Raw genomic sequence first — 55,676 nt, 5'->3', positions numbered from 1 at the left:
GCCAGCAACGCCCCCACCGCGCCCAGCACCAGGGCCATGTTGCCCAGCACGAGGTTGTCGGCCAGCATCGAGACAAAGCCGGTCATGTGCGAGGTGTACAGGTGCACCACCAGGAACCCCCCGGCATTGACCGCGCCCGCATTGAAGGCCAGCAGCAGGCCCAGCACGCGGTTGCTCGCCACCGTGCGGTGGTGTCCGGTGAGATGGCGCAGGCGTCGCATGGGTGCCGCAGGCTGGCGCGTGGCTTACCAGGCGCGGGCCATGCGCCCGGGGTTGAAGATGCCCGCGGGGTCGAAGCTGTGCTTGAGGCGCGCGTGGATCTGCTCCAGCGCACTGGATTTCAAGCCAAACTGGCCGCTACCGCTTGATGCACCTGCGCTGGAAGCTATGAAAACAGAAGCACTTCCACCCACCGCGCGTGCGGCTTCGCGCAGGGCATCGCCCGCCGCTTCCGGCGCCTGCACCCAGCGCAGGGCGCCGTGCCATTCAATGAGCGGCTGGGCCGCCGCAGGCAGTTGGAGCACGGGGGCCGTGGGCGGCAGGGACAGGCGCCACAGCGCGTGGCCGGGGCGCTGGGCGCGGTCGCTGAACCAGGGCAGGGTCTGTTCGCGGCAGGCGGCCCAATCGGCAGCCACGGCGGCGCTGTCGTCCATGCGCACGCCACCCATGGTCTTGCACGCGGCCTCGACGGCGGCCACGGCCCCGCGCAGGCGCACGTAGAGGGTGCCCGTGCCCGTGTCCTGCACCCAGCAGCTCGCGTTGAGCGGCAGGGGCTGGCCGCCCCAGGCGTGCAGCTTGCGCAAGGCATCGGCCTGGTTGCATTCGAAGCGCAGCGTGGCCTCGGCCGGGGCCACCGGCAGCACCTTGAGGCTGACCTCGGTGAGCAGGCCCAGCGTGCCCCAGGCGCCGGCCATGAGGCGCGACACGTCATAGCCCGCCACGTTCTTCATCACCTGCCCACCAAAGCTCAGCAGCTCGGCCCGGCCGTTGAGCAGCGTGACCCCCAGCACATAGTCGCGCACCGCGCCCACGCTGGCGCGGGCCGGCCCCGACAGGCCGGCCGCCACCATGCCGCCCACGGTGGCGGCATCCGGCGGGGTCTTGGCGAAGTGCGGGGGCTCGAAGGGCAGGCACTGGCCCTGTTCGGCCAGCGTGGCCTCCAGCTCGGCCAGCGGGGTGCCCGCGCGCACGGTGACGACCAGTTCGCTGGGCTCGTAGCTCACGATGCCGCGCAGCACGCGGGTGTCGAGCACCTCGCCATGCAGCGCCAGGCCATGGAAGTCCTTGGTGCCCCCGCCCCGGATGCGCAAGGGGGTCTGGTCGGCGGCGGCGGTGCGCACACGGTCGGCGATCTGGGCAAGGGCGAGGTCCATGCCTTGCATCGTAGCTCCAGCGATGTCCGGCGCCACGCGGAGAGCGCGTGAATTTTTTGAACAGCGCGCGTGCAAATGGCTCGGGACCGCCGGGAGGGATGTCTGCGGACGTGTGCTCTGGGCGTGCATGCCAGAACAGAATGCAGACAAGCGAGTCCCCCGCCCGGTACGAAAAAAACCCGCCGTTGCCGGCGGGTTCAACAACCAAAGGAGCGACTCGCTTGTTCTTGTTGCGACGCCACGGTGCCACCAGACACCGCGGCGCGTCGGGCGCACCGGCCTGCTTCAGCGGTTGTACGCTGTTTCGCCGTGCGAGGTGATGTCCAGGCCTTCGCGTTCGTCTTCTTCCGAGACACGCAGGCCCACCGTCAGGTCGACGATCTTGTAGGCCACGAAGGAGACCACGCCCGACCACACGATGGTCAGCAGCACGGCCTTGGTCTGGGTCCACACCTGGGCGGCGATGGAGTAGTCGGCGGAGGTCACCATGGTGGCGGTCACCCAGTCGGCCACGTAGCCGGGGCCACCCAGGCCAGGCGCATTGAACACGCCGGTCAGCAGGGCACCCACGATGCCGCCGATGCCGTGCACGCCGAACACGTCGAGCGAGTCGTCCGCGCCCAGCAGCTTCTTGAGGCCGTTCACACCCCACAGGCAGGCGAAGCCGCCCACGAGGCCGATCACCAGCGCACCGCCGATGCCGACGTTGCCGGCAGCGGGCGTGATGGCCACGAGGCCGGCCACGGCACCCGACGCGGCACCCAGCATCGACGCCTTGCCGCGCATCAGCGCTTCACCGATGGACCATGCCAGCACGGCGGCGGCGGTGGCCACCAGCGTGTTGATGAAGGCCAGGGCGGCAAAGCCGTTGGCTTCCAGGGCGGAGCCGGCGTTGAAGCCGAACCAGCCCACCCACAGCAGCGAGGCACCGACCATGGTCAGCGTCAGGCTGTGAGGCGCCATGGCTTCCTTGCCGTAGCCGATGCGCTTGCCCACCATGAACGCGCCCACCAGGCCCGCCACGGCGGCGTTGATGTGCACCACGGTACCGCCGGCGAAGTCCAGCGCGCCCCACTGCCAGATCTGGCCGGCCTTGCCGGTCATGGCGTCGGCCACTTCCTTGGAGGCGTATGCGTCAGGGCCCATCCAGAACCACACCATGTGGGCGATCGGCAGGTAGCTGAAGGTGAACCACAGCACCATGAACATCATGACGGCGCTGAACTTGATGCGCTCTGCGAACGCACCGACGATCAGGGCGCAGGTGATGCCGGCGAACGTGGCCTGGAAGGCGGCGAACACCACTTCCGGAATCACGACACCCTTGCTGAAGGTGGCGGCGTTGGCGAACGTGCCGGCGGCGTTGTCCCAGATGCCCTTCATGAACAGCCGGTCGAAGCCGCCGATGAAGGCGCCGCCCTCGGTGAAGGCCAGGCTGTAGCCGTAGATGAACCACAGCACCACGATCAGCGAGAACGTGACCATCACCTGCATCAGCACGGACAGCATGTTCTTGCTGCGCACCAGGCCGCCGTAGAACAGCGCCAGGCCGGGCAGGACCATCAGGATCACGAGGATGGTGGAGGTCATCATCCAGGCGGTGTCGCCCTTGTTGGGGACCGGAGCGGGGGCTTCGGCGGCGGCGGCCGGTGCAGCGGCGGCCGCGGGAGCAGGGGCAGCCGCAGGGGCTTCAGCGGCGGGAGCGGCCGCCGCAGCGGGCGCGGCGGCGGCCGGCTCGGAGGCGGCGGGCGCCTGGGCCAGGGACAGGTTGCCCATGGTCAGCAGGCCCAGCCCCAGAATGAAGGAAGCAAGCAGTTTTTTCATGGCGTTTCTCTTCTTGGGTGTGATGCGGCCGGGCCCTTACAGGGCTTCCTTGCCGGTTTCGCCAGTGCGGATGCGCACCACCTGCTCCAGGTGGGTCACGAAGATCTTGCCGTCGCCGATCTTGCCGGTGCGCGCGGCGCTTTCGATGGACTCGATCACGCGGTCCACCAGGTCATCCGCCACGGCGGCTTCGATCTTGACCTTGGGCAGGAAGTCGACCACGTACTCCGCGCCGCGGTACAGCTCGGTGTGGCCCTTCTGGCGGCCGAAGCCCTTGACCTCGGTCACCGTGATGCCTTGCACGCCGATGTCCGAGAGTGCTTCACGCACCTCGTCGAGCTTGAAGGGCTTGATGATGGCTGTCACCATTTTCATTTTGGTTCCTCCGACGATGGGCGCACCCGGCGCCCATCGAGACTTGCTTACAGGGTTTTGGTGAGCGTGACGATCACGCGCGACTTGTTGACGTGGCCGAAGAAGGCCTTCTTGTTGGCGCCCACCACGGCGGCGCCCAGCGACAGGCCGCTGCCGAAGTCATACGCGCCGCCCACGCTGTAGTCCATGTAGTTGGGCACGCCCAGGTCCTTGATGTCGCTGGCGAAGCGGGTGAAGCCCACCGAGGCCTTCAGGGTGACGCTGGGAGCCACTTCCTGGGCGAACGCCAGGTTCATGTAGCCGGTGTTGCGGCCCTTCAGGCCGGAGCCGGACTTGGCGCCGGCCCAGCCGAAGTAGTCCTTGGAGATGGTGTGCGAATACTTGGCGGTGAAGGGGCCCATGGTGGCCGCGCCATACAGCTCGGTGGTGTTGCCGTTGGCATTGCCGGGGTAGATGTAGGTCAGCGCGCCCAGGTCCAGGTCGGCGCCGCCGGCCTTGAACTTGTAGCCGCCGTACAGGTCGGCTTCGAGCGAGTTGTTGGCCAGCCAGTCCACGCTGGAATTCCAGTTACCCACGTACCAGCCGGATTCGCCGAAGGCATAGTCAAAACCGCCTTGCAGCGCGGGCTTGAGGGCCTTGGCCTTGGAGGCGTCCTGGTCCTGGCCACGGAACTTGTAGTTGGTGGTCAGGCTGACGTTGCCGGTGAGCTGGGCGCTGGCCAGCAGGGGAAGGGATGCTGCAAGGGCAACGCCCAGGGTCTTGATGATGGCGCGGGTCATGTTTCCTCCGGTTGGACAAAGTAGGGACGAGCGCTTTAAGCACGGACCGTGCCACGCGGCGGAATACATCCGCGCGCGCCGTTGCTTCGCGTTACAACGATCCCCGGTACAGTGAGCATCAGCACCGTGCCACGGCCATACGCACGCTATTGGTGCATGGCGCCAAGGGCCCGCGCGGGAACGCCATAAAACGCACCCATCTGGGGAGGAATCGCTTCATGAGTCTTGCTTTGGTGCAAAGCCGCGCCCTTCTGGGGCTGCAGGCGCCGTCCGTCACTGTCGAAGTGCACCTGGCCAACGGCCTGCCCAGCTTCACCCTGGTGGGCCTTGCCGAAGTGGAAGTGAAGGAAGCGCGCGAGCGCGTGCGGTCGGCACTGCAGAACGCGGGGCTGGAGTTCCCCCACAACAAGCGGATCACCGTCAACCTCGCCCCCGCCGACCTGCCCAAGGATTCCGGCCGGTTCGACCTGCCGATCGCGCTGGGCATCCTGGCGGCCAGCGGGCAGCTGGACGGCGCCCGCCTGCCGGGGCACGAATTCGCGGGCGAGCTGTCGCTGTCGGGCGAACTGCGGCCGGTGCGCGGCGCGCTGGCCACGAGCCTCGCGCTGCAGACGCAGCAGATCAGCGCCGTGCTGGTGCTGCCGCCCGGCAGCGCCGAAGAGGCCGCCCTCGTGCCCGCCGCGCAGGTGGTGCGCGCCCGGCACCTGCTGGACGTGGTGCGCGCCTTCCTGCCACCGGGCAACGCCGCGGCGGGCGATGCCTCCGTGGACAACGATGGCTGGACCCGCCTGCAAGCCACGCCGATGGCGGCCGCAGCCGCCTCCCTGGACATGGCCGACGTGAAAGGCCAGGCCACGGCCAAGCGCGCGCTGGAGATCGCGGCCGCCGGAGCCCACAGTGTCCTGATGGCCGGCCCGCCGGGCTCGGGCAAGTCCATGCTGGCCCTGCGCTTTGCCGGGCTGCTGCCGGCCATGACGGTGGACGAGGCGCTGGAGAGCGCAGCGATCGCCAGCCTGGCCGGGCGGTTCCGCCCCGAACTGTGGGGGCAGCGGCCCACGGGCACGCCCCACCATACGGCCAGCGCGGTGGCCCTTGTCGGAGGTGGATCGCCGCCCCGGCCGGGCGAAATCTCGCTGGCCCACCACGGCGTCCTCTTCCTCGACGAGCTGCCGGAATTTCCCCGTGCCGCCCTCGAGGCGCTGCGCGAGCCGCTGGAGACGGGCCACATCACCATCTCGCGGGCCGCGCAGCGCGCGGACTTCCCCGCGCGCTTTCAGATGATCGCGGCGATGAACCCCTGCCCGTGCGGCTTTCTCGGGTCCACGCAACGCGCGTGCCGCTGCACGCCCGACCAGATCAACCGCTACCAGGGCAAGCTCAGCGGCCCGCTGCTGGACCGCATCGACCTGCATGTGGAGGTGCCCGCCCTCCCCGCCGAGCAACTGGTGCAGGCCCCCGCGGGCGAGCCCACCGCCGCCATCCGCGGGCGGGTGGAACATGCCCGCGCCCTGGCGCTGGCGCGGCAGGGCAAGGCCAACCAGGCGTTGCAGGGCCAGGAGATCGACACGCACCTGCGGCTGGACGATGCGGCCGCCAGATTCCTGAACACCGCCGCCGCGCGGCTGGGATGGTCGGCCCGCAGCACGCACCGTGCGCTGAAGGTGGCGCGCACCATCGCCGACCTGGCGGGCTCGCCCACCACCGAGGTCATCCATGTGGCCGAGGCCGTGCAATACCGCCGCGTGCTGCGCAGCCCCGCTTGAGGCGGGTGGAGCCGCGTTTTTCGATTTCGCGATATAGCTATATTTTTAATAGCAAAAGATGTATATAAAATAAGCGGCAGCGGCGAAAGGGAGTCAGAAAGTGGTCTTGCCCGATGCGTCGCCAAACCCGACCTTGCTCCGGCACCCATCGCCCCATGTCCAGCGCCCGCCCCTTCAAAAACCCACCGCCCCCCGCCACCGCGCTCTCCACGCCGGAGGCCGTGGACACCAGCTTCCTGCGCACGCTGGTGGGCTACAACGCGCGCCGTGCGTCGCTGGCGGTCATCGAGGTGTTCATGGAGCGCATGGCGGTGTACCGCCTGAAGGTGGTGGAGTTTTCCGTGCTGTCGCTGGTGGCCCACAACCCGGGCATCACCTCGCGCCAGCTGTGCGCCACGCTCAATGTGCTGCCGCCCAACCTGGTGGGGCTGATCGCCGCGCTGGAGCGGCGCGGGCTGATCGAGCGCCGCCCGCACCCCAGCGACGGGCGCGCCATGGGCGTGCACCTCACGCCCGCGGGGGTGGAGCTGACCGCGCAGGCCGAGGAGACCGCCGCCCAGCTGGAAGTGGACGCCACGGCGGGCCTGACCGCCGCCGAGCGCAAGACGCTGATCCGGTTGCTGCAGAAGGTCTATTCGCCGGACCCCGCCTCCTGAGAGCCCGCGCAGGGTTGCTGCGTATCAGTCGGCAGACCCGGCCTTGGCGGCCATTGCCTGCGCCAGCCCGCCCCACTGGGCACGGAACAGGCCCGGGTCCATCATCTTCACATCGCGCATCAGGGGCTTGAACCCCATGTGCGCCAGCACGTCGCGTTCCAGGTCGATGCCGGGCGCGATCTCGGTCAGCTCCAACCCCTCTGTGGTCAGGAGGAACACGGCGCGCTCGGTGACGAACAGCACGTTTTGCTCGCGCTGCGCAGCGTCCAGGCCGTTGAAGGTGATCTGCTCGACCTTCTCGATGAACTTGCGCGAGCGGCCTTCCTTGACGATGGTGAGCGTCCCATCAGCCACCTGCACCTCCAGCCCGCCCGCGGTGAAGGTGCCGCAGAACACCAGGTGCTTGGTGGACCGCGTGATGTTCACAAAACCGCCGCAGCCCACGGGCCGGCCGTTGAACTTGCTCACGTTCACGTTGCCGTGGTTGTCGGCCTGCGCCAGGCCCAGGAAGCTCGCGTCCAGACCGCCGCCGTCATAGAAGTCGAACTGCAGCGACTGCTCGATGATCGCGTCGGCGTTGTAGGCAGTGCCGAAGTCCCCCAGCTGCGCCGGGATGCCGCCCGTGATGCCGCTTTCCACGCTCAGCGTGAACTGGTCGGACACGCCCTCTTCCGCCGCCACCGACGGCACGCCCGCCGGGATGCCGATGCCCAGGTTGGTGATGGCGCCCGGCGTGAGCTCCAGCGCCGTGCGGCGCGCGATCACCTTGCGCTCGTCCAGCGGCATCGGCGCCAGCGAGTTGAGCGGCACGCGCACATCGCCACACAGCGCGGGGTTGAACTGCGTGGTGATGGTCTGCATGTGGTTCTCGGGCTGGCTGACCACCACGTAGTCCACCGACACGCCGGGCACCTTGACCGACTTGGGGTGCAGGCTGCCGGCCTTCACGATGCGCTCCACCTGCGCGATCACGATGCCGCCGCTGGCCTTGGCCGCGTGGGCGATGTTGATCTGCTCGAGCAGCACGCCTTCCTTGTCCAGGGTGATGTTGCCGTTCTCATCGGCCAAGGTGCCGCGGATGATGGCCACATCGACCTTGGGCGCGGGGTAGAACAGCCATTCCTCGCCGTTGAATTCGACGAGCTTGACCAGGTCTTCGGTGGACTTGCTGTTGAGCTTGCCGCCTTCGATGCGGGGGTCCACGAACGTGCCCAGGCCCACCTTGGTCAGCAGCCCGGGGCTGCGGCTGGCAATGTGGCGCGTGAGGTGCGACAGGCTGCCCTGCGGGAAGTTGTAGGCCTCCACTTCGCCGTCAAACACCATCTTCATCATCTCGGCACCCGTCTGGCCGAAGTGGCCCGCCACGGTGCGCTTGATCATGCCGGGGTGGGCAAAGTGGACCATGCCCGCATCCTTGCTGTTGCCGATGGCGCCGCAGGCCCAGGTGGTCACGTTCTTCGGGTGGCCGGTGTCGAGGAAATTCTTTTCCACGCCCTTGAGCACTTCCTCGGGCAGGCTGGAGACGGCCAGGCCGCCCAGAAAGATGGTGGCGTTGTCTGGGATCAGGGCCCCGGCCTGGGCTGCGGTGATGATTTTCATGGTGACCTTCAATTGAACACTATTACTTCGATAGCTGCTCGCGCTTATCCCATAAGCGCTTGAGCCCTATTTCTCTTAAATTTCAAGCATCCGGGTTCTCGATGAGCAAGGCAATGCCCTGCCCGCCGCCCACGCAGGCACTCGAGATGCCGTAGCGCAGCCCGCGCCGGCGCAGCTCGCGCGCCAGGGTCACCGTCAGGCGCACGCCGGTGGCGGCCAAGGGGTGGCCCAGCGCAATCGCGCCGCCGTTCACGTTGAGCTTGTCGCGGTCCAGGCCCAGTTCGCGCTCCACGGCGATGGTCTGCGCGCCCTGCGCTTCGTTGATTTCAAACAGGCCGATGTCGTCGAGCGTGAGCCCGGTGCGCGCCAGCAGCGCGCGGATGGCGGGTGCGGGGCCGATGCCCATGAATTCGGGCGCCACACCGACGGCAGCCGCGCCACGCAGGCGCGCCAGGGGTTTGAGGCCGCGCCGCTGCACATAGGCATCGCTGGCCACCACGGCTCCCACGGCCGCGTCCACCAGGGCCGAGCTGTTGCCCGCCGTCTGCACGCCGCCGGGGTACACCGTGCGCAGCCCCGCCAGGGCCTCGACGGGCGAGGGGCGCGGGTGCGTGTCGCGGTCGAGCTGCGCCACCTTGCGCGGCAGCGTGATGCCGCGCGTGGCGTAGCCTGCCAACTCGAACTTCTCGCTCGTCACCGGCACGATCTCGCCGGCCAGAAAGCCGTCGGCCTGGGCTTGCAGCGCCCGCTCGAACGAGCGCGCCGCGTACGCGTCCACGTCTTCGCGGGTGATGCCGTATTTTTTGGCCAGGTTCTCGGCGGTCTCGATCATCGTGACGGGGCCGGCGGTGTCAATCAGCGCCTCCATCAGGAAGTCCTTGAACTCCACCGGCGCACCGAGCTTGAAGCCCGTGCGGTGCGTGTACGCGGCGATCGGGTTGCGCGTCATGGATTCGGTGCCCACCACCAGCGCCACGTCGGCATAGCCCAGCGCGATCTGGTCCGCGGCCTGGCGGAACAGCTCGAAGCCCGTGCCGCAGATGCGCTGCACCAGGATGGCCGGCACGCTCTGCGGCACGCCCGCATACAAGCCGATGTGGCGCGGCAGCACGAAGGCGTCGAAGTCGGCCTGCGCCATCGAGCCGGTGATGACCGAGTTCACGTCGGCAGCGGGCACGCCGCTTTTGTCCAGCACGGCGCGGGCGACCTTGATGCCCATGTCGGTGGGCGACACATGGCCGAGCGGGCCGCAGTAGTCGACCATGGGCGTGCGCACGCCGTCGACCAGCCAGGCGTTCAGCGGGGCGGAAAAGGAATGTTCAGTGCTGGTTGTCGTCGCAGTGGTCGTCATGGTCAGGCCTTGGGGGTGGTGCTGGTTCTGCTGTCGGTCACGCGCAGCACGGTGGCGTAGCCGGTGTCGCCCGCGGCGCAGCCGGTGAACAGGCCCACGCCGCCGCCGCGCAGCACCAGCTCTTCGATGAGTTCGATGATGGCGCGCAGGCCGGTAGGCGCCTGCGGGTGGCCCCAGATGATGGAGCTGCCGTAGTTGTTCATGCGCTCCCACGCAAAGCCGGTGTCGCGCGCCAGCGCGATGTCGTTCACCGCAAACGGGTTGTGCGTCTTGATCGCGTGCACGTCGGCGATGGACAGGCCTGCGTGCTTCAAGGCGTTGAACGCCGCCGGCGACGGCGCCATGGGCATGAAGCCGGCCTCCACGCGCGCCATGCCGAAGCCCAGGATCTCGACCTCGATGCCGGGGTCGGTGGCCACGGCGCGGGCGCGGTCACGCGTGGTGACGATGGCGCCCGCATTGCCGTCGGCCGGGTGCGTCTGGCCGCCGAAGGTCACGGTGCCGCCTTCTTTGACCGGCTTGAGCCTGGCCAGGCCTTCGGCGGTGGTGGGGAAGATGCCTTCGTCGGCGCTGAGCGTGCCGGTCTGCTTGCGGAATTTCGAGTCGGTGACCGGCACATCGGCCATGTAGCGCTTCTGGAAGGCGCGGTCGTCGGCCAGCGCCGCCTGGTACTGCGTGTAGCGGTGCAGCTTGAGCGCGTGCTGCTCTTCGGTGGTGATGCCGTAGCGCGCCGCCACGTTTTCGCCCGTCTGCAGCATGGGGTTCTTGGCGTAGGGGTCGTGGCCCATGTTGTCGGGCACCCAGTGCTCGGTGATGCCATAGCCGCCGGTGCCGCTCGAATCGGGGTAGTACACCACCGGCCCGTTGGACTGGCGGTCAGCCATCACCAAGAGCGCGCTGGTGGCCGTGCCGCAGGCCACCTCTTGCGCGGCCATCTGCAGCGCGCGCACACTGGTGGCGCAGGCCTGCTGCACCGTGGGGCCCGCCACGCGGTCGATGCCCATGAGGCCGGTGACCCAGGGCAGGCCGTAGAAGCTGCCCTTCTGCGGGTTGGTGATGCCGAGGATCGCCAGGTCCACCGCCGCCAGGTCGTACCCGCGCGCGGCCAGCGCCTGCTTGCCCACCGTGGCCGCCAGCGGCAGCGCGTTGAGGTTGGCCAGCGAGCCCTGCCACTTGGCGAACGGGGACGACCAGTAAATGCCGTAGGGGATGAAGGCGTTCATGACGGTTCCTTGCTGTGAATCGGTGCCATTTTAGTTATTTATCATAATCATATGAGCACCCAGAAAAGCTAGGGAAAGCACCTAGCAAAGACCGCCTCCACGGCCTTGTTTTAGTTATTTTTGATAACCATAATTTCTACAACTCACCTCGATGACCATGACCAAGCACTCCGACATCTCCCTCGAAATCCGCGGCGAACGCGAGGACATCGCGGTCATCCGCCTCGCCCGCCCCGCCAAGCGCAATGCCCTGAACGACGGCCTGATCCTGGCGCTGCGGGACGTGATGGACAACCTGCCCGCCACCGTGGGCGCGGCCGTGATCGATGGCGAAGGCGAGCACTTCTGCTCGGGCCTGGACCTGTCCGAACTCAAGGAGCGCGATGCGGGCCAGGGCCTGCACCACTCGCGCATGTGGCATGCGGCGCTGGACCGCGTGCAGTTCGGCCCCGTGCCCGTGGTGGCCGCGCTGCACGGCGCGGTGGTGGGCGGGGGCCTGGAGCTGGCCAGCGCCTGCCACATCCGCGTGGCCGACGAGTCCACCTTCTACGCGCTGCCCGAGGGCTCGCGCGGCATCTTCGTGGGCGGCGGCGGCGCGGTGCGCATTCCGCGCCTGATCGGCACGGCGCGCATGACCGACATGATGATGACCGGCCGCGTCTACAACGCGGTGGACGGCGAGCGCGTGGGCTTTGCGCAGTACCTCGTGCCCACCGGCACGGCGTTCGACAAGGCCTTCGAGCTGGCCCAGCGCATCGGGCAGAACGCGCCGCTGACCAACTACGCGCTGATGCACGCGCTGCCGCGCATCGCCGAGCAGCCGTCGGACCAGGGCCTGATGACCGAAGCCATGATGGCCGCCATCGCGCAGAGCGCCCCCGAGGCCAAGGCGCGTGTGCGCGCCTTCCTCGACGGCAAGGCCGCCAAGGTCCAGAAGGGCTGACCGCAGCGCCCCGGACAGGACAGATAGCACAGACAGCACGCGCCCGCGCAAGCCCACCGACACGCACCCATGACGAGCAACCCATCCCCCCGCTACCGTCCGCTGCGCTTTGGCGTGACCGAGGTCAGCACGCGCCAGGCAGACAACGGCGTGGTCTACGTGCGGGCCACGCAAGACCTGCAGGCCTACCCGCTGCGCCTGACCGACCGGCTCGCGCACTGGGCCCAGACCGTGCCCGACCGCACCTGGATGGCCCAGCGCGTGAAGAACGCCGACGGCAGCCTGGGCGAGTGGCGCCACGTCACCTACGGCCAGGCCTGGCAGGCCGCGCGCAGCATTGCCCAGGCCTTGCTCGACATGCACCTGGGCGCCGAGCGCCCCGTGGCCATCCTGAGCGAAAACGACCTGGACCACGCGCTGCTGTCGCTGGGCTGCCTGGTGGCCGGCGTGCCGCAGTGCACCGTCTCCACCGCGTACTCCACCATCAGCCAGGACTTCGACAAGCTGCGCCATGTGCTGGACACGCTCACCCCCGGCCTGGTGTTCGCCAGCGACGCCACGCGCTTTGCGCGCGCCATCGAGGCCACCGTGGCCGCCGACGTCAAGGTGGTGCTGGGCACTGGCAGCATCCCGGGCCGCAGCACCGTGGCCTTCAGCGACCTGCTGGCCACCCCCGCCACGCCGGCCGTGGATGCAGCGCACGGCGCCATCACGGCCGACAGCATCGCCAAGTTCATGTTCACCTCGGGCTCCACCAAGCTGCCCAAGGCCGTGATCGTGACGCACGGCATGTGGGCCGCCAACCTGCAGCAGATGAACCAATCGATGCCGGTGCTGGCCGAAGAGCCCCTGGTGCTGGTGGACTGGCTGCCGTGGAACCACACCTTCGGCGGCAACCACAACTTCGGCATCGTCATCTACAACGGCGGCACGCTCTACCTGGACGAAGGCAAGCCCACGCCCAAGGGCATGGCCGAGACCATCCGCAACCTGCGCGAGATCGCGCCCACGGTGTACTTCAACGTGCCCACGGGTTTCGAGGTGATCGCACAGACCATGAAGACAGACGCGCAGCTGCGCAAGAACCTGCTCAGCCGCGTGAAGATGTTTTTCTTTGCCGCAGCCGCGCTCTCGCAGCCCATCTGGGACTCTCTGTTCGAGAGCGCCGAGCGCGAGGTCGGCGAGCGCATCGTGATGAACACGGGCCTGGGCATGACCGAAGGCTGCCCCTTCTGCGTGGCGGTGAACAGCCCCGACGTGCAGGCCGGCGACATCGGCGTGCCCACGCCGGGGCTCGAACTCAAGCTCGTGCCGGTGGACGGCAAGGTCGAGGTGCGCTACCGCGGCCCCAACATCACGCCCGGCTACTGGCGCAATGCCGAAGCCACGCGCGACGCCTTCGATGAAGAGGGCTTCTACTGCTCGGGCGACGCGGTGAAGTGGATCGACGAGAACGACCTGAACAAGGGCCTGAAGTTCGACGGCCGCATTGCCGAGGACTTCAAGCTCAGCACCGGCACCTTCGTGAGCGTGGGGCCGATGCGCGCCAAGATCATCGCCGCCTGCGCGCCCTACGTGCAGGACGCGGTCATCACCGGCATCAACCTCAAAGAGATCGGCGCGCTGCTGGTGCCCACACCCACCATTCGCACGCTCAGCGACCTGCCCGAGAGCGCCAGCCTGCACGAGGTGCTGGCGAGCGAGCCGGTGCAGCAGCACTTCCAGCAGGTGCTGGACAAGCTCGCGGCCGAGTCCACCGGCAGCGCCACCCGCGTGGCCCGTGCGCACCTGATGGCCGAGCCGCCCTCGCTGGACAAGGGCGAGATCACCGACAAGGGCTCCATCAACCAGCGCGCCGTGCTGCAACACCGCGCGGACGTGGTGGACGCACTGCACGGCGGCACGCTGCCCGGCACGCTGGTGCCGCGCCACTGAACGCCAAAGACACACCCAACATTTTTCTCAAGGACACACAGCATGGACATCCAAGGACAAGCCGCCATCGTGACCGGCGGCGCATCGGGCCTCGGTGAAGCCACGGCCCGCGAACTCGCCCGCCTGGGCGCCAAGGTCGCCGTGCTCGACCGCAACGCCGAGCTGGCAGAGAAGGTTGCGGCCGACATTGGCAAGGAATTTGGCAACGGCTGCGCCGTGGCGTGCGCCTGCGACATCACCGACCCCGCCAGCGTCACCGCCGCGCTGGAGAAGGCCGCTGCGGCCCACGGCCCGGCGCGCATCCTGATGAACGTGGCTGGCATCGGCAGCGCCAAGCGCATCGTGCAGCGCGACGGAAGCGCCGCGCCGCTGGAGGACTTCACGCGCGTGGTCACCATCAACCTGATCGGCAGCTACAACGTGAGCCGCCTGTTCGCCGCCGCCTGCGCCAAGCTGGAGCCCCTGCCCAACGGCGAGCGCGGCGTGATGATGTTCACCGCCTCGGCCGCCGCGTTCGACGGCCAGGTGGGCCAGCAGGCCTACAGCGCCTCCAAGGGCGGCCTGGTGGGCATGACGCTGCCCATGGCGCGCGACCTGGCGCAGCACGGCATCCGGGTGTGCACCGTGGCGCCCGGCCTGTTCGCCACGCCGCTGATGAAGGAGTTGCCCGAGGCCGTGCAGCAATCGCTGGCCGCGAGCATCCCCTTCCCCCCACGCCTGGGCAAGCCCGAGGAATTTGCCGAGCTGGCGTGCCACATCGTGACCAACGGGCACCTGAACGGCGAGGTGATCCGCCTCGATGGTGCCCTGCGCATGGCGCCACGGTAATGCCCCCCTCGAGTCGCTTCGCGCCTTCCCCCTCTCCTGCGGGAGGGGGACGCCACCGGTGGCCTGGCAAAGCCAGTTCCACGGTGGCGCTGGCTTGGGCAGCGCCAGTTCTTGCGCCCCGGGAGGCGCCGCACAGCTGATAACGAGAGGGTGTGCGAACACCCCAGTTGATTTTTGAGATGTCCGTCAGATACACACCAGGAGACAAACCATGACCACCACACGCCGTCAATTCGTTCAGGCCCTTGGCGCCAGCGCCGCATTGGGCGCCCTGCACCCCTTCGCCGCCCATGCGCAGGTGGACCAGGTCAAGGTGTATTTCGGCTTTCCGGCCGGCAGCTCGGGCGACACCGTGGCGCGGCGCGTGGCCGAAAAATGGGGTGGCTCGGCCTTCAGCAAGAACGCCGGCGTGGTGGAAAACAAGCCCGGCGCGGGCGGGCGCATTGCGCTGGAGACCCTGAAGTCGGCCCCGGCCGACGGCTCGGTACTGGCGGTGGCGCAGGTGTCGGCCCTGGCCAACTACCCCCACATCTACAGCAAGATGAACTACACCGACAAGGACTTCGCGCCCGTGTCGATCGCGGCCATCATGCACCACGGCCTGGCCGTGGGCCCCATGGTGCCCGCCAGCGTCAAGACGGTGAAGGACTTCCTGGCCTGGGCCAAGGCCAACCCCAAGGACGCGAGCTACGGCTCGCCTGGCGCGGGCTCCACGCCCCACTTCCTGGGCGCGCTGCTGGGCATCAACAGCGGCGTGGACCTGCGCCACGTGCCCTACCGTGGCTCCATCCCCGGCGTGACGGACGTGGTGGGCGGCCAGGTGGCGGCCATGGTCACGCCGCACGGCGACTTCATCGCCAACTACAAGGCGGGCAAGCTGCGCATCCTGGCCACCTCGGGCCCCAAGCGCTCGCAGTACGTTCCTGATGTGCCCACGTTTGCCGAGCAGGGCTTCCCCGAGCTGACGACCGAGGAATGGTTTGGCTTCTACGCCCCCGCCGCCACGCCCAAGCCCGTGATTGCCGCCGCCAACGCTGCGATCAACGCAGCCCTGAAGGAAAAGTCGGTCATCGACAGCCTGGCCATCGTGGGCCTGATGCCCCACGGCTCCACGCCCGAGGAGCAGGCGCGCTGGCAGAAGGCCGAGTACGACACCTGGGGCCCGCTGATCAAGAAGATCGGCTTCACCGCGGATTCCTGAGCTCCCCCTGAGCGGCTTCGCCGCTTCCCCCTGAGGGGGACGCCACCCGTGGCCTGGCAAAACCAGCTCCACGGTGGCGCTGGCCGGGGCCGCGCCGGTATCACGGGCAGTGCGCAACGCGGCGCGAGGGGGCGCAGCCATTCCCCACCCGTTCAGGCTGAGCCTGTCGAAGCCTGGGCATGCCACTCGCGCAGCCCGTTCGACCGGATCAGGGTGAGCGGGCTGCCGCTGGCCGACCAGGATTTCAAGCAAAAACAGCCGCTACCGCGCGTCCATCAAGCGCCAATAGCTATCAGAACAAGAGCAAACCATGCAAGCACGCCAAGCCCTTGCCGACATCCAGCATCTGCTGACCCATGTGCTGCAGGCGCCCAGCCGCTGGCAGGCGCTGCCCCCGTTTGCGGACACCGATGGCGAGCTGGCCGCGCAGGTGCTCGACGAAGCCGCCAAGTTTGTGGACAGCGCCATCGCCCCGCTGCAGCGCGGCGGCGACGAAGAAGGCTGCCGCTTCGACGCAGGCCAGGTGCGCACGCCCGCAGGCTTCCGCGACGCCTACCAGGCCTTCTGGCAGGCGGGCTGGCCGTCGCTGTCATGCGCGCCCGAGGACGGCGGCCAGGGCCTGCCTGCGGTGCTCGAATGTGTGCTGTTCGAATGGCTGGCCGGCGCCAACCACGGCTGGACCATGGCCCCCGGCCTGCTGCACGGCGCGTACGAATGCATCAAGCACCACGCCAGCGACGAACTCAAGGCGCAGTATCTGGAGAAGGTCGCCACCGGCGAGTGGCTGGCCACCATGTGCCTGACCGAAGCCCACGCGGGCAGCGACCTGGGCCTGGTGCGCACACGTGGGGTGCCGCAGCCCGATGGCAGCGCGCGGGTGAACGGCAGCAAGATCTTTATCTCCGGCGGCGAGCACGACCTGACCGACAACATCGTGCACCTGGTGCTGGCGCGCCTGCCCGATGCGCCTGCGGGGCCCAAGGGCCTGTCGCTGTTCCTGGTGCCCAAGATTCTTCAAGATGGAAGCTGCAATGCCGTGGTGTGCGAGCGCATCGAAGAAAAGATGGGCCTGCACGGCAGCCCCACCTGCGTGATGCGCTTTGACGACGCCACCGGCTGGCTGGTGGGCGAGCCGAACAAGGGCCTCAACGCCATGTTCGTGATGATGAACGCGGCGCGCCTGCACGTGGGCCTGCAGGGCATCGGCCTCCTGGAAGCCGCATGGCAAAAGGCCAGCGCCTACGCGGCCGAGCGCCGCCAGATGCGCGCGCCCGGCGCCAGGGACACCAGCCTCATCCAGGACCACCCCGCCATCCGCCGCATCCTGCACACGCAGCGCGCCTGGATCGACGGCGGCCGCGTGCTGGCCTACCACACGGCCCTGCAGCTCGACGTGGCCAAGCACGGCACCGACGCTGCCGCGCGCGCCGCCGCCCAGCGCTGGTGCGCGCTGGTCACGCCCGTGCTCAAGGCCGCGCTCACCGACCAGGGCTTTCACGGGGCCAGCGCCTGCCTGCAGGTGTTTGGCGGCCACGGCTATGTGCGTGAATGGGGCATCGAGCAGATCGTGCGCGACGCGCGCGTGGCCATGATCTACGAGGGCACCAACGAGATCCAGGCCATCGACCTGCTGGTGCGCAAGGTGCTGGCCGATGGCGGCCAGGGCCTGGGCGCCCTGCTGGGCAGCCTGCCCGGCGCGGCCCCCAGCGCCGCCGCCAGCGCGCGCCGCCATGCGCTGGTCGAGATCACGCAGACCCTGGCGATTGCCGCCCAGTCCGACCCCGAACTGCCCTACTGGGTGGCCGACGACTACCTGCGCGCCGTGGCGCTGGTGCTGCTGGAATGGGCCTGGGCCCAGATCGGCGCCGCCCGCCCCCGCGAACGCGGGAGCGAACCCACCAGCGCCACGGACCGCTGGACCGCCCCCGCCCAGGCCTTTGCCCTGTGGGTGCTGCCCGAATTCGACCTGCGCACCGGCATCCTGCGCCAGCGCATCGCGCACGCCTTGGAATCCAGGCCCCAGGAGGTCGCAGGCGCTCAACCCATATGCGCCAGCAGCTCCTGATTCAGTAGCAATCCGCCTTCCGCCGATCTCCCGCCCACAGCGTGTTGAGGCCACGCTGCGGGTTTCCTTGCGCCTCAGAAAAACAGGAGACAACACCATGAGCTTGAAAAAAAGAAGGATCAGAATGCGCGCCCATCCCATCGCTTTGTCGGCCGTGACCACGGCCCTGCTCATGGGCTGCGGCGGCTCGTCCGATGCCGCCCTGCCCCAGCTCTCCGCCGCCACACCGGCCCCCCTGCAGTCGTGCGCCACGCTCGCCACCAGCCTGGCCCTGCCCGACACGCGCATCACCTCCGCCGAGCAGGTGCCCGAGGGCCCCCTGGCCCTGCAGGGCGTGACCACCCAGGCGCCCGCGCACTGCCTCGTCAAGGGCAAGATGAAGGAGCGCACCGGCCCCGTGGATGGCGCCAGCTACGCCATCGGTTTCGAGATGCGCCTGCCCGTGGCGTGGAACGGCCGCTTTCTGCACCAGGCCAACGGCGGACTGGACGGCAGCGTGGTCACCGCGCTGGGCTCGGTGAGCGGCGCCGCGCCGGTGGCCCCCGGCCTGGTGCAGGGCTTTGCGGTGCTCAGCTCCGACGCGGGCCATGGCGCGCCCACCCCCTTCTTCGGCGTGGACCCACAGGCCCGGCTGGACTACGGCTACCAGGCCGTGGGCACCCTCACCCCCATGGCCAAGAACCTCATCAAGAGCGCCTACGGCAAGGCGCCCGACCGCTCGTACCTGGCCGGCTGCTCCAACGGCGGCCGCCACGCCATGGTGGGCGCATCGCGCTATGCCGACCAGTACGACGGCATCCTGGCGGGCAACCCCGGCTTTCACCTGCCCAAGGCCGCCACCACCCAGCTGTGGAAGGCCCAGCAATACGCCAAGGTATCCACCAAGGACGCCACCACCGGCCTGCCCGACCTGAACACGGCCGTGAGCCCCGCCGAGTTCAAGCTCATCGGCAGCAAGATCGTCGCCAAGTGCGACGCGCTGGACGGCGTGGCCGACGGCCAGGTCAACGACGTGGCCGCCTGCCAGGCCGCCTTCAACCTGCAGACCGACGTGCCCACCTGCACCGGTGCGCGCGACGGTTCGTGCATCACCAGCGAACAAAAGAGCGTGCTGGCCAGCATCTTTGCGGGCCCCAAGAACAGCAAGGGCGAAGCGCTGTACACGGGCACCTGGTTCGACCCCGGCATCGCGGGCGCCAACTTCGCGTCCTGGCACTTCGGCTCGCCCGCCACGCGCGACGCAGGGGCCGTGGCCTTCATCTTCACCTCGCCCCCGTCCACGGTGGCCGCGTTCACCGCCATCCCCGGCATGCAGTACGCGCTGAACTTCAGCATGGAGACGGACTACCCCAAGATGTTCGCCACCAACACCACGTACACCGAGTCCCCCTGGTCCTACATGACCCCGCCCAACGAAGCCGACCTGAGCACCCTGAAGAACCGGGGCGCCAAGATGATCGTTTTCCACGGCGTGGCCGACGGCGTGTTCTCGCCCATGGACACCGCCAACTGGATGGACCGCCTGCAGGCCAACCACAGCGGCAAGGCCGATGCGTTTGCCCGCCTGTTCCTGGTGCCCGGCATGAACCACTGCTCCGGCGGCCCCGCCACCGACCAGTTCGACATGCTGGCCCCGCTGGTGGCTTGGGTAGAACAAGGCAAGGCACCCGACAGCGTGACGGCCAAGGCGCGCGGCGCAGGCGCCAATGTGGTGAATGCCGAGCTGCCTGCCAGCTGGTCCGCCAACCGCACCCGGCCGCTGTGCGTGTACCCCAAGGTGGCGCGCTACAACGGCACGGGGGATGTGGAGAGTGCGGGCAGTTTCAGCTGCAGGTGATGGGGGATTGAAAGTGCGATGCCCGGCTTGTGCCGGGCTTTTTCATCGGGCGAAGGGGTGACTAGAAGCGCTGCTGCGTGCAGCCCCGGAAGTTCCAGACTTTTGGGCCCGGGCTACACACTAGTGAGAAGCGATTTGCGCAGATTCATTGGCAGCTTTGCAGCGGTTGCTGCCGTTCGCATCTCGGTCACGAATGGGTACTATCGGCCACAAGCGGACATTGGAGTCACAAATGCCACTCGAATGGAAACACTCCACCGATGGAGTCGATTGGGAAGAACTTTCTGCCCTCTACCACGCCGCCCCACTGGGCGAGAAGTCGCCGCTTCATCTGCAGAAAGTCTTCTCCAACAGCATGTTCAAGTGTTTCGTCTACGAGGATGCGAAGCTCGTGGGGGTGGGGCGCGCACTCGCTGATGGTGGAGATTGCTCGTACATATGCGACGTTGCGGTATTGCCCAGCCATCAAGGCACGGGCCTCGGCAAACAGGTTGTCAGTGACCTGGTGGAAATGTCATCCGGCCACAAGAAAATCATCTTGTATGCGGTCCCTGGCAAAGAGCCTTTCTACAGGAAATTCGGCTTCATGCGAATGAAGACGGCTATGGCCATCTTTAAGAATCAGCAGCAGCAGGTGGAGGGGGGCTACCTTAGTGAAACCTAATCCTGCAATCAAGATGGATGTACACCGGCAAGCCTGTTCACGGACGTCTGCTTCCGGGGAGGAGAAAGGTCTGCAATGGGCCCTAAGCAGACATCCTAAATAACGATCGGGATGCTATCTAGCGCCTTGCTCGTAGAGCCAGATGCTAAGCGAGATGTGTAGCGCCCCAAGCTCCGCCAGCATTTTTGGATCGATGCACAAAGACAACGATCGGCTTTCGGCTTTGCAGTCGAGATAAGGCCCGTAGCCGCCTTCCCGCAAGGCCAAAAAAGCATCGGCCTTGGTTCTCAGCAGCTCCAGCCATTGTCCAATCTGAATCTCAACAGAGTTAGTGGGATCGGCCTTGGGGAGAGTCATTGCCCAAAACCCTACTTCTGAGATTCGGCCATCAAAACTATCACCGACGCCGTAACTGCTAGATGGCTTCAAATCTAAGAGACTGGTTACGACCCCGGGCTGTACTTTCGGGTTGCAAAAGATTAGTCGAGTGCTGTTTTCGTCGCGTTGGTTGTGCATGTCGATGTCCGCTTCTGGCCGCAATCAGTCTCAGCAGTTGCATGTCGAGAGACCAAAATAAGCAATCTACGCGAGGATTCCACAAGCCGTCAGACCTCTCTGTGACAGCTGGAAAAGTAAGTGCTTTGCGCAGCCCTCTGGATCGTTCGTGCATTCGCAAGGTCCCAGGGGCAATGGGATTGATATCGGGTCTTTAAAAATCTGTGCAGACCGCTCGTGACCTAGCGGCGCTCTGATCTCCAAATGCCCCTCCTGGAACTGCAATGGGATGTGGATGCAGTCATGAAAAAGCAAACTCTGCACCCCAGCTGCCGCTAATGCGGCGTGGAGTTCATCAAGACCATCGGGGCTTTGCATGTGTCGATTCTCTGTGAAGACAGTACACCGACCGTCCGCTTCTGGCCGAATTCTGCCAGGGCGTCCAAGCACCTTAAGTGTTGGGCAACCCATCAGGGCATACTTTTTTTGTGGAGCGATAGAAGGGCAGCCACGGGCCAAGCTGTTGCCGCACAAACCCAACCAAGCGGTGACCACATCATGTGAAGCCCCAGAAATTCGACGTCGTGCAACCCGAGGTAACGACCAAGCCAATTCGGGCCGAGCAGCAAAAGAGCAACCGTCAAGACCACCGAGAGCAGCACAAAGGCAATCTGAGGACGAATTCCACGCTTGAGCCTCCACATCAAAGTACCGCCAACCAGTAAAGGCGGCAGCATGACCCAAAGGAAAAGGACTGCGAACTCCGATTTGGTCATGATCTTAAATGTCTGCTTCTGGCCGATAGTACTCATTCACGAAAGTGGAGCGTACGTCCGCAACCGGCCTGAAGCGGTCGCCCGTCTGTTACCGTACTTTCGCACTGGCTCAATTCGCAACCTCGATTGCCAGCCGGTTGACCGTGCCGAAGTCACGCCAAGCAACGACATTGGCAGGGCTGGATCCAGGGTGGAGTAGGCGCACGGAGTTGGGTTGACGCAGCTATGACCATCGACAGCAATTAGCTATTGCTCCGACGCGCCCGGCCTGCGTTCAGTCGGAATTGGCGATTTGCTGGCTTCGTTCCTCGCCTTCTTCCCTTGGTCGTAATGCCACTTGATGGCGAAGAACATGCCGGTGCCGAACACGGCCACCTTGAACACAATGAAGACTATCGGGACCCAATCCATCTTTGAGATTTTCCTGGCTATTGATTGGCAGTCACTACCGTGAAGTGCACTGACTTAAAACGCTGCGTCAGCAGCTTCATCGTGTTCAAGCCATCGTCGAATCTCACATCGACAGCACTGGGCAAATGATCTGAAAACTTGGTGCGATGCTATCGAGCCTGCTGTGCGGGCGTAAGCATCAGTTCTGCCTAAATTTTGCGTAGCAGATGAAGATCGCCGTGCAGGGCAACTGCCTGGAAAGCGGCTTTGTCATTGGGGCTGTGTGTGGCCGCGATGCGCGGGCCGTGGTGCGCGCGGAGAGTGAGCCGACGGATCGCCGGTTGCAATCAACGCCGATGCGGGCACACACAAAAAGGCCTGCATGAGGGAACCCCATGCAAGCCTTTGATTGGGTGACAGTGCGAATGCCGGATGCTCAGAACGGCAACCCCACATAGTTCTCCGCCAGCGACCCCAGCGCCTTCTCGGACGAGAACAGATACGCCAGGTCCGTGTCCTGCAGCTTCTGGTCGTAGGCCAGCGACTCGGGGAAGGTGTGCAGCATGGTCGTCATCCACCACGAGAAGCGCTGGGCCTTCCACACGCGGGCCAGGGCCTTTTCGGAGTATTTGTCGAGGCCGGTGCTGTCGCCGTTTTGGTAGTGGGCGACCATGGCGTGGTACAGGTAGTAGATGTCGGATGCCGCGCTGTTCAGGCCCCGTGCGCCGGTGGGGGGCACGATGTGGGCGGCGTCGCCCGCCAGGAACAGGTTGCCGTAGCGCATGGGCTCGGCCACAAAGGAGCGCAGGGGGGCGATGGACTTTTCGATGGAGGGGCCGGTGATGAGCTTGGCGGCCACCTCGGCGGGCAGGCGGCGCTTCAGCTCGGCCCAGAAGGCTTCGTCGGACCAGTCTTCCACGTTGTCGGTTAGCGGCACCTGGATGTAGTAGCGGCTCAGCACTTGCGAGCGCAGCGAGCACAGCGCAAAGCCGCGTTCGTGCTTGGCGTAGATCAGCTCGGGCGAGACGGGCTTGGTGCGCGAGAGCACGCCCAGCCAGCCGAAGGGGTAGACCTTTTCATACTCCTTGAGCACGTCGCGCGGGATGGACTTGCGGCTCACGCCGTGGAAGCCGTCGGCGCCGATGACGAAGTCGCAGTCGATGCGCACCACCTCGTCGCCTTGGCGGTAAGTCACATACGGGTTGGCGCTTTTGAGGTCGTGGGGCTGCACGTCTTCAGCGTTGTGGATGACGACGCCCTTCATGCGGTCGCGCGCTTCATACAGGTCGCGCGTCAGCTCGGTCTGGCCGTACACCACCACCGAGCTACCACCGCTGTACTTGTGCAAATCGACCCGTTCCATCTTGCCGTCGTGGGCGATGATGAAGCCGTCGTGGATCTCGCCCTCCTTGTCCATGCGCTCGCCGCACTGGGCCTCGCGCATGAGTGCGGCGAAGCCGTGCTCCAGCACGCCGGCGCGGATGCGGCCCAGCACGTATTCGCGGCTTTGGCGCTCCAGCACGATGGTGGCTATGCCCTTGAGGTGCAAGAGCTGGGAGAGCATGAGGCCCGAGGGGCCTCCGCCGATGATGCAGACCTGGGTTTTCATGGTGTCTCCTGTAGTGGTTGGTGCGTTCATGACATGGGTCAAACGGACCACCCAAAGATACGTGGCACAGTCGCCGCGTTGAATGGACGGATGGAGCCAGAACATGCACTTTTCGAACATCGGAACCATCCACTCGTACAGCCTGTTCGGCGAGTCGCAACACCTGCCCGATGTATTGCACTGCGAGACAATTGCCGAGCGCTCGGTGCTGCACGACTGGGAGCTGGCGCCGCACCGGCACACGCGGCTGCACCAGGTGCTGCTGATCACCTCGGGCGGGGGCGTGGCGCACCTGGATGGCGAGCGGATTGCGCTGTTTGCGGGTGCGCTCATCAACGTGCCGCAGGGGCACGTGCATGCGTTTCGCTTCACGCAGCACACGCAGGGCTGGGTGGCCACGCTGGCCGATGAACTGATGGACGAGATTTTTGTGCGCGTGGGCGATGTGCGGCGCGACCTGGCGCGGCCCGCCGTGGCGCCTGCGCCGCCTGAACTGCACCAGGCCATGGGCCAGATCTGGCAGGAGTTCTCGGGCCGCGCCAAGGCGCGTGCGCTGGTGCTGCGGGGCCTGAGCGCCACGCTGCTGGGCTGGGTGGCCCGCGCCATGGAAGAGCACAGCCCGGGCGACACCGCGGCGCCAGAGTCCAGCCTGGTGCAGCGGCTGGAGGCGCTGATCGAGGCGCATTTTCTGGAGCACTGGCAGGTGACGGACTATGCGCGCGCGCTGGCCGTATCGCCCACGCACCTGAGCCGGGTGGCCCGCGCCACCACCGGGGTGTCGGCCCAGCGCCTCATTGAGGCGCGCCTGATGCGCGAGGCGCGGCGCAACCTGGCCTACACCCATCTGGGCGTGGCCACCATCGCCTACACGTTGGGCTATGCGGACCCGGCGTACTTCACGCGTGCCTTCACGCGCGATGCGGGCCTGTCACCCCGCGCGTTTCGTGCGCAGGTGGCTGCGTCGGCGCCCACCCCGGCGATGTGATGCCGCGTGACAGGCTGCTGACACGCCGCTGTCAGCAGCCCCCGATCACCATCAGGGCTTCTTTCTTTCACACACAAGGAGCCCCCATGAAAAACGCCGTCGCCTGGTTCGAGATCCCCACCACCCAGCTGGACCGCGCCCAGGCCTTTTATGAAGCCGTGCTGGGCCAGCCCATGCGCCGCGAGAACATGGGCCCGAGCGAAGGCGCCGTGTTTGCCTACGACCCCGCGGCCGATGGCGCGGGGGGCGCGCTGATGATGGGCCCCACGGCACCGCAGGTTTCTGGCGGTGGCACACTGGTGTACCTCGATGCATCACCCTCGCTCGACGCCGCGCTGGAGCGCGCGGTGGCCCAGGGCGGCCGCGTGGCCCTGCCGCGCCAGGCACTGCCGCCGGGCATGGGGTTCTTCGCGCACATCCATGACCTGGATGGCAACCGCGTGGGTCTTCACGCACTGTCTTGAAGAAAGGACAACCGCATGGAAACACAGGAACTGCACAGGGGCCGCCTCATCGACCACATCCAGCTGGTCGTGCGCGACCTGCCGGCCAGCCAGGCCTTCTACACCGCCGTGTTCAAGGCGCTCCAGGTGCCGATGGGCGGCACGGGCGAAGGGTACTTCTGGGCGGATGAGCTGTTTGTCTCCACCGCCGACAGCGCCGCCGCCCAGGGCCATCTCACGGGCCGGCACCACCTGGCCTTCCAGGCCCGGGACCGCGCCATGGTGGAGGCATTCCACCAGGCCGCCCTTGCCCATGGCGGCACGGACAATGGCGCCCCGGGCGAGCGGCCGTACCACCCCGGCTACTACGCCGCCTTTGTGCTGGACCCGGACGGCAACAACATCGAGGCGGTGTTCCACGGCGAGGCGCAGCGCAGCGCGCCGTCGGTCAAGGTGACGTTCTGATGGCCTGACGCCCCGGGCCCCGCCACTGGATCAACAACCCACCTCGGGGCGGGCCAGGCCGCGCAGCGGTATCGGCGTGGAGAACACGATGGAAGTGCGTGTTTCTCCATAGCCATTGATGTCGCCCAGGAAACGCTCCAGATCCGGCAGGTCGCGCGCCACCACCTGCAGCACATACGAATCGTTGCCGCTGACATGGTGGCATTCCAGCACCCGCGCGGATTGGCGCAGCTTGTCGATCAGCGCCTTCTTGCCGGGCTGCGGCACGTTGATGCCCACCACCGCCCGCACGCCGTAGCCGACCTGGGCGGGGTCGATGTCGGCATGCACGCCACGCACCACCCCGGCCTCCTGCAGGCGCCGCAGGCGCTCCAGCGTGGCGGGCACCGACAGCCCGACCGTGTGCGCCAGGTCCTTGAGGGATGCACGCCCGTCGGCCTGCAGCGCGGTGATGAGCCGCCAGGCCTTGTCATCGACTTCCATGGAGCGCCTTTTTGAGTAAATGCAGAAAAATAGGAAACCAGAATTGAAAAATACCAAATTTTCAGCATTCTCCTTCGCAAGGCACCCCCCTAGCATCGGTGCATGGACTTCGCACCACTCACCCTCTTTCTTCAAGCCGCCCTCATTGGCGTCCTCATCGCGGCCCCCGTCGGGCCCATCGGCCTGCTGACGATGCAGCGCACCCTGGAGCGGGGCCTGGCGGCCGGGCTGGCCACCGGCCTGGGCGCCGCTGCCGCGGACGCGGTGTACGGCGCCATCGGCGCCTTCAGCGTGCGCTGGCTGATCGACCTGCTGGCTAGCGCCAAGACACCGCTCGCGCTGGGCGGCGGCGCGCTGCTGCTGGTGCTGGCCTGGCGCACTTGGCATGCGCCGGTGGCTCACACCGCCGCCCCGGCGCGCGATGCGCGCGGCCTGCTGGGCCTGGCGGCGGGCACCTTTGCGCTCACGCTGGCCAACCCGGCCACCATCGTGTCGTTCATCGCGGTGTTTGGGTCGCTGGGCGGCGGCCGGCAGGCCATGCCGTCACCGCTGTGGATGGTGGCGGGCGTGCTGGCGGGCTCCGCGGCGTGGTGGCTACTGCTGACCGGTGCCATCGCGTACCAGCGGAGGCGCTTCACGCCGGCCTGGCGCCAGCGCATCAACCAGGCATCGGCGCTGCTGCTGGGCGGGTTCGCGCTGTGGCAGTGGGTGCAGCTGGTCTGACGGCTCGTGTAGCCAAGCAGGAGATGCTGCAAGGGTACTGACACTGCGGTGTCAGCAGCACGCCCGCACCATCGGTGGCTTCTTTGACCAGGAGCTTTTCTCATGACCGACGCCGTGCTGCAACACACCCTTTGGCCGGATGCCGAGCCTGTGCGAATGCCCGTATCGGCGGGAACCTCTGACGCCCCCGCGCGCCGCAACTGGATCGCCGTGGCCAGTGCCCAGCACGCCCGTCGGGGCTGCGCCGAGCCGGGCGCCGGCTACATGCAGGTGTGCCATGGCAAGGCCGCGCCGCTCAGGCGCATCCAGCCGGGAGACCGCGTGGCCTACTACGCGCCCACGGTCACCATGGGGGGCAAGGACCGGCTGCAGGCGTTTGTCTCCATCGGCCTCGTGCTGCCGGGCGCGCCCTATGCGTTTGACATGGGCGGCGGGTTCGTGCCGTTCCGCAAGGATGTGGCCTATGTGCCCGCGCGGGAGGCGCCGATCGCGCCGCTGCTCGATGACTTCGAGTTTGTGGACGACCGCACGCATTGGGGCGGCAAGTTCCGCTTCGGGCTGTTCGCCGTCAGCGACCACGACATGCGCCTGATCGCGCGGGCGATGGGGGCGGATGCCACGTTGCTGCACCTGGCATAGGGCGCACGCACGCCACCCGCCGCCCGGAGTCATGAAGCCCGCAAGGCGGCTCCCACGGGGCTGCGCCTGCCGGCGCGCCCCACCGGTCAGCACACGGCCATCAACGCGTCCACGGTTCTTCGCTGGGCAGCGGTCAGGGCGGCATAGCCTTCGCGCATCATGCGCAGCACGATCCCATGGATTTCCAGTTCGACAGCGGTCATGGTGTTCTCCTTGGAGAAAAGTCCTCCGGCCGCCGCGCGGGCTGGCCGGCCCCTCTGGGTGCACGCGGCTGGCCGGCAGGCACCCGGGCCTGCCCACCCAGGGGCCGGGCCCCATGCCACTGTGCCCCCGCGGCGCGCGGGCAAGGCAGGGATGTGAGGGGGAATGGCCGCGCTGTTCACCCTCCGGTGGCGGCGCCACCTACTGCACCCACGGCCCGCAGCGGGTGGCCAGCGCAGCCCGCCCGGCCTCATTCACTCATATTTTCATAGCTGCCAGCGCTTATCAATAAAGCGCCAGAGGCCAAAAACACCCTGAATCAGGGATGGGCGGGCGCCGCACGCACACGCGCCAGCGCCTCGGGCATGCCGGTCCACGCGGGCCGGCCCGGGGCATAGCGCTGGCGCATGTAGAGCGCCAGCTCGGCGATCTGCGCATCGCTGAGCGCGTGGCCGAACGCGGGCATGAAGCCGATGTCGCGCGCGGCAGGCTCGCGGATGCCGTGCACGATGACCTGCAGCAGGTTGTCGGGCCGGTCGCTGTGCAGGTTGCTGTTGAGGGCCAGCGGAATGTTCACGCCCAGCAGCTTCGGCCCGTCGCCGTCGTGGTGGCAGGCGGCGCAGGCGCCGTTGAACAGGCGCTGCGCGGAGCCGGGCTGGGGCGCGAGCGCGGCGGCCTGGGCCACGGCCGCCGTGGCGCGGGCCCGCGCTGCGTCGGCGGCAGGCTCCGTGGCGGCCGTGAACGAGGCGAGGTAGGTGGCCATGGCGCGGATGTCGCCGTCGGGCAGGTGCGCCAGCTCGCGCACCACGGGCGCCATGGGGCCGGAGGCGCTGCCGTGCTGCGCGCTGTGGCCGTGGCGCAGGTAGCCGTAGAGCGACTCGGCGCTCCAGGGCACGGGTGCCTTGGACAAGCCGGTGAGCGCGGGGGCCTCCCACCCGTCGATGAGCGCGCCCGACAGGAAGGCCGCCCCGCCCTGCTCCGCGCCCAGCGCATTGCGCGGCGTGTGGCAGGCGCCGCAGTGGCCCACGCCCTGTACCAGGTAGGCGCCCCGGTTCCACTCGGGCGGGCGCGCGGGGTCGGGCTTCCAGGGCGTGGCGTCGTGGAACAGCGCGTTCCATCCAGCCATGAGCGGGCGCACGCTGAAAGGGAATGCAAGTCGGGTGGCGGGCACCTCGGCGCGCACGGCGGGCTGCGCCATGAGGTAGGCGTAGACCGCCGTGAGGTCGTCGTCGCTCATCTTCGCGAACGAGGTGTACGGGAACGCCGGGTACAGGTGGCGGCCGTCGCGCGAGATGCCCTCGCGCATGGCGCGCTGGAAGGCGCTGAACGACCACCGGCCGATGCCGGTCTCGGCGTCGGGCGTGAGGTTGGTGGTGTAGACGGTGCCGAACGGCGTTTCCATGCCGCGCCCGCCCGTGTTGGGCGTGCCGCCGGGCGCGGTGTGGCAGACCACGCAGTCGCCCGCGGCGGCCAGCAGGCGGCCGCGCTCGATGGTGGCGGCGTTGTACACCGCCGCACCGCCCGCCGTCTGCACCACGGGCGCGATGGACGGGCGCCAGCCCAGCAGCGCGGCGCCCATGGCCAGCCCACCCGCGGCCAGGGCCAGTGCACGCGCCCAGGGGCTGCGCTGGCGCGGCCACGTGGCGGTGGCGGGCACGGTAGGCGCTGGCAGCTCCAGGGTGGGCAGCACGTCGGCAGGCTGCGTGGTGGCGGTGCCTGCCGTGCCCGCATCTCCCGCGCCGGCGTTGCCCGGCAGCGGATTGAGCCCGGCGCGCACCACCTCGGGCGTGAAGGGCGGCGCGCGAAAGCGCACACCCGTGGCGTCGAAGATCGCGTTGGCGATGGCCGCCGTGCCGGGCACGGAGGACGACTCGCCCGCACCCAGCGGCGCCTCGTCCTGCCGGGGCATGTGCATGACCTCGATGACCGGCACCTCGCGGAAGCTCAGGATCGGGTAGCTGCCCCATTCGCGCGTGTCCACCGCCTGCGTGACGGGGTCGAAGCGCACCTGCTCCTTGAGCGCGCGGCTGGTGGTCTGCACCACGTTGCCGTGCACCTGGTGCTCCACGCCGGCCGGGTTGACCATGAGGCCCGCATCGTGCCCCACGACCACGCGGCGCACGTGGACCTCGCCGGTCTTCCGGTTCACGTCCACGTCGGCCACCCAGGCCGCCCAGGCGGCGCCAAAGCCCGGCCATTTGCTGTGGATGTAGCGCGCGTAGGCAAAACCCTGGCCCTGCACCCAGTCGCCGTCCAGCCCGCGCTGCAAGGGGCCGGTGCGGCGCACCCAGCCCGCCTTTTCCGCCGTGGCCTGCACGAGCTCGGCCGCGCGCGGATCGTTCAGCAGCTGCAGGCGGAATTCGACCGGGTCCACGCCCGCCGCCGTGGCCAGCTCGTCCACATAGGACTCGTGCGCGAACGAGTTGGGCAGCGCCGAGACGCCGCGCAGCCACGAGGCCCGCACGATGGGTGCCATGTCGTTCACGGCCACGCGCAGGTTCTCGTAGCCGTAGGGCGGGCGCGCGGTGCGGTCGCCCATCTCGTAGGCCTGGGCCACGGGCTCGATGGTGCGCGTGAGCAGCAGGGCCAGCGTGGGCGCCCCGTTGGAGGGGTAGGAGGTCTCGAAGTCGTAGGCCGCCACCGAGCCATCGGCGTTGAGCCCGCCACGCACCTGCATGAGCTGGGCCGTGCCCTTGGGCTCCCACAGTTGCTCCTGCTCGCGCGTGAGCTGCACGCGCACGGGCGCCCCCACGGCGCGCGAGAGCAGCGCAGCATCGGCCGCCACGTCGTCGGCCCCGTTGCGGCCATAGCAGCCGGCGGCTTCCATGCGCACCAGGTCGATGTCCACGTCGGCCAGGCCCATCAAGCGGGCCAGGTCGGCGCGCAGCACATGGGGGTTCTGCGTGCCGGCCCAGACGGCCATGCGCGGGCGGCCGGTGGTTTCGTCCTGGCGCCACTCGGCCACCGCGCACGACGGGCCGATGGAGCCGTGCAGCTGGTAGGGCCACACATAGGTGCGCGGCATGGGCTGGTCGGCAGCGGCCAGCGCGGCATCGACATCGCCCTCGTCCACCAGGCGGCGCTGGGTGGCGGGGTTGGCGCGAATGGCCTGCTCCACCGCTTCAGCGCTGTCCTGGCGCGGGAAACCGGGCCAGTGCTTCCACTGCACCTTCAGCTCGCGCAGGGCTTGCTCGGCCTGCTCCTCGCGCTCGGCGACGATGCCCACGAAGTCGCGGATCACCACCACCGCGCGGATGCCCGGGATGTGGGCGATGGACGACTGGTCCACCAATTCCAGCGTGTTGCCGATGAAGTCGCCATGGTCGGCGCCCGCATACGGCGGGCGCACCACGCGCCCATGCAGCATGCCGGGCACGCGCATGTCGTGCACGAAGACCAGCTCGCCGCTGACCTTGGCGGGGATGTCCACGCGCGGCACCGGCTGCCCGACCACGGTGTAGTCGGCCGCGGGCTTGGTGGGCGTGGCCTCGGCGAGCTCCAGGGTGGTGTGCGCGCCAGCGAGCAGTTCGCCATAGGCCACCTGGCGCGCCGGTTCGGCGGCCGCCTGCACCACCCCGGCCTGCACCCGCAGGGTGTCGGCCGCCACGCCCAGGCGCGCGGCGGCGCGCGCCACCAGCCAGTGGCGCGCCTGCGCCGCAGCGATGCGCAGCGGCCTGGCGTGGATCTGGATCGACGCGCTGGCGATGGTCGCACCCTGGTTGGGCGCGCGCGCAGTGTCGCCCAGCACCATGTGCACCCGGGCCAGCGGCACATCGAGTTCCTCGGCCACGATCTGCGCCAGCGCTGTGCGGATGCCCGTGCCCAGGTCGACGTGACCGTTGAGCGCGGTCACGCTGCCGTCGTCCCACACGGCAATCAGGATTTCGACCCCCTCGGCCGGATTGCCCGCCACCAGCGCGGGCTGGCCTTTGACGGGCGGCGGCGCGGGCGGCGGGTTGCGCACCACCAGCAGCACACCCTGCGCGGCATGGAAGTCAGCGCGGGTCAGGGGTGCGTGGGCGCGCAATGGCCAGGCGCCGGCGGGCGTGGTGCTCATGCCCTGGCCTCCCGCATCAGCACGGCCGCGCGCAACACGGCGCGGATGATCTCCACATGGGTGCCGCAGCGGCACAGGTTGCTGGCCAGTTCGCGGCGGATGGCGGCCTCGTCGGGGTCGGCGTTGCGCTCCAGCAGGGCCACGGCCATCATCACCATGCCGCTCAGGCAATAGCCGCATTGCGCGGCCTGCTCGTCGATGAAGGCCTGCTGCACCGGGTGCAACCCCGTGGCCTGGCCGCAGCGCGCCGGCAGCCCCTCCAGCGTGGTCACGTCGCGCCCCGCCGCGCCCCGCGCGGGGATCACACAGGCCCGCGCGGCCACGCCGTCCACCAGCACCGTGCACGCGCCGCACTGCCCCAGGCCACAGCCGTACTTGGGGCCGTTGAGCTGCAGGTCGTTGCGCAGCACGTGCAGCAGCGTGGCGCCGTCCGCACCGGTGGCGGGCAGTGCGCAAGGCTGGCCGTTGACGGTGGCCGTGGCGCTGGGGGTGGCGTGCATGGTGCGAACGGACTCCTGGCCTTCAGCGCTTCAAGGTGCCCGAGCGGGTGTACATCTCCAGGTCCACGAAGTTGGAGCCATTGTGGTTGCCCGGGCCGTATTGCAGCGGGAAGTCGCCGAGCTTGGTCGTCCCCATGTCCTCCATGGCCTTGATGAAGCCATCGCGCGTGAGGTTGCGGCCCGCGCGCTTGAGGCCTTCGACGAACACGCGCGCGGCGATGTAGCCTTCCAGCATGGTGTAGCTGTCGATCTTCTCGCCGGCGTCGGCGCGGTCCTTGCGGTAGTCCGCCACGATGGGCATGCGGCTGGACTGGGGCGACGGCACGATGCTGGCGGTCACCAGCCCTTCGATGCCGCCGTTCAGGCGCTGCGCAGATCCCGGCGCGTCGGTGATGCCGACGGAGATGGTGTACAGCGGCGCCGCGCTGCCGCTGGCACGGTAGTCGCGCAGGAACACTTCCACCATCTTGCCGGCCATGATCATCACCACGGCACCGGGCTGGGCCTTGGTGAGCGTGGCAACCTGGGGCTTGGCGTCGGTGGCGGCGATCTCCATGGGCACGGATTCCACCACCTTCACCTTCAGGCCCTGCGCGATCTGCAGGCAGGTCTCGAGGTTGGACTTGCCGAACGCGCTGTTCTGGTAGATGACGGCAATGTTGTTGATGCCCAGGGTGGCCAGGTGGCCCACGATCTTGCGCAGCTCGGTCTCGTAGCTGGCGCGCACGTGGAACAGGTGGCGGTTGTGGTTGGTGCGGAACGAGGTCGTGCCCACCAGCGGCGCGAACATGGGCACGCCCGCCTTCTCGGCGATGGGCATGGCCGCGATCAGGTTGCCCGTGGCCACGTAGCCGATCAGCGCGAACACCTTGTCCTCCTCGATGAGGCGCGTGGTGTTCTCGGCGGTCTTCTTGGGCTCGTAGGCGTCGTCGTGCGAGACGAGTTCCAGCGCACGCCCGTGCACCCCGCCGGTCTTGTTGGCCTTGTCGAACGCCAGCACGATGCCGGCCTTGTAGTCCACCCCGAAATCCTTGGCCGGCCCCGTGAAAACGGCCGACTGCCCCACCTTGATGCGGGTGTCCGTCACCCCGGTCTCGGCCGCTGCCGGGCCAGCGGCTCCCAGAGCGGCGGCGGCCAGGGCCGTCAGCACCACCCGGCGGTCGATGCTCCCATCCTCCATCCCACGAAACTTCATGAAACGCTCCTTACATCAAAGGCGCAAGTTTCCCTGCAAGCGAAGCGGCTGTGCAACCATTTCCGCGAGGTGTTGTGAATCCGTCATAGCCGCCACCCCGGGCCCTGGCCGCGCCATGGGCGGGCGGGCAGCGGCCATGGCGCTATACGCTGAGGTAGGCGCGGCGAACCTCTTCGTTCGCCGCCAGCTCCGCCATCGTGGCCTGGTAGCGGATCTGCCCCTTCTCCAGCACATAGGCGCGGTCGGACACCAGTTCGGCAAAGTGCATGTTCTGCTCGGACAGCAGGATGCTCACGCCCTGTTCCTTGAGCTCCAGGATCATGTGCGCCATCTGCTCCACGATCACAGGCGCCACGCCTTCGGAGGGTTCGTCCAGCAGCACCAGGTAGGGGTTGCCCATGAGCGTGCGGGCCACGGTCAGCATCTGCTGTTCGCCGCCGCTCATGCGCCCACCCGGGCGCTGGGGCATTTCGCCCAGGTTGGGGAACAGCTTGAAGAGACGCTCGGGTGTCCACACCGGGGCTGTCGTGCCATCGGGCCAGCTGCGGGCGGGCTGGCGCCCCACCTCCAGGTTTTCCATCACCGTGAGGTCGGTGAACACGCGGCGGTCCTCGGGCACGAAGCCCAGGCCCAGGCGCGCCGCATCGTGCGGGTCGCTTTTGGAGATGTCCTGGCCCATGAACCGGATCTGGCCCTTGCGCTTGGCGAGCATGCCCATCAGCGTCTTGAGCGTGGTGGACTTGCCCGCGCCGTTGCGGCCCATCAGGGCCACGACCTCGCCCCGGCGGACGTCCAGATCCACGTCGTACAGGATCTGCGCGGCGCCGTACCAGGCCTGCAGCCCCTGGGCCTGCAGCAGCACTTCTTTGGGTTCGTTGGTCGTCATGCTCATGCGGCCTCCGCAGCAGCGGCTGCCGTTTTCTTCTCGAAGGTCTTGCCGGTGCCGAAGTACACCTCCTGCACCTTGGGGTGGTCGCGCAGCTCCAGGGGCTTGCCCTCGGCGATGAGCCGCCCGCGCGCCAGCACGATCATGCGGTCGGCGTACGCGAACACCACGTCCATGCTGTGCTCGGTGAACAGCACGGCCATGCCGCGGTCGATCACGAGCTGCTTGGTGAGCGCCATGAGTTCGTTGCGCTCCTTGGGCGCCATGCCGGCCGTGGGCTCGTCCATGAGCAGCAGCTTGGGCGCGTTGGCCATGGCGATGGCCAGCTCCACGCGCTTCACATCGCCATAGGCCAGCACGCTGCAGGGGCGGTCGGCCTGGGACTTCATGCCCACCTGGTCCAGCAGCGCCAGGGCTTCTTCTCGCTTGTGGTCGGCCGCCTTGCGCCACATCGCGAAAAGGCGGCTGTCGTGGGAGATCAGCGCCATCTGCACGTTCTCCACCACGGTGAGGGAGGCGAAGGTTTCTGCGATCTGGAAGGTGCGGCCCACGCCCATGCGCCAGATGTCGCGCGGCTTGCGGCCCACGAGCTCCTGGCCGTGGAGCTGGATCGAGCCCGCGTCCGCCGCCAGCTGGCCGTTGACCATATTGAAGGTGGTGGACTTGCCGGCGCCGTTGGGGCCGATGAGTGCCAGCAGTTCGCCGGCGGCCAGCTCGAAATGGATGCCATCGACGGCCTTGACGCCGCCAAAGGACTTGCCCAGGCCCGTGACTTTGAGCAAGCTCATGCCTTGCCCTCCTGCTTGTTGATATCGGCTTCGCGCCGGTTGTCGAAGAGCTGCTTGATGGCCCCCGCAATGCCCTGGGGGAACAGCAGCACCAGGATCAGGATGATGGCGCCCAGCATGGCGCGCCAGTAATCGGTGTTGCGCGCCACGGTGTCGTGCAGCCAGGTGAACGTGACGGCGCCCACCACGGGGCCCGCGAGTGTCTGGATGCCGCCCAGCAGCACCATCACCAGGCCATCGACCGATCGGCCCACGTGCAGCGTCTCGGGCGAGATGCTGCCCTTGGAAAACGCGAACAGCGCGCCGCCCAGGCCCGCGAACAGCCCGGCGATCACGAAGGCCGTCCACTGCATGCGCTTGACGTCGATGCCGATGGCATCGGCGCGCAGCACCGAATCACGGCCTGCGCGCAGCGCATAGCCGAACGGCGAGAACAGGATGCGGCGCAGCAGCAGCACGCCCCCCACGACCAGTGCCAGCGTGAGGTAGTAGTAGTTGCGCTTGTCCGACAGCCAGGCCGCCGGCCACACGCCGGTGAGGCCGTTGCTGCCGCCGGTGAAGCCATCCCACTGGTAGCAGATGGCCCAGGTGATCTGCGCGAAGGCCAGCGTGAGCATGGCCAGGTACACGCCCGACAGCCGCACGCAGAACCAGCCGTAGATGAGCGCGCCCGCCGCGGCCGCGAGCGGTGCCAGCACCAGGGCCAGCTCCATGGGAATGCCCGCAGAGCGCACCAGCAGCGCCGCCGCGTAGGCACCCAGGCCAAAGTAGGCCGCATGGCCGAACGAGTGCATGCCTGCCGGGCCCATGATGAAGTGCAGGCTGGCCGCGAACAGCGCGGCGATCAAGAGGTCGATGAACAGCACGGTGAGGTACGGCGAGCCGGCCGTGAGCAGCGGCAGCAGCACCAGCACGGCCACCAGGGCCACGCCGCCGAGCTTGAACCAGCGGTCGGGCGCGCGCAGCGGTGTCTCCGGCAGGCCCGTGTTGCGGCTCACGCCCTGCGGACGGCCCATCAGTCCCCAGGGGCGCACCACCAGCACCACCGCCATCACGAGGAACTCCACCACCAGGGTGAGCTTGGAAAAGGAGACGCTGTAGCCGAGGATCTCCACCACGCCCAGCCAGATGCACACGGCCTTGATCTCCGCGATCAGCAGGGCCGCCACATAGGCGCCCGGGATGGACCCCATGCCGCCCACCACCACCACCACGAACGCGGCGCCGATGGTGTTCAGGTCCATCTCCAGCGTGGCGGGTTCGCGCGGCAGCTGCAGCGCGCCACCCAGGCCCGCCAGCAGAGCGCCGAGCGCGAACACCGCCGTGAACAGCCAGGCCTGGTTCACGCCCAGCGCGCTGACCATCTCGCGGTCCTGCGTGGCGGCGCGCACCAGCGTGCCCCAGCGGGTGCGGGTGAGCAGCAGCCACAAAAGGCCCAGCACCACCGGCCCCACCACGATCAGGAACAGGTCGTACGAGGGGAATTGCCGCCCCAGGATGTCCACCGAGCCCGACAGGCCCGGCGCGCGCGGGCCGAGCAGCTCCTCGGGGCCCCAGATCCAGAGCGCGGCATCCTTGATCACCAGCACGAGCGCGAAGGTGGCCAGCAGCTGGAACAGTTCGGGCGCCTTGTAGATGCGGCGCAGCAGCACCACCTCGACCAGTGCGCCGAGCGCGCCGACCACCACGGCCGACAGCAGCAGCGCGGGCCAGAAACCCAGGCCCGTGCCCAGCTTGGCCACCAGCGAGTAGGCGACGTAGATGCCCACCATGAAGAACGAGCCATGCGCGAAATTCACGATGCGCGTGACACCGAAGATCAGCGAGAGCCCGGCGCCCACCAGGAACAGCGAGGAAGCCCCCGCCAATCCGTTGAGCAGCTGAACGATAAAACTCGAAAAACCCATCTCAGGTCTCCACGGCGCTACCTACGCGCCGCCCACAGCCTATGAAACTGGCGCACCCCAGGCCAGGGCAGCCGAGCAAGGGCCGCCCCGCAGCGGGGGCGGCGCCCCCTTCCCGCGCACAGCACGGCAGAAGGGGGAAGACGCGAAGCGTCTCAGGGAGGGTTGCGACTCAATCCGCGGGGCGCATCTTCTTGACTTCGTCGTTGCTGGGCTGCACCTTGCTGCCATCCACGTAGCGGTAGTTCACCATCACGCCCTTGCCGCCCTCGTTCTTGGTGCGGCCCACGTAGCCGCCCATGGTCGACTGGTTGTCTTCGGCCCGGTAGACGATGGGGCCAAAGGGTGTGGGCACCTGCAGGCCCTTGAACGCGGCCACGAGCTTTTCGGTGTCGGTGGAGCCGGCTTTCTTCATGCCCTCGGCCAGCGACTTGATGGCGCTGTAGCCCACGATGGAGCCCAGGCGCGGGTAGTCGTTGAACTTGCCCTGGTAGGCCGTCTGGAAGGCCTTGTGCTCGGGCGTCTGGATGCCGTACCAGGGATATCCCGTGACGATCCAGCCGTTGGGCGCCTCGTCCTTGAGCGGGTCCATGTACTCCGGTTCGCCCGTCAGCAGGCTGACCACCTCACGGTCCTTGAACAGGCCCCGCGTGTTGCCTTCGCGCACGAACTTGGAGAGGTCGGCACCGAAAAGCACGTTGAAGATCGCATCGGGCTTGGCATCGGCCAGGGCCTGCACCACGCTGCCCGAGTCGACCTTGCCCAGCGGCGGCGCCTGCTCGACGACGAATTCCACATCGGGCTGGGCCGCCTTGAGCAGCTGCTTGAAGGTGGCCACGGCCGACTGGCCGTATTCATAGTTGGGGTAGACCAGCGCCCAGCGCTTCTTCTTCAGGGCGACGGCCTCGGGCACCATCATCGACACCTGCATGTACGTGGAGGGGCGCAGGCGGTAGGTGTAGCGGTTGCCGTTCTGCCACACGATCTTGTCGGTCAACGGCTCGCCGGCCAGAAAGAAGAATTTCTTTTGCTTGGCGAAGTCCGTCAGCGCCAGCCCCACGTGCGACAGGAAGGACCCCGTGAGCACATCGACCTTCTCGCGGGACACCAGCTCCTCGGCGGCCCGGACCGCGTCGCCGGGGTTGCCGTTGTCATCGCGGATGACCAGCTGGACCTTCTTGCCCAGCACGCCGCCCGCGGCATTGATCTCGTCAACGGCCAGCTCCATGCCTTTCTTGTAGGGCTCCAGGAAGGCGGGCTGCGCCTTGTAGCTGTTGATCTCGCCAATCTTGATGACATCCTGGGCGTGCACAGGGGCCAGCGTGATAGCCAGCGCGGCCGCAGCCGTGGCACGCATGAGGTTTCGTCGCATCGTCATGGGGAAACTCCTGAAAGGTGGGTTGGGGAGACAGGGGGGATGGTGGTGGGTGATGGTAGTGCCGGGGACCGCGCTCAGCGCAGCCCGTCCGTACCCTGGATTTCGGACGCCTTGAGGCCGCCCACGCGGGGCAGCGGCCGGCCGCTGTCCGTCACGACGACGGCGACGACGATTTCGTTGGCCCGCGGCGCGTCGGCCACGCGGGCCTCCATGGCGTCGAAATGGCTGCGCACGTAGGCCGCGTCCTTGTGGCCCAGGGGCACGTCGATGGCCGTGCCCAGGCCACCGATCTTCTTGCTCGACGGCACCAGCGCGGCGCCTTTTTCCACCGCCACGCGCAGCGGGGCGCCCAGCTTGGGGTGCAGGATGGCGGCGGCATGCTCCAGTTCTCCCGCCTCGCCCACGATGGCGGCCTTGCCATAGCTCTGCGCCTGGCCCGGCTCGATGCCCAGCGCGGCGACGCAGCGGGCGCCCAGCAGGGCCCCCAGCTCCTCGCCGATGGCCACCAGCTCGTCGAGGTTCTCGACATAGCGGCCCGCAAAGGGGTTGTCGATCACGGCCATGGCGAGGGCCTTGCGCACGGGGGGCTGCACGTCGCGCCCCATCTCCACGCGGACTTCATCCGTCTGGACAATGATTTTCCGGATCTTGGCTGGCATGTGTTGCTCCTTGGTTTTCTTGTGGGCGCGGCAGCGGGCCTGACGCCTTCAGCGCAGGCCGTCCCATTGGCTGATGTCGGCGGCCTTGAGCCCGCCGACGCGGGCATGGATGCGCGCGCCCGTGGTCATGGCGAGGATGAAGACGATTTCATCGGACGCGGGCGCTCCGGGAACGCGCACCTCGATGGCATCGAAGTGGCTGCGCACGTAGCTGGCGTTGATGTGGGTGAGCGGAACATCCAGCGCCGCGCCGGGGCCGCCGACCTTCTTGGTGGAAGGCACGATGGACAGGGCATTGGCGGGCTGCCCGGTCTTCTTTTCCGCCTGGCCCTTGGCATAGGCGTTGCGGTCGCCCTTCCAGCCCAGCAGCTCGCGCATGGCATAGCCGCCGGGCACGTGCCACAGCGCGCCATGCTCCAGCTCGCCGGCGGCCCCGACGATGGCGCCCTTGCCGTAGGTCGCGATGCGCTCGGCGGGCACGGCCATGGCCTTGAGCAGCCGCTGGGCCATGTCCAGCCCCACATCCTGCAGGGCGTCCATCATCGGGAGGATGTCCGGCTCATACCGGCCGGAATAGGGGTTTGTCAGCACCGCGCCGATGGCGCCGCGCAGCAGCGGCACATCGGCCACGGGCCCGAATTCATGCCGGACTTCCTCGAGATGGGTGAAAACACGTCGTATCTGGATCATTTTGGAAACCTGTGCAATTCGTTAAGCAAATACCGAACCAACTTCTGCCTGCGGCGCCATTTCCACCGGCAGCGCCATGCCATCCGCCGCTGGCTGCGCCGCCGCGGTGGCCACGAACTGGCCCTGGCAGGCGAGCAGGGCGAACCACAGCAGGCCCTGTGCCTGCAATTCTTGCGCCTTTTGCAGCCCCTGCCCCAGCGCGCGATGCACGAGCCCGGCAGGCAATGGCGGAACATCCACTGTGACAGGAATGGCACCCAGATCGCTGTCATCGCGGACCCGCCATGCCGGCATGCGCAGGATGCGTTCGTCATCCACATTGACGGCATTGGCCACGATCGTGGCCGCGGCGTCGGCCTCGGCCGCGGTGCGGGCCAGCACCGTGACGCTGTCGGCAATGCCCAGCGAGTGGCTGCGCCCGCGCCAGCCGCTGGTGGCCACACCGCGCACGGGCATGGCGCTGTCGATGCGAATCTTTCCGTCCAGGACCAGCCCGTGGCGCCATTGCGCGGCGTCCAGCGCGGCGATGTCGGAATACACCCCCACGGTGGCCGACTGCCCGGGGGCCAGGTGCAGCGCGATGTCTCCGCCATTGTTGACCCAGGCCCGCCCAATGCCGTCCTGGGCATAGCACCCGAGGATCTCCTGCGCCACCGACCCCGCGACCGCAGCCATCGCGGTGATGAAGCCTGCGCGGTACGGCCTGCAGGCCGTCCACATGCGGCGCGCGACCACGCCGCGCAGAGGACAGGCGCCCCCCTCCACCGGCGCGCGCAGGGCTGGCAGCTCGTCCACCAGTTCCTGCAGCAGACCCTCGAAACGCGCCCAGGCACGCTCATGGGCCCGGGCCACGGCATCGGCTGCGCCCTCCGCCTGGATGACGAGATCCATGGGCCCGTGCTGGAAATGCCAGCGGCCGTCGGACAGGGGATTGCGGCAGGCTTGCATGGCGGTGCCGCTCAGCCCAGCAGGGGCGGGCGCCCCAGCGGCCAGGGGTTGGCGGACGGCAGCGTCTGCCATGCCAGCGCCTGGGGCGCGCCGTCGTTGTGCCACGCGCCGTGCTCCAGCACCTCGCGCAGGCTGCGGATCTGCCCCGCATGGCCGCCCAGTGCTTCGTAGTCGGTGCGGCGCATGCTGAATTCGATGGGCGCCACGATGGCGGGCGTGGGCACGGTGCCAAAGCTGTTGTCGGGCATGCGCAGCACGTCGGCCATCACCGTGATGCCGCCACCGGGCCACACATAGGCCGGCGCGCCGCCGCAGGTCACATTGACCAGCGCATTCTTGATGGAGCGGGTGAGCAGCACGGGGTTCTCGGTGACGCCGGCACGCAGGCTGCCGCCCGCGCCGCCGAGGAAAAGCACCGAAGCCAGCGAGGGCTCGCAGTTCTCGCCGATGCGGTCCACGATGCGGCGCACTTCGGAAGGCATCTGCGCCTCCACCGGGTTCAGCTGCCCGTCCAGCACATACCAGCAGGCATGCTCGCCCGTGGTGGATGTCATGAGCAGGCGCAGGCCGGGCCATGCCACCTCGGGGTCCCAGCCTTCGATGATGGCCAGCGGGTCGGCGATGTCGGTGCCGCCCCAGCCCGTTCCCGGATTCGCCACCTGGAAATAGCGCCCCGGCGTGGACTTTCGCCCGCGCATCTGGATGCCAGAGGACTTCATGTCCAGGCAGCGCCCAGCCTGGTGCTCGGTCAACACGCCGGTGATGTGGTCGTCCACCACCACCACCTCATCCGCATGGCCGAAAAACTGGCGCGCGAAGATGCCGATGGCGGCCGAGCCGCAGCCCACGCGCATGCGCTGCTCGGCCACGCCGTTGACGATGGGCGCGCGCCCGGCCTGGATCACGAGCTGCGAGCCGCCGTCGATGGTGAACTCCACGGCCTGCTTGTTGCCCAGCAGCTGCATCATCTCGGCGGTGACGCGGCCTTCCTTCTTGGTGCCGCCGGTCAGGTGGTGCACGCCGCCGAGCGACAGCATCTGCGAGCCGTATTCCGCCGTGGTCACGTGGCCCACCACCTCGCCCTTGCAGCGCACATTGGCCTGCTCGGAGCCGAGGAAGCGGTCGGTGTCGATCTTCACCTTGAAGCTGCAGTAGCTGAAGATGCCTTCGGTGACCACGGTCACCATGTCCACACCCTGCACCTGGGAGCCCACGATGAACGGCGCGGGCTTGTAGTCAGGATAGGTGGTGGACGACCCCACGCCCGTCACGAAGACTTCTTCGCTCAGCAGCAGGTCGCCCGACCAGGGCGTGGGCGGTGTGAAAGGCGCGCTCCCCGCATCGCTTGCGGCGGCATCCGCACCGCTCTGCTGAGCGGCCTGGGCCCGCGCCGCGAATGGCACCAGCGTGGCCTCGCCGGCCTCCAGGGTCTTGCGCAGAACAACCACCGGGTCCAGCCGCACCAGCACCCCGGCGTGGTTGGCGTAGCGGTCGCACGCCCCTGCGCGGCTCTCGGAAATCTGGCACAGCACCGGGCACGCATTGCACTCGACCTTGGCCGCGTTCATGCGCTCATTGCGGGGCCGGGCGCGCTCGAGCACCTGCGGCAGATCCGGCGCATCCATGCCCGGAAGCCCATCGGTCTTGGTGTGTTCAGTCATCGTGCGGCCCATTCATTGCATCTTTTCAAATGCTTGTACGCTCAGTGCATTTTGTGTAGCATTCACTTAACTTAAATGTTGTGATCACTACATTTATCGCGAATGTAGCGTAATCATCCATGGTCCGCAATGGTGTTTTCGCACCCCCCGAAAAGGTGCATGAGGAGCCCCAATATGACGCACGTTGTCACTGACGCATGCATTCGGTGCAAGTACACCGATTGCGTCGACGTATGCCCGGTCGACTGCTTCAAGGAAGGGCCGCAATTCCTGGTGATCGATCCCGACGAGTGCATCGATTGCGCGGTGTGCATTCCCGAATGCCCGGCCAATGCCATCTACGCGGACACGGACCTGCCGGTGGAGTTCGCTGCCTTCCTGGAATTCAACAAAAACCTGGCCCCGGGCCTGCCCACAATCACCAAAAGAAAGCCTCCACTTCCAGATGCGGAACAATGGAGGGTTGTGAGCCACAAGCTTTCCGGCCTGGATATCGCGTTCTGACGCGCTCCGGGAGCGGACTTCAGCCAGTTTTCCCTGTTTTCTTCAACTTTCCCGACCCAAGCACCATGAGCGCCTTTCTCGAAGAACGCGTCCTGACGGTCCACCACTGGACAGACCGACTTTTCTCCTTCACCACCACGCGCGACACCGCCCTGCGCTTTTCCAACGGCCATTTCACGATGATCGGCCTGCGCGGGGAAAACGGCAAACCCCTGCTGCGCGCCTACAGCATCGTGAGCCCCAACTACGAGGAACACCTGGAGTTCCTGTCCATCAAGGTGCCCGACGGCCCGCTGACCTCGCGCCTGCAGCACATCAAGGTGGGCGACCACATCGTGGTGGGCAAGAAGCCCACCGGCACCCTGCTGATCGACTACCTGCTGCCCGCCAAGCGGCTGTACATGTTCTCCACGGGCACGGGCGTGGCACCGTTCCTGAGCCTGATCCGGGACCCCGAAACGTACGAGAAGTTCGAGGAAGTCATCCTGGTGCACGGCGTGCGCGAGGTGAAGGAGCTGGCCTATCACGACTACATCACGCAGGAACTGCCGCAGCACGAGTTCCTGGGCGAGATCGTGAGCAAGCAGCTCAAGTACTACCCCACCGTCACCCGCGAGCCATTCAAGCACCAGGGCCGCGTGACCACCGTGATCGAGAACGGCCAGCTGGCGCGCGACCTGGGCCTGCCGGCGCTGAACCCTGCGGAAGACCGCGTGATGATCTGCGGCAGCCCCGAAATGCTGCGCGACCTCAAGCACATGATGGAAGAGCGCGGCTTCAAGGAAGGCAACACCACGAAGCCCGGCGACTTCGTGATCGAACGCGCCTTCGCGGAGCAGTGACCCCCGGCCGGCCCCGCGGGGCCGGCCCTTCTCACCTGGATCATCCATGTCTGCCACACCCACCAAGACCCGGACGGCGTCCACCCGCTCCCCTTCCGCCCGAAAGACGGGGGTGCGCGAACTGGCGGCGCAGACCACGCGCGACAACATCCTGAAAGCAGCGACCAAGGTGTTTGCGCGCTATGGCTACGAAGGTGGCAGCGTGGAGAAGATCTCCAAGGCCGCCAAGTCGTTCGACCGGATGATCTACTACTACTTCGGCAGCAAGGAAGGCCTGTTCATCGAGGTGCTCGAAGAGATCTACCGGCGCATGAACGACGCGGAATCCAAGCTGAACCTCGACGTGGACAACCCCGGCGAGGCCTTGCAGGCGGTGATCCGTTTCGTGGTGGGCTACTACCGCAAGCACCCCGAGTTCGTCACCCTGCTCAACACGGAGAACCTGCACAAGGGCAAGCACATCTCCAAGTCGATGCGCGCCCGCGAATATTCGTCGCCGGCCATCGAGGTGATCCGCCGCGTGCTGGAAAGCGGCCAGGCCCAGGGGGCCTTCCGCCAGGATGTCTCGGCGCGCGACGTCTACCTGCTGATCGCGGCCACCGGCTATTTCTACATGTCCAACCGGCACACGCTGTCGGCCTTCCTGGGCGAGAACCTCGAGGCGCCCGAGGCCCTTGCGCACTGGGAGTCCTTTGTCATCGACAGCGTGCTGCGCACCGTCGCACCCGGCCCCAGCCTGCCCCAGGGCCAGGCGGCCCGGCGCGCCTAGGCAGGCAGCCATTTCCCGCGCGGCCCGCCCGGGCCGCGCCCAACATCCCCACGAGGAGCATCCCATGGCAGAAGCAGCAGCCGGCGGTAAGTCGGGCAAGGTCGTCATCAAGAACATCGGTCTTTTGTTGTCGGGCGACCTGGACCGCCCCATCCTCGATGCCGACACCATCGTCGTCAACGACGGACTCATCGTGGCCGTGGGCCGCGAAAAGGACTGCGACACCGAACACGCGCAGACCATGATCGACGCGCGCAAGACCTGCGTCGCCCCCGGCCTGATCGACAGCCACGTGCACCCGGTCTTTGGCGACTGGACGCCGCGCCAGAACCAGATCGGCTGGATCGACTCCACCATGAACGGCGGCGTGACCACCATGGTCTCGGCCGGCGAAGTGCACCTGCCGGGCCGCCCCAAGGACATCGTGGGGCTCAAGGCACTGGCCATCACCGCGCAGCGCTCGTTCGACAATTTCCGCCCCGGCGGCGTGAAGGTGATCGCGGGCGCCCCCGTCATCGAGAAGGGCATGACCGAGCAGGACTTCAAGGACCTGGCCGACGCGGGCGTGACGCTGCTGGGCGAGGTGGGCCTGGGCTCCGTCAAGGCCGGCTACGAAGCCCAGCAGATGGTGGCCTGGGCACGCAAGCACGGCATCCAGAGCACCATCCACACGGGAGGACCCTCCATTCCGGGCTCGGGCCTCATCGACAAGGACGTTGTGCTGGAGGCCGATGCGGATGTGATCGGCCACATCAATGGCGGCCACACCTCCCTGCCCTGGAAGCATGTGTGCGAGCTGTGCGAGAAGTCCTCGCGCGCCATCGAGCTGGTGCACAACGGCAACGAGAAGATCGCCATCCAGGCCGCGCGCGCGGCCATCGAGCTCAAGTGCCCGCACCGCGTGATCCTGGGCACCGACGGCCCGGCCGGCTCGGGCGTGCAGCCGCTGGGCATGCTGCGCATGATCGCCCTGATCTCCAGCTTCGCCGACATTCCCGCCGAGCTGGTATTCTGCTTTGCCACGGGCAACACGGCGCGCATCCGCAACCTGAACTGCGGGCTGATCGAGCCGGGCCGCGCGGCGGACTTCGTGTTCATGGACCGCGCCCAGCACACGGCGGGCGCCACGCTGCTCGAAAGCGTGCAGCTCGGCGACATCCCCGGCATCGGCATGGTGATGATCGACGGCCTGGTGCGCTGCGGCCGCAGCCGCAACACGCCGCCGGCCACCGAGATCCCCGTGGTGCTGTAGCCCACCCCGCCCATGAAAAAGCCCGCTGGCAGCGGGCTTTTTTTGCATTGGGAACGAGGTGGATCAATATGTGTCCGCCACGCGCACGGCGCCGGGCTGCGGGCGTGGATAGGGCTCCGCCGCCCGCGTGGCGGCACCGTCGTCCACGCGGAAGCCCTTGCCCTGCAGCACCACGGGCGTGCCCACGGCCGGGGGCTGCGCGCGCGTGAAACGCCGCACGGAGCCGTCTTCCATGCGCACGGCGATCTGGTAGACCGTCTGCGTGCGCGTGCGCTCTTCGACCTTGTGGCCCACATAGCCGCCGCCCACGGCACCCAGCACGGTGGCCGCCGTGCGGCCCGAGCCCTTGCCCACCTGGTTGCCCACCACCGCCCCCAGCACCCCGCCGGCGACCGCCCCCACGCCGGTGGCGGGTGCCGCCTGCTGCACGGCCTGGACGGACTCGACACGGCCACAGGTGGCGCACACAGGTGCCTGCGCGGCGGTGCGCAGCGGTTGTTGTTGTTGCTGCTGCTGTTGCGGCTGCCGGGACGGCTCGGCATACCCCTGCGCCAAGGCCGGCGGCTGGTTGGCCACGCTGTGGATGGCAACGTTCCTGTTGCCCACGGGCGGTGGCTCCTGGTAGGACTGCGGGGGCGTGGCAGCCCCTGGCGCACCATTGGCGGGCTGCGCGGCAGCGGCCAGCGACGGCGCATCGGCCGCGGACGGCCCCGCGTTCTGCACCACCAGGGTCGTACCCAGCGCGACCACGCTCACGCCGAGCACCCCGATGGCCGCCCACAGCCACTTGAGGGAGGGCGCCGCGCCGAAGGCCCCCACGGGCGCGGCGGCCAGGGAGCGGGTGGTATTGGAAGGTGAAACGATGAGGCTCATGGCTGTTCTCCGAAAGGTCCAGATAGTTCTGGACGGGTGGCCGCCAGCGTACCCGGCAGTACCGGGAATCCGGGCGTAGCCTCTGTAAAGGACGTAAGAACCTGTTTACACATTCTTCTCTGCGCTGCAGCGGCAGGGCGGCACGTAGCCCCCTGCGAACTTCCGGCGCCAAAGGGTGGCAAGCACCCGGGTTGTGCCCGCGCAAACGGCCGCCTATGCTGGCCGTCGGCCCGTGCGCCGCGCGGATGCGGAAAGAAAGGAGGCTCACGATGGCGATGGCTGCGGCACAGATCCGCATCGGGATATCCGGCTGGCGCTATCCGCCCTGGCGCGGCAGCTTCTACCCCCCGGGCCTCACCCAGGCGCGGGAGCTGGAATTCGCGTCGCGGCAGTTCCCCAGCATCGAGCTCAACGGCTCCTTCTATGCGCTGCAGCGCCCGTCCAGCTATGGGCGCTGGGCTGCCGACACCCCCGAGGGCTTCGTCTTCACGGTGAAGGCCCCGCGGTACATCACCCACGTCCTGCGGCTGCGCGACGCCCGCGCGGCCATCGCGAACTTCATGGCATCGGGGCCGCTGGCCCTGGGCTGCAAGCTCGGGCCCATCCTGTGGCAGCTGCCGCCAAGCCTGGCCTTCGAGGAAGCACTGCTCGATGCCTTCCTGGGCCACCTGCCGCACGACACCGAGGCCGCAGCCCGCCTTGCCCATGAACGCGAGGACCGCATGCGGGGCAGGGAATGGCTGGGCCCCGTGGCCCCGATGCGGATGCGCCACGCCTTTGAGGTACGCCACGCGAGCTTCTGCCAGCCGGCGACGGTGGCGCTGCTGCGCCGCCACGGCGTGGCGCTCGTGGTGGCGGACACGGCGGGCCGCTGGCCCGAGGTGGGCGATGTGACGGCGGACTTCATGTACCTGCGCCTGCACGGCGCCCAGGAGCTGTACGCGAGCGGCTACAGCGATGCGCAGCTGGCGGCCTGGGCCGGGCGCATCCGCGCGTGGGCCGCCGGCGGCGTGCCGCCCGACGTGCGGCTGCTCTGCGCAGAAGACGCCGGCCCCGCCGCCATGGCCGCGCGCAATGTGTTCTGCTTCTTCGACAACACCATGAAGACCCATGCGCCCGGGAACGCGCTGAAGCTCGCCCGCACGCTGGGCCTGGACGCCCAGCTGCACATTTCCGCCTGAGCGCGCCGGAAGGCACCCTCGGCACCGCCGGCCTCAGGCCTTACTGCGGCACGTGCAGGCGCCCCCGCTGCGCGGGCAAGGCGCCCAGCTCCTGGAACGCCCGGGCGCAGCTCGCGGAAAACAAGAGGACGGCGGACGAGAAGTAAATCCACATCAGCAGCACCACCAGCGACCCGGCCGCGCCATAGGCCGACACCACGGCCGCGGTGGACAGGTACCAGGCCAGCAGCTGCTTGCCCACCGTGAACAGCGTGGCGCCCACCACGGCCCCGGCCATGATGCAGCGTGCGGGCGGCTTGGCCCCCGCGCCGATGCGCATCAGGCCCACGAACAATGCCACGGCAAAGCCGAAGGCGACGGCTTCGTTGACGACCTGCATGACGGGCGCGAGCGGCGCGAACGACAGGTGCGCCCCGGCCCAGCCCGCCAGCAGGTGGATCAGCGTGGACAGGGCCAGCGACACCAGCAGCAGGAACCCCAGCGCCAGCACATAGGCCAGCCCCCGCAGGCGCAGCGAGGCCATGCGCCACCAGGCCGCCCGCTGCGGCACCGGCCCGCCGCCGCGCCAGAGATGCTCCAGCGCCGACTGCAGTTCCACGAACACCCCGGTGGCCCCCGACACCAGCACCACAAAACCCACCAGGGAGGCCAGCCGCCCTTCGCTGGGAGCCTGCGCGCTGGCCAGCGCCTGCCGCACCACGTCGGCCACCTGCTGGCCCATCACCGCCTGCACCTGCGCGATCAGATTGCTCTCCAGATAGCTGCGGTCCATCCACCAGCCCAGCACGCCCACCAGCAGCAGCAGCAGGGGCGCGAGGCTGAGCATGCCGTAGAAGGACATGGCCGCGCTCATGCGCAGCCCGTCGGCATCCAGCCACATCTGGGCCGCGCGCCAGAAGGGCTGCAGCAGCCGCCAAAGGGCTTGAAAAGGCAGGAGGAGGCGTTGGACTGTCGGGCGCACGTTCATCGCCACAGCCTAAGGCCGCAAGGCCGTTGCGTCCATGCGCGGATCACCGCTGTGCAGGTAGGTGCGCTCCCACAGCGGCCGCCCGGCGCCAGGCAGGCCCCTGGAACCGCATCGCCATAATGCGCCCATGCCGCCGCCCCGCCCTGCCCACACTCCCCGCGCGCCCCTGGCGCGGCCTCCCCAGGACCGGCACTTCGTGACGGCGCTGGCCCGGGGCCTGGAGGTGCTGGCCTGCTTTCGCGCAGGCGACAAGCTCCTGGGCAACCAGGAGATCGCGCAACGCTGCCGCCTGCCCAAATCCACCGTGTCGCGCCTGACCGCCACCCTCACCCGGCTGGGCTACCTCATCCACGTGGAGGCCTGCGGCAAGTACCGCCTGGGCACCGCCACGCTGTCGCTGGGCAGTTCGATGCTGGTGCGCCTGGACGTGCGCCAGGTCGCGCGCCCGCTGATGCAGGAACTGGCCGACTTCGCGGGCGCCGAGGTGTCGATGGGCACCCGGGACCGCCTGTCGATGATCTATGTCGAGAACTGCCGCAGCGCGGCCCTGCACACGCTCAGCCTGGACGTGGGCTCGCGCATCTCGCTGGCCACGTCCGCCATGGGGCGCGCCTGGCTCGCCGCCGTGCCGCCCAAGGAGCGCAGCGCGGTGCTGGCCCAGATCCAGGGCCGCGACGAAACCGCGTGGCCTCAGGTGCAGCTGGGCATCGACCAGGCGCTGCAGGACTACCGCGGCCTGTCCGTGGCAACGTCGTTCGGTGACTGGCAGAAGAACGTCAATGCGATCGCCCGCGGGTTTCAGCCGGGGGGCGGGCTGCCGCCCATGGTGATCAACTGCGGCGGGCCCGCGTTCAATGTCCCGCAGGATTTCCTGCTCGATGCGGTGAGGCCGCGGCTGATAGAGATCGTGGCCCGCATCGAGACCGCGGTCTACCGCTGAAGACCGCGCTGGCGGGCCTTCGCGGGCACGCACCGAGTTTCGCAGGTGACAGCTCGCGTTTTACATCGGGTGCGGCCCCGACTAGCATGAAGTGCAGTTGCGGGTTCCGCGCCGCGAGCGCGGTGCCCCGCACCTTTCCCCATCCCACGGCAGCGCGATGCCCGGGCGCCCTGTCGCCTTCGAGCCCGCGCGCTCCACGCACTTCCAACGAAAGCCCTTCTCATGAGCGTCAAGCAACTCTTCGATCTCACCGGCCAGGTCGCCCTGGTCACCGGCGGCTCGCGCGGCCTGGGCCTGCAGATGGCCGAGGCCCTGGGCGAGATGGGCGCCAGGCTCGCCATCACGGCCCGCAAGGCCGATGAGCTGGCCGAAGCGAAAAAGCACCTGGAAGGCCTGGGCTGCGAGGTGTTGACCGTGGTCAACGACCTGCAGAAGACCGGGGACATCCCCGGCCTCGTGGACCAGGTGGTGGAGCGCTTTGGCACCATCGACATCCTCGTCAACAACGCGGGCGCCACCTGGGGCGCCAAGGCCGAGGACCACCCCGACGCCGCCTGGCACAAGGTGATGGACCTCAATGTGAACGCGCCCTTCTTCCTCTCGCGCGAGGTGGGCAAGCGCTGCATGATTCCGCGCGGCAAGGGCAACATCATCGTGACGGCCTCGGTGGCCGGCATCAAGGGCACGCCGCCGGGCATGAACACCATTGCCTACAACACCTCCAAGGCCGCGGCGATCCACTTCGCGCGCACGCTGGCCTCCGAATGGGGGCACTACGGCATCCGCGTCAACGCCATCTGCCCCGGATTCTTCCCGAGCAAGATGGCCAGCGGCCTCATCGACAAGCTGGGCCCGGCCATGATCGAGCGCACCCCGCTGCGCCGCATCGGCGGCGAAGAGGACCTCAAGGGCGCCGTGGTGTTCCTCGCCTCCGAGGCCTCGCGCCACATCACAGGCCACGCGATCGTGGTGGACGGCGGCGCCAGCCTGATCTGACACCGCGCCATTCCCTGCCCTTTGCGGAAAGCACCCCTTCATGGATTTCACCTACTCCCCCAAGGTCGTCGACCTGCAGCAGCGCCTGACGGCGTTCATGGAAGAACACATCTACCCCGCCGAACCGGTGTACCACCACGAGGTGGCCGCAAACCGCAAGGCCGGCAACGCCTGGCAGCCCACCCAGGTGATGGAGGACCTCAAGGCCAAGGCCCGGGCCGCCAACCTCTGGAACCTGTTCCTGCCCGAATCCAACCTGGGCGCGGGCCTGACCAACCTGGAATACGCGCCCCTGTGCGAAATCATGGGCCGCTCGCACATCGCGCCCGAGGCCTTCAACTGCTCGGCGCCCGACACCGGCAACATGGAAACGCTGGCGCGCTATGCCACGCCCGAGCAGCAGCAGCGCTGGCTGCTGCCGCTGCTCGACGGCCGGATCCGATCGGCCTTCGCCATGACCGAGCCCGACGTGGCCTCCTCGGACGCCACCAACATCGAAGCCCGCATCGTGCGCGACGGCGACCACTACGTCATCAACGGCCGCAAGTGGTGGACCTCGGGCGCGCCCGATCCGCGCTGCGAGATCCTGATCTTCATGGGCAAGACCGACCCCGACCATGCCAGCCGGCACCAGCAGCAGTCGATGATCCTCGTTCCCATGGACACGCCCGGCGTGACCATGGAACGCGCGCTGCCCGTGTTCGGCTACGACCATGCGCCGCACGGCCATGGCGAGGTGAGCTTCGTGAACGTGCGCGTGCCCGTGGCCAACATCCTGCTGGGCGAGGGGCGCGGTTTCGAGATCGCCCAGGGCCGCCTGGGCCCCGGGCGCATCCACCACTGCATGCGCCTCATCGGCGTGGCCGAGCGCGCGCTGGAGCTGATGTGCCAGCGCGCCCTGGGCCGCACGGCGTTTGGCCGCAAGGTGGCCGACCAGGGCGTCACGCGCGAGCGCATCGCCAACGCGCGCATCCTGATCGACCAGGCGCGCTTCCTGGTGCTCAATGCCGCGCAGATGATGGACACCGTGGGCAACAAGGTCGCCCGCAAGGAGATCGCGATGATCAAGGTGGCCGCGCCCAGCATGGCCTGCCAGGTGATCGACTGGGCCATGCAGGTGCATGGCGGCGGCGGGGTGAGCGATGATTTCCCGCTCGCGGCCGCCTATGCCCAGGCACGTACCTTGCGGTTTGCCGACGGCCCCGACGAAGTGCACCGCAATGCCATCGCCAAGGACGAGCTGGCACGCCATCTGAAACGCGGCTGACCGCCCCGCCGCCGAACCACGCCTTCAGGAGCCCGCCCCGCATGTCCGACCGCCACCTTGCCCACTGGCCCCCGGGGCTGTCCCGCCACCTCACGCTGCCGCAGACCAACCTGTTCCACAACGCCGAGGTTTCGGCGGCGCGCTACCCGGACAAGCCCTTCCTGGTGTTCTACGACACGCTGGTGACGTTCCGGCAGTTCCAGCAGGAGGCCGAGCACATCGCGGGTTTCCTGCAGCAGCGGTGCGGCGTGAAGGCCGGCGACCGGGTGCTGCTGTACATGCAGAACAGCCCGCAGTGGATCCTGGCGTTCTACGGCATCCTGCGCGCCAATGCCGTGGTGGTGCCGGTGAACCCCATGAACCTCACCGACGAGCTGCGCCACTATGTACACGACAGCGGGGCCACCGTGGCCTTCCTGCCGCAGGACCTGCATGCGCAGGCGCAGCCGCTGGTGGGCGGGGCGCAGGGTGGCGCCGGCCTGGAGCACCTGATCGTCGCGGCCTACAGCGACTACCTGCAGGTGCCCACCGACCTGCCCGTGCCCGCGTTCGTCAGCGCGCCGCGCGAGGCCATCGCCGCCCCGGGCGTGACGCTCTGGAGCGACATGCTGGCGCAGCGGCTCGCGCCCGGCCCGCTGACCGCCGGACCCGATGACCTTTGCGTGATGCCCTACACCTCGGGCACCACCGGCCACCCCAAGGGTTGCATGCACACGCACCGCAGCGCCATGAGCACGCTGGTGGGCGGCGCGCAGTGGTTCTCGCGCACGCAGGATGCGACCTATCTGGCCGTGCTGCCGCTCTTTCACGTCACGGGCATGTCGGGCAGCATGAACGGGCCGCTGTTCGTGGGCGCCACCGTGGTGGTGCTGCCGCGCTGGGACCGCGACGCCACGGCCCGGCTCATGCAGCGCTACCGCATCAGCATCTGGCAAGCCATCTCCACCATGGTGGTGGACTTCCTGGCCAACCCGCGCATCGGCGACTACGACATCTCCAGCCTGCAGGCCATCCGGGGCGGTGGCGCGGCCATGCCCAAGGCGGTGGCGCAACGCCTCAAGGAGCTGACGGGGCTGGACTACGTGGAGGGCTACGGCATGTCCGAAACCATGGCGGCCACGCACATCAACCCGCCGCACCGGCCCAAGCCGCAATGCCTGGGCATCCCGGTGTTCGACGTGGATGCGCGCGTGGTCGACCCCGCGACGTTCGCCGAACTGCCGCCGGGCGAGACCGGCGAGATCGTGGTGCACGGACCGCAGGTCATGGTGGGCTACTGGAACAACCCGCAGGCCACGGCCGACAGCTTCATCACTCTGGAGGGCAAGCGCTTCCTGCGCACCGGCGACCTGGCGCAGGTGGACGAGGACGGCTACTTCTTCATGGTGGACCGCTTGAAGCGCATGATCAACGCATCGGGCTTCAAGGTCTGGCCCGCCGAGGTCGAGGCCATGATGTACGCCCACCCCGCCATCCAGGAGGTGTGCGTGATCGCCGCGCACGACGAACGCCGGGGCGAGACCGTGAAGGCGGTGGTCGTGCTGCGCGACGCCTTCAAGGGCCAGGTGAGCGCGCAGGACATCATCGACTGGAGCCACGACCACATGGCCGCCTACAAGAGCCCGCGCCGCGTGCAGTTCGTGGACAGCCTGCCCAAGTCGGGCACGGGCAAGGTCCAGTGGCGCGAGCTGCAGGAACAGGAGCGCAGCGCACCTCCCGGGGCGGGTCCGCGCGCCTGATGCTTCACTTTTTATAGCGCCTTGCGCTTTACAGTCAAGCGCCAGCGGCCAAAATAACTGCAAATCCAGGAGTTAGCCCGTGCCGGGGCAGCGCGCGGTGCACGGCAAGATCCCTTGCAAAAAAAGGCCTGCCCCTTCTCCGTGGCAGGCCCTGCGTGGCGTGGCGGTCCAGGGCCCGCGCCGACCTACTTGGCCAGCGCGTCCAGCCGGATCTCCTTGACCTTGCCGCCTTCCACGATGGCCACGCGGGTGTTGGCCGTGGAGCCGCCGCGCTCGTTCACGCCGTCCATCTCGTGCGGGTTGTTTTCGGTGGGCAATGACTTGAAGGCCTTGTCCAGCTGCGCGCGGATCGCGGCGGCGTCGGTGGTGCTGCCCGCGAGCTTCATCGCCAGCGCGGTGGCGTGCACGGTGGTGTAGTTGAGCGAGACCTCGGAACTCGGGTCGCGGCCGGGGTGGGTCTTGCGAAAGCGTTCCACGAAGGCCTTGGTCACCGGCGAGCTGTCCTCCACCACGGGCAGCACGCCGATCGATCCCTCCAGGGGGCCGTAGCCGCCGGTGATCTTGCCGATCTCGTCCATCTTGGCCTGGTCGATGATCACGAAGCCCCCCTTGAAGCCCAGCTCGCGCGCCTGCTTGATCACCAGGCCCGTGGGCTCGGACGCGCCGCCGATGAAGAGCACGTCGGGCTTGGAGGCGAGCACCCGGCTCACGCCGCTGTAGAAGTCCGTCGCGCGGTTGTAGGACATGGGGTTCTCGGCCACCACCTTGCCGCCCGCGGCTTCCCACGCGGGCTTGAAGGCGGCTGTCCAGGCCTTGGCGTAGTCGTGGTCGGCATTGGCGATGGCCACGTTCTTGCCGTACTTGCCCATGGCGTGGTTCACGAAGGGCTTCACGTAGGACGTGAACTCGGGCGGGATGCGCAGCGTGAGCTTGTTATTGCGCTCGGTGATCTGCGGCACGCTGGTGTACGAGAGCAGCAGGACCTTCTGCGCCTCGTTGGTGGCCATCACCGCGAAGCTGCCGCCCGAATGCGGCACCAGCACCGCGGGAGCCTTGTGCTCCTGCACCAGGCGCTGGGTATTGATGGCGGTTTCACTGGGGTTGTACTTGTCGTCCAGCGCGACGATCTCGAGCCTGACCTTCTGGCCGGCCACCTCCAGGCCCTTAGCGTTGATCTCCTGCACCGCCATCTCCATGCCGCTGAGCACGTTCTTGCCGTACAGCGCGGCGCCGCCGCTCAAGGGGCCCGAGTAGCCGATCTTCACGACCTGCTGGGCGAAGGCGGTGCCGGTGGCACCCAGCAGTGCGGCCACCGCGAAGGCGCTGGCACCGAGTCGAAGGATGGTCTTGCGTTTCGTGATCATGCTGATGTCTCCTTGGGGTTTCTGAAAAAGCGGCTCTTGCGAGTCAGGGTCGTCAAACAGGTGGCACTACCGTCGCACGCGCGCGGCGCCGCGGGGGGCTGCTCCTCATCTCCTATGCGCCGATGTAGGCCCGGCGCACGGCCTCGTTGTTCATGAGGCTGTCGCGGTCGCCCTCCATCACGATGCGGCCGCTCTCGATGACGTAGGCGCGGTGCGCGATCTTGAGCGCCGCGAACGCGTTCTGCTCGGCCAGCAGCACCGTGGTGCCGGCCTGGTTGATGCGCTGGATGACCTCGAAGGTCTGCTTGATGACCAGCGGCGCCAGGCCCAGCGAGGGCTCGTCGAGCAGCAGCACCTTGGGCCGGCCCATCATGGCGCGGCCGATGGCCACCATCTGCTGCTGGCCGCCGCTGAGCGAGCCCGCGGGGTCGTCCTTCTTCTCGGCCAGGATGGGAAACAGCGCGAACACCTCGTCCAGCACCTTCCTGCTGCCCGCCGTGTCGCCCCGGTGCACGTAGGCGCCCAGCATCAGGTTCTTGAGCACCGACATGCCGGGGAACAGCTTGCGCCCCTCGGGGCACTGCACCACGCCGTGCTGCACGATCTGAGAGGGCTTCATGCCCGCCAGCTCCCTGTCGCCATAGCGGATGCTGCCCCCGGCGGCCTTGTGGATGCCGCTGATGGTCAGGAA

Annotated in this window: 51 protein-coding genes (2 of these 51 running past the window's edge); 23 read left to right on the top strand and 28 right to left on the bottom strand. The window is 68.0% G+C overall.

Annotated features, from left to right (window positions below):
* The 5 genes from AC3RCE_RS01535 to AC3RCE_RS01515 all read right to left on the bottom strand — a co-directional run.
* A protein-coding gene (locus AC3RCE_RS01535; protein ID WP_492254369.1) for a YoaK family protein crosses the window boundary here: on the bottom strand, positions 1-221 show its beginning. 577 nt of this gene lie to the left of the window's left edge; 221 of the gene's 798 nt are visible here — the first part of the coding sequence; the start codon lies at positions 219-221; its stop codon lies off the left edge, out of view.
* Positions 222-245: 24 nt separating this feature from the next.
* Positions 246-1,382, bottom strand: coding sequence for a glycolate oxidase subunit GlcE (glcE, locus tag AC3RCE_RS01530; protein WP_492244747.1), 1,137 nt, complete (start codon positions 1,380-1,382; stop codon positions 246-248).
* Positions 1,383-1,658: 276 nt separating this feature from the next.
* The gene (gene amt, locus AC3RCE_RS01525; protein ID WP_492244748.1) at positions 1,659-3,197 is read right to left on the bottom strand and encodes an ammonium transporter; all 1,539 of its coding nucleotides are present in this window, start codon (positions 3,195-3,197) and stop codon (positions 1,659-1,661) included.
* A gap of 36 nt (positions 3,198-3,233) precedes the next feature.
* On the bottom strand, positions 3,234-3,572 hold the full coding sequence (gene glnK / locus AC3RCE_RS01520) for a P-II family nitrogen regulator (protein ID WP_010466918.1): 339 nt from the start codon (positions 3,570-3,572) through the stop codon (positions 3,234-3,236).
* A gap of 47 nt (positions 3,573-3,619) precedes the next feature.
* Complete coding sequence (locus AC3RCE_RS01515) at positions 3,620-4,351, bottom strand: TorF family putative porin (protein WP_492254368.1); 732 nt, start codon at positions 4,349-4,351, stop codon at positions 3,620-3,622.
* Positions 4,352-4,569: 218 nt separating this feature from the next.
* Here AC3RCE_RS01515 and AC3RCE_RS01510 point away from each other — a divergent pair, with 218 nt between their 5' ends.
* Together AC3RCE_RS01510 and AC3RCE_RS01505 are read left to right on the top strand one after the other, a co-directional pair.
* Positions 4,570-6,114 (top strand): YifB family Mg chelatase-like AAA ATPase, encoded by a 1,545-nt coding sequence (locus AC3RCE_RS01510; protein ID WP_492254367.1) that lies wholly within the window; start codon positions 4,570-4,572, stop codon positions 6,112-6,114.
* 155 nt (positions 6,115-6,269) lie between these two features.
* A complete protein-coding gene (locus AC3RCE_RS01505) occupies positions 6,270-6,770 on the top strand; it encodes a MarR family winged helix-turn-helix transcriptional regulator (protein ID WP_218296611.1) in 501 nt (166 codons plus the stop codon).
* 24 nt (positions 6,771-6,794) lie between these two features.
* Here the strand turns inward: AC3RCE_RS01505 and AC3RCE_RS01500 are convergent, their stop codons facing one another.
* The 3 genes from AC3RCE_RS01500 to AC3RCE_RS01490 form a co-directional block, all read right to left on the bottom strand.
* A complete protein-coding gene (locus tag AC3RCE_RS01500) occupies positions 6,795-8,369 on the bottom strand; it encodes an acyl CoA:acetate/3-ketoacid CoA transferase (protein ID WP_492254366.1) in 1,575 nt (524 codons plus the stop codon).
* Between the two features lie 82 nt (positions 8,370-8,451).
* On the bottom strand, positions 8,452-9,720 hold the full coding sequence (locus tag AC3RCE_RS01495; protein ID WP_369641100.1) for a thiolase family protein: 1,269 nt from the start codon (positions 9,718-9,720) through the stop codon (positions 8,452-8,454).
* 2 nt (positions 9,721-9,722) lie between these two features.
* The gene (locus tag AC3RCE_RS01490; protein ID WP_369641099.1) at positions 9,723-10,943 is read right to left on the bottom strand and encodes a thiolase family protein; all 1,221 of its coding nucleotides are present in this window, start codon (positions 10,941-10,943) and stop codon (positions 9,723-9,725) included.
* A gap of 157 nt (positions 10,944-11,100) precedes the next feature.
* On the opposite strand from AC3RCE_RS01490, the gene AC3RCE_RS01485 reads away from it, so the two are divergent.
* The 7 genes from AC3RCE_RS01485 (at position 11,101) to AC3RCE_RS01455 (ending at position 20,416) form a co-directional block, all read left to right on the top strand.
* Complete coding sequence (locus AC3RCE_RS01485; protein ID WP_218296607.1) at positions 11,101-11,886, top strand: crotonase/enoyl-CoA hydratase family protein; 786 nt, start codon at positions 11,101-11,103, stop codon at positions 11,884-11,886.
* Between the two features lie 69 nt (positions 11,887-11,955).
* The gene (locus AC3RCE_RS01480; RefSeq protein ID WP_492254365.1) at positions 11,956-13,821 is read left to right on the top strand and encodes a feruloyl-CoA synthase; all 1,866 of its coding nucleotides are present in this window, start codon (positions 11,956-11,958) and stop codon (positions 13,819-13,821) included.
* Between the two features lie 42 nt (positions 13,822-13,863).
* Positions 13,864-14,649: an SDR family NAD(P)-dependent oxidoreductase gene (locus AC3RCE_RS01475; protein WP_492254364.1), complete on the top strand. Its 786-nt coding sequence runs from the start codon at positions 13,864-13,866 to the stop codon at positions 14,647-14,649.
* A 211-nt stretch (positions 14,650-14,860) separates the two neighbouring features.
* Complete coding sequence (locus AC3RCE_RS01470; RefSeq protein ID WP_218296604.1) at positions 14,861-15,850, top strand: Bug family tripartite tricarboxylate transporter substrate binding protein; 990 nt, start codon at positions 14,861-14,863, stop codon at positions 15,848-15,850.
* A 310-nt stretch (positions 15,851-16,160) separates the two neighbouring features.
* Positions 16,161-17,915, top strand: coding sequence for an acyl-CoA dehydrogenase family protein (locus AC3RCE_RS01465; RefSeq protein ID WP_492254363.1), 1,755 nt, complete (start codon positions 16,161-16,163; stop codon positions 17,913-17,915).
* 124 nt (positions 17,916-18,039) lie between these two features.
* A complete protein-coding gene (locus AC3RCE_RS01460; RefSeq protein WP_492254362.1) occupies positions 18,040-19,752 on the top strand; it encodes a tannase/feruloyl esterase family alpha/beta hydrolase in 1,713 nt (570 codons plus the stop codon).
* A gap of 232 nt (positions 19,753-19,984) precedes the next feature.
* Positions 19,985-20,416, top strand: coding sequence for a GNAT family N-acetyltransferase (locus tag AC3RCE_RS01455; RefSeq protein WP_492254361.1), 432 nt, complete (start codon positions 19,985-19,987; stop codon positions 20,414-20,416).
* Positions 20,417-20,530: 114 nt separating this feature from the next.
* On the opposite strand, the gene AC3RCE_RS01450 is transcribed toward AC3RCE_RS01455, so the two are convergent.
* From AC3RCE_RS01450 to pobA, 4 genes are all read right to left on the bottom strand, one after another.
* Positions 20,531-20,932 (bottom strand): DUF4279 domain-containing protein, encoded by a 402-nt coding sequence (locus AC3RCE_RS01450; RefSeq protein WP_492254360.1) that lies wholly within the window; start codon positions 20,930-20,932, stop codon positions 20,531-20,533.
* 449 nt (positions 20,933-21,381) lie between these two features.
* On the bottom strand, positions 21,382-21,687 hold the full coding sequence (locus AC3RCE_RS01445) for a hypothetical protein (RefSeq protein WP_492254359.1): 306 nt from the start codon (positions 21,685-21,687) through the stop codon (positions 21,382-21,384).
* Between the two features lie 246 nt (positions 21,688-21,933).
* Positions 21,934-22,098, bottom strand: a complete 165-nt coding sequence (locus tag AC3RCE_RS01440; RefSeq protein ID WP_492254358.1) for a hypothetical protein — start codon at positions 22,096-22,098, stop codon at positions 21,934-21,936.
* 415 nt (positions 22,099-22,513) lie between these two features.
* Entirely contained in the window at positions 22,514-23,686 is a 1,173-nt protein-coding gene (gene pobA / locus AC3RCE_RS01435) for a 4-hydroxybenzoate 3-monooxygenase (RefSeq protein WP_218296599.1), read from the bottom strand.
* Between the two features lie 103 nt (positions 23,687-23,789).
* On the opposite strand from pobA, the gene AC3RCE_RS01430 reads away from it, so the two are divergent.
* The 3 genes from AC3RCE_RS01430 (at position 23,790) to AC3RCE_RS01420 (ending at position 25,579) form a co-directional block, all read left to right on the top strand.
* Complete coding sequence (locus AC3RCE_RS01430; RefSeq protein WP_492254357.1) at positions 23,790-24,671, top strand: helix-turn-helix domain-containing protein; 882 nt, start codon at positions 23,790-23,792, stop codon at positions 24,669-24,671.
* 86 nt (positions 24,672-24,757) lie between these two features.
* The gene (locus AC3RCE_RS01425; protein WP_218296597.1) at positions 24,758-25,135 is read left to right on the top strand and encodes a VOC family protein; all 378 of its coding nucleotides are present in this window, start codon (positions 24,758-24,760) and stop codon (positions 25,133-25,135) included.
* Positions 25,136-25,150: 15 nt separating this feature from the next.
* Positions 25,151-25,579, top strand: coding sequence for a VOC family protein (locus AC3RCE_RS01420; protein ID WP_218296596.1), 429 nt, complete (start codon positions 25,151-25,153; stop codon positions 25,577-25,579).
* 30 nt (positions 25,580-25,609) lie between these two features.
* Here the strand turns inward: AC3RCE_RS01420 and AC3RCE_RS01415 are convergent, their stop codons facing one another.
* Positions 25,610-26,062 carry an Lrp/AsnC family transcriptional regulator gene (locus AC3RCE_RS01415; protein ID WP_218296595.1) on the bottom strand — a complete coding sequence of 151 codons (453 nt, stop codon included), beginning with the start codon at positions 26,060-26,062 and terminating at the stop codon, positions 25,610-25,612.
* Positions 26,063-26,164: 102 nt separating this feature from the next.
* Between AC3RCE_RS01415 and AC3RCE_RS01410 the strand changes: the two genes are divergently transcribed.
* A complete protein-coding gene (locus AC3RCE_RS01410) occupies positions 26,165-26,785 on the top strand; it encodes a LysE family translocator (protein ID WP_218296594.1) in 621 nt (206 codons plus the stop codon).
* A 102-nt stretch (positions 26,786-26,887) separates the two neighbouring features.
* The gene (locus AC3RCE_RS01405) at positions 26,888-27,424 is read left to right on the top strand and encodes an EVE domain-containing protein (protein ID WP_492254356.1); all 537 of its coding nucleotides are present in this window, start codon (positions 26,888-26,890) and stop codon (positions 27,422-27,424) included.
* 520 nt (positions 27,425-27,944) lie between these two features.
* On the opposite strand, the gene AC3RCE_RS01400 is transcribed toward AC3RCE_RS01405, so the two are convergent.
* From AC3RCE_RS01400 to AC3RCE_RS01350, 11 genes are all read right to left on the bottom strand, one after another.
* On the bottom strand, positions 27,945-31,682 hold the full coding sequence (locus AC3RCE_RS01400) for a molybdopterin cofactor-binding domain-containing protein (protein WP_492254355.1): 3,738 nt from the start codon (positions 31,680-31,682) through the stop codon (positions 27,945-27,947).
* Positions 31,679-32,182, bottom strand: coding sequence for a (2Fe-2S)-binding protein (locus tag AC3RCE_RS01395; protein WP_218339175.1), 504 nt, complete (start codon positions 32,180-32,182; stop codon positions 31,679-31,681). Before AC3RCE_RS01395 ends, AC3RCE_RS01400 begins: the two co-directional genes overlap by 4 nt.
* 22 nt (positions 32,183-32,204) lie before the next feature.
* Entirely contained in the window at positions 32,205-33,377 is a 1,173-nt protein-coding gene (locus tag AC3RCE_RS01390) for an ABC transporter substrate-binding protein (protein ID WP_218339176.1), read from the bottom strand.
* A 142-nt stretch (positions 33,378-33,519) separates the two neighbouring features.
* Positions 33,520-34,263, bottom strand: a complete 744-nt coding sequence (locus AC3RCE_RS01385; protein WP_492255350.1) for an ABC transporter ATP-binding protein — start codon at positions 34,261-34,263, stop codon at positions 33,520-33,522.
* Positions 34,264-34,265: 2 nt separating this feature from the next.
* A complete protein-coding gene (locus AC3RCE_RS01380) occupies positions 34,266-35,051 on the bottom strand; it encodes an ABC transporter ATP-binding protein (RefSeq protein ID WP_218296587.1) in 786 nt (261 codons plus the stop codon).
* On the bottom strand, positions 35,048-36,958 hold the full coding sequence (locus AC3RCE_RS01375) for an ABC transporter permease (RefSeq protein WP_218296586.1): 1,911 nt from the start codon (positions 36,956-36,958) through the stop codon (positions 35,048-35,050). The genes AC3RCE_RS01380 and AC3RCE_RS01375 overlap by 4 nt, the downstream gene beginning before the upstream one ends.
* A 169-nt stretch (positions 36,959-37,127) precedes the next feature.
* Positions 37,128-38,333, bottom strand: coding sequence for an ABC transporter substrate-binding protein (locus tag AC3RCE_RS01370; RefSeq protein ID WP_218339177.1), 1,206 nt, complete (start codon positions 38,331-38,333; stop codon positions 37,128-37,130).
* Positions 38,334-38,407: 74 nt separating this feature from the next.
* Positions 38,408-38,992, bottom strand: coding sequence for an amino acid synthesis family protein (locus AC3RCE_RS01365; protein ID WP_492254354.1), 585 nt, complete (start codon positions 38,990-38,992; stop codon positions 38,408-38,410).
* A 48-nt stretch (positions 38,993-39,040) separates the two neighbouring features.
* Entirely contained in the window at positions 39,041-39,682 is a 642-nt protein-coding gene (locus tag AC3RCE_RS01360; protein WP_218296583.1) for an amino acid synthesis family protein, read from the bottom strand.
* Positions 39,683-39,703: 21 nt separating this feature from the next.
* A complete protein-coding gene (locus AC3RCE_RS01355) occupies positions 39,704-40,630 on the bottom strand; it encodes a UPF0280 family protein (protein ID WP_218296582.1) in 927 nt (308 codons plus the stop codon).
* 11 nt (positions 40,631-40,641) lie between these two features.
* Entirely contained in the window at positions 40,642-42,291 is a 1,650-nt protein-coding gene (locus tag AC3RCE_RS01350; RefSeq protein WP_492254353.1) for a 6-hydroxynicotinate reductase, read from the bottom strand.
* 174 nt (positions 42,292-42,465) lie between these two features.
* Between AC3RCE_RS01350 and fdxA the strand changes: the two genes are divergently transcribed.
* From fdxA to AC3RCE_RS01330, 4 genes are all read left to right on the top strand, one after another.
* Complete coding sequence (gene fdxA / locus AC3RCE_RS01345; protein ID WP_492254352.1) at positions 42,466-42,795, top strand: ferredoxin FdxA; 330 nt, start codon at positions 42,466-42,468, stop codon at positions 42,793-42,795.
* 65 nt (positions 42,796-42,860) lie between these two features.
* The gene (locus tag AC3RCE_RS01340; RefSeq protein WP_218296579.1) at positions 42,861-43,637 is read left to right on the top strand and encodes a ferredoxin--NADP reductase; all 777 of its coding nucleotides are present in this window, start codon (positions 42,861-42,863) and stop codon (positions 43,635-43,637) included.
* A gap of 46 nt (positions 43,638-43,683) precedes the next feature.
* Positions 43,684-44,406 (top strand): TetR/AcrR family transcriptional regulator, encoded by a 723-nt coding sequence (locus AC3RCE_RS01335; protein WP_218296578.1) that lies wholly within the window; start codon positions 43,684-43,686, stop codon positions 44,404-44,406.
* A 64-nt stretch (positions 44,407-44,470) separates the two neighbouring features.
* Complete coding sequence (locus AC3RCE_RS01330; protein ID WP_369641082.1) at positions 44,471-45,658, top strand: amidohydrolase family protein; 1,188 nt, start codon at positions 44,471-44,473, stop codon at positions 45,656-45,658.
* A gap of 63 nt (positions 45,659-45,721) precedes the next feature.
* Here the strand turns inward: AC3RCE_RS01330 and AC3RCE_RS01325 are convergent, their stop codons facing one another.
* A complete protein-coding gene (locus AC3RCE_RS01325; RefSeq protein WP_492254351.1) occupies positions 45,722-46,531 on the bottom strand; it encodes an outer membrane lipoprotein in 810 nt (269 codons plus the stop codon).
* A 269-nt stretch (positions 46,532-46,800) separates the two neighbouring features.
* Here AC3RCE_RS01325 and AC3RCE_RS01320 point away from each other — a divergent pair, with 269 nt between their 5' ends.
* Positions 46,801-47,712 carry a DUF72 domain-containing protein gene (locus AC3RCE_RS01320; protein ID WP_492254350.1) on the top strand — a complete coding sequence of 304 codons (912 nt, stop codon included), beginning with the start codon at positions 46,801-46,803 and terminating at the stop codon, positions 47,710-47,712.
* Between the two features lie 40 nt (positions 47,713-47,752).
* Here the strand turns inward: AC3RCE_RS01320 and AC3RCE_RS01315 are convergent, their stop codons facing one another.
* On the bottom strand, positions 47,753-48,592 hold the full coding sequence (locus AC3RCE_RS01315; protein WP_370628116.1) for a YihY/virulence factor BrkB family protein: 840 nt from the start codon (positions 48,590-48,592) through the stop codon (positions 47,753-47,755).
* 214 nt (positions 48,593-48,806) lie between these two features.
* On the opposite strand from AC3RCE_RS01315, the gene AC3RCE_RS01310 reads away from it, so the two are divergent.
* The 4 genes from AC3RCE_RS01310 (at position 48,807) to AC3RCE_RS01295 (ending at position 53,621) form a co-directional block, all read left to right on the top strand.
* Positions 48,807-49,619, top strand: a complete 813-nt coding sequence (locus AC3RCE_RS01310; protein ID WP_218339184.1) for an IclR family transcriptional regulator — start codon at positions 48,807-48,809, stop codon at positions 49,617-49,619.
* 222 nt (positions 49,620-49,841) lie between these two features.
* Positions 49,842-50,615 (top strand): SDR family oxidoreductase, encoded by a 774-nt coding sequence (locus tag AC3RCE_RS01305; protein ID WP_218296573.1) that lies wholly within the window; start codon positions 49,842-49,844, stop codon positions 50,613-50,615.
* 40 nt (positions 50,616-50,655) lie between these two features.
* Positions 50,656-51,882: an acyl-CoA dehydrogenase family protein gene (locus AC3RCE_RS01300; protein ID WP_218296572.1), complete on the top strand. Its 1,227-nt coding sequence runs from the start codon at positions 50,656-50,658 to the stop codon at positions 51,880-51,882.
* A 41-nt stretch (positions 51,883-51,923) separates the two neighbouring features.
* Complete coding sequence (locus tag AC3RCE_RS01295) at positions 51,924-53,621, top strand: long-chain fatty acid--CoA ligase (protein WP_492254349.1); 1,698 nt, start codon at positions 51,924-51,926, stop codon at positions 53,619-53,621.
* Positions 53,622-53,806: 185 nt separating this feature from the next.
* Here AC3RCE_RS01295 and AC3RCE_RS01290 read toward each other — a convergent pair whose 3' ends face one another.
* Together AC3RCE_RS01290 and AC3RCE_RS01285 are read right to left on the bottom strand one after the other, a co-directional pair.
* Complete coding sequence (locus AC3RCE_RS01290; protein WP_218296570.1) at positions 53,807-54,985, bottom strand: ABC transporter substrate-binding protein; 1,179 nt, start codon at positions 54,983-54,985, stop codon at positions 53,807-53,809.
* A gap of 112 nt (positions 54,986-55,097) precedes the next feature.
* On the bottom strand, positions 55,098-55,676 hold the 3' portion of the coding sequence (locus AC3RCE_RS01285; protein WP_218296569.1) for an ABC transporter ATP-binding protein. 129 nt of this gene lie beyond the right edge of the window; 579 of the gene's 708 nt are visible here — the last part of the coding sequence; its start codon lies off the right edge, out of view — the gene reads right to left on this strand; it ends in the stop codon at positions 55,098-55,100.

It is taken from the genome of Acidovorax sp. GW823-FHT05D11 (assembly GCF_058795695.1).
This window is presented reverse-complemented; position numbering and strand designations above follow the sequence as displayed.

Excerpts from the sequence above, each read along its gene's own strand:
- AC3RCE_RS01395 (WP_218339175.1), bottom strand. The coding sequence starts at position 32,182 with ATGCACGCCACCCCCAGCGCCACGGCCACCGTCAACGGCCAGCCTTGC.
- AC3RCE_RS01375 (WP_218296586.1), bottom strand. The coding sequence starts at position 36,958 with ATGGGTTTTTCGAGTTTTATCGTTCAGCTGCTCAACGGATTGGCGGGG.
- AC3RCE_RS01330 (WP_369641082.1), top strand. The coding sequence starts at position 44,471 with ATGGCAGAAGCAGCAGCCGGCGGTAAGTCGGGCAAGGTCGTCATCAAG.
- AC3RCE_RS01460 (WP_492254362.1), top strand. The coding sequence starts at position 18,040 with ATGCGCGCCCATCCCATCGCTTTGTCGGCCGTGACCACGGCCCTGCTC.
- AC3RCE_RS01455 (WP_492254361.1), top strand. The coding sequence starts at position 19,985 with ATGCCACTCGAATGGAAACACTCCACCGATGGAGTCGATTGGGAAGAA.
- AC3RCE_RS01445 (WP_492254359.1), bottom strand. The coding sequence starts at position 21,687 with ATGACCAAATCGGAGTTCGCAGTCCTTTTCCTTTGGGTCATGCTGCCG.
- AC3RCE_RS01390 (WP_218339176.1), bottom strand. The coding sequence starts at position 33,377 with ATGAAGTTTCGTGGGATGGAGGATGGGAGCATCGACCGCCGGGTGGTG.
- AC3RCE_RS01295 (WP_492254349.1), top strand. The coding sequence starts at position 51,924 with ATGTCCGACCGCCACCTTGCCCACTGGCCCCCGGGGCTGTCCCGCCAC.
- AC3RCE_RS01470 (WP_218296604.1), top strand. The coding sequence starts at position 14,861 with ATGACCACCACACGCCGTCAATTCGTTCAGGCCCTTGGCGCCAGCGCC.
- AC3RCE_RS01400 (WP_492254355.1), bottom strand. The coding sequence starts at position 31,682 with ATGAGCACCACGCCCGCCGGCGCCTGGCCATTGCGCGCCCACGCACCC.
- amt (WP_492244748.1), bottom strand. The coding sequence starts at position 3,197 with ATGAAAAAACTGCTTGCTTCCTTCATTCTGGGGCTGGGCCTGCTGACC.
- AC3RCE_RS01310 (WP_218339184.1), top strand. The coding sequence starts at position 48,807 with ATGCCGCCGCCCCGCCCTGCCCACACTCCCCGCGCGCCCCTGGCGCGG.
- AC3RCE_RS01385 (WP_492255350.1), bottom strand. The coding sequence starts at position 34,263 with ATGACGACCAACGAACCCAAAGAAGTGCTGCTGCAGGCCCAGGGGCTG.
- AC3RCE_RS01360 (WP_218296583.1), bottom strand. The coding sequence starts at position 39,682 with ATGATCCAGATACGACGTGTTTTCACCCATCTCGAGGAAGTCCGGCAT.
- AC3RCE_RS01430 (WP_492254357.1), top strand. The coding sequence starts at position 23,790 with ATGCACTTTTCGAACATCGGAACCATCCACTCGTACAGCCTGTTCGGC.
- AC3RCE_RS01475 (WP_492254364.1), top strand. The coding sequence starts at position 13,864 with ATGGACATCCAAGGACAAGCCGCCATCGTGACCGGCGGCGCATCGGGC.
- AC3RCE_RS01510 (WP_492254367.1), top strand. The coding sequence starts at position 4,570 with ATGAGTCTTGCTTTGGTGCAAAGCCGCGCCCTTCTGGGGCTGCAGGCG.
- AC3RCE_RS01350 (WP_492254353.1), bottom strand. The coding sequence starts at position 42,291 with ATGACTGAACACACCAAGACCGATGGGCTTCCGGGCATGGATGCGCCG.
- AC3RCE_RS01485 (WP_218296607.1), top strand. The coding sequence starts at position 11,101 with ATGACCAAGCACTCCGACATCTCCCTCGAAATCCGCGGCGAACGCGAG.
- AC3RCE_RS01440 (WP_492254358.1), bottom strand. The coding sequence starts at position 22,098 with ATGGATTGGGTCCCGATAGTCTTCATTGTGTTCAAGGTGGCCGTGTTC.
- AC3RCE_RS01450 (WP_492254360.1), bottom strand. The coding sequence starts at position 20,932 with ATGCACAACCAACGCGACGAAAACAGCACTCGACTAATCTTTTGCAAC.
- AC3RCE_RS01355 (WP_218296582.1), bottom strand. The coding sequence starts at position 40,630 with ATGCAAGCCTGCCGCAATCCCCTGTCCGACGGCCGCTGGCATTTCCAG.
- AC3RCE_RS01365 (WP_492254354.1), bottom strand. The coding sequence starts at position 38,992 with ATGCCAGCCAAGATCCGGAAAATCATTGTCCAGACGGATGAAGTCCGC.
- AC3RCE_RS01315 (WP_370628116.1), bottom strand. The coding sequence starts at position 48,592 with ATGTGGCTGGATGCCGACGGGCTGCGCATGAGCGCGGCCATGTCCTTC.
- AC3RCE_RS01305 (WP_218296573.1), top strand. The coding sequence starts at position 49,842 with ATGAGCGTCAAGCAACTCTTCGATCTCACCGGCCAGGTCGCCCTGGTC.
- AC3RCE_RS01490 (WP_369641099.1), bottom strand. The coding sequence starts at position 10,943 with ATGAACGCCTTCATCCCCTACGGCATTTACTGGTCGTCCCCGTTCGCC.
- AC3RCE_RS01410 (WP_218296594.1), top strand. The coding sequence starts at position 26,165 with ATGGACTTCGCACCACTCACCCTCTTTCTTCAAGCCGCCCTCATTGGC.
- AC3RCE_RS01300 (WP_218296572.1), top strand. The coding sequence starts at position 50,656 with ATGGATTTCACCTACTCCCCCAAGGTCGTCGACCTGCAGCAGCGCCTG.
- pobA (WP_218296599.1), bottom strand. The coding sequence starts at position 23,686 with ATGAAAACCCAGGTCTGCATCATCGGCGGAGGCCCCTCGGGCCTCATG.
- AC3RCE_RS01290 (WP_218296570.1), bottom strand. The coding sequence starts at position 54,985 with ATGATCACGAAACGCAAGACCATCCTTCGACTCGGTGCCAGCGCCTTC.
- AC3RCE_RS01340 (WP_218296579.1), top strand. The coding sequence starts at position 42,861 with ATGAGCGCCTTTCTCGAAGAACGCGTCCTGACGGTCCACCACTGGACA.
- glcE (WP_492244747.1), bottom strand. The coding sequence starts at position 1,382 with ATGCAAGGCATGGACCTCGCCCTTGCCCAGATCGCCGACCGTGTGCGC.
- AC3RCE_RS01325 (WP_492254351.1), bottom strand. The coding sequence starts at position 46,531 with ATGAGCCTCATCGTTTCACCTTCCAATACCACCCGCTCCCTGGCCGCC.
- AC3RCE_RS01495 (WP_369641100.1), bottom strand. The coding sequence starts at position 9,720 with ATGACGACCACTGCGACGACAACCAGCACTGAACATTCCTTTTCCGCC.
- AC3RCE_RS01420 (WP_218296596.1), top strand. The coding sequence starts at position 25,151 with ATGGAAACACAGGAACTGCACAGGGGCCGCCTCATCGACCACATCCAG.
- AC3RCE_RS01515 (WP_492254368.1), bottom strand. The coding sequence starts at position 4,351 with ATGACCCGCGCCATCATCAAGACCCTGGGCGTTGCCCTTGCAGCATCC.
- AC3RCE_RS01465 (WP_492254363.1), top strand. The coding sequence starts at position 16,161 with ATGCAAGCACGCCAAGCCCTTGCCGACATCCAGCATCTGCTGACCCAT.
- glnK (WP_010466918.1), bottom strand. The coding sequence starts at position 3,572 with ATGAAAATGGTGACAGCCATCATCAAGCCCTTCAAGCTCGACGAGGTG.
- AC3RCE_RS01480 (WP_492254365.1), top strand. The coding sequence starts at position 11,956 with ATGACGAGCAACCCATCCCCCCGCTACCGTCCGCTGCGCTTTGGCGTG.
- AC3RCE_RS01505 (WP_218296611.1), top strand. The coding sequence starts at position 6,270 with ATGTCCAGCGCCCGCCCCTTCAAAAACCCACCGCCCCCCGCCACCGCG.
- AC3RCE_RS01335 (WP_218296578.1), top strand. The coding sequence starts at position 43,684 with ATGTCTGCCACACCCACCAAGACCCGGACGGCGTCCACCCGCTCCCCT.
- AC3RCE_RS01405 (WP_492254356.1), top strand. The coding sequence starts at position 26,888 with ATGACCGACGCCGTGCTGCAACACACCCTTTGGCCGGATGCCGAGCCT.
- AC3RCE_RS01320 (WP_492254350.1), top strand. The coding sequence starts at position 46,801 with ATGGCGATGGCTGCGGCACAGATCCGCATCGGGATATCCGGCTGGCGC.
- AC3RCE_RS01500 (WP_492254366.1), bottom strand. The coding sequence starts at position 8,369 with ATGAAAATCATCACCGCAGCCCAGGCCGGGGCCCTGATCCCAGACAAC.
- fdxA (WP_492254352.1), top strand. The coding sequence starts at position 42,466 with ATGACGCACGTTGTCACTGACGCATGCATTCGGTGCAAGTACACCGAT.
- AC3RCE_RS01370 (WP_218339177.1), bottom strand. The coding sequence starts at position 38,333 with ATGACGATGCGACGAAACCTCATGCGTGCCACGGCTGCGGCCGCGCTG.
- AC3RCE_RS01380 (WP_218296587.1), bottom strand. The coding sequence starts at position 35,051 with ATGAGCTTGCTCAAAGTCACGGGCCTGGGCAAGTCCTTTGGCGGCGTC.
- AC3RCE_RS01425 (WP_218296597.1), top strand. The coding sequence starts at position 24,758 with ATGAAAAACGCCGTCGCCTGGTTCGAGATCCCCACCACCCAGCTGGAC.
- AC3RCE_RS01415 (WP_218296595.1), bottom strand. The coding sequence starts at position 26,062 with ATGGAAGTCGATGACAAGGCCTGGCGGCTCATCACCGCGCTGCAGGCC.